This window comes from Pseudomonas sp. NFACC13-1, assembly GCF_900104425.1.
In the GTDB taxonomy this organism is placed as follows: domain Bacteria; phylum Pseudomonadota; class Gammaproteobacteria; order Pseudomonadales; family Pseudomonadaceae; genus Aquipseudomonas; species Aquipseudomonas fluorescens_AA.
Genome location: NZ_FMXV01000016.1, coordinates 1 through 56,737, shown reverse-complemented (window position 1 = coordinate 56,737; position 56,737 = coordinate 1). Strand labels below are relative to the sequence as shown.

The 56,737-nt window shown below is 56.6% G+C and carries 52 protein-coding genes, 1 other RNA gene and 1 pseudogene (1 of these 54 cut by a window edge); 22 read left to right on the top strand and 32 right to left on the bottom strand.

The window, feature by feature from the left end; genetic code table 11:
- Positions 1-73, bottom strand: the 5' portion of a protein-coding gene (locus BLQ55_RS19605; RefSeq protein WP_092256060.1) for a hypothetical protein. It extends 200 nt beyond the left edge of the window; only the first 73 of its 273 coding nucleotides appear in the window; its start codon is at positions 71-73; its stop codon lies beyond the left edge, outside the window.
- Between the two features lie 486 nt (positions 74-559).
- Here BLQ55_RS19605 and BLQ55_RS19600 point away from each other — a divergent pair, with 486 nt between their 5' ends.
- Complete coding sequence (locus BLQ55_RS19600; protein WP_092256057.1) at positions 560-2,041, top strand: hypothetical protein; 1,482 nt, start codon at positions 560-562, stop codon at positions 2,039-2,041.
- 120 nt (positions 2,042-2,161) lie between these two features.
- Here the strand turns inward: BLQ55_RS19600 and BLQ55_RS19595 are convergent, their stop codons facing one another.
- The 6 genes from BLQ55_RS19595 to BLQ55_RS32570 all read right to left on the bottom strand — a co-directional run bounded on the left by BLQ55_RS19595 (position 2,162) and on the right by BLQ55_RS32570 (position 7,176).
- Positions 2,162-2,467: a HigA family addiction module antitoxin gene (locus tag BLQ55_RS19595; protein WP_025211727.1), complete on the bottom strand. Its 306-nt coding sequence runs from the start codon at positions 2,465-2,467 to the stop codon at positions 2,162-2,164.
- Positions 2,468-2,475: 8 nt separating this feature from the next.
- Positions 2,476-2,754, bottom strand: a complete 279-nt coding sequence (locus BLQ55_RS19590) for a type II toxin-antitoxin system RelE/ParE family toxin (protein ID WP_092256054.1) — start codon at positions 2,752-2,754, stop codon at positions 2,476-2,478.
- Between the two features lie 270 nt (positions 2,755-3,024).
- Positions 3,025-5,397, bottom strand: coding sequence for a TonB-dependent siderophore receptor (locus BLQ55_RS19585; protein ID WP_092256051.1), 2,373 nt, complete (start codon positions 5,395-5,397; stop codon positions 3,025-3,027).
- A gap of 122 nt (positions 5,398-5,519) precedes the next feature.
- A complete protein-coding gene (locus tag BLQ55_RS19580; RefSeq protein ID WP_092256048.1) occupies positions 5,520-6,503 on the bottom strand; it encodes a DUF4880 domain-containing protein in 984 nt (327 codons plus the stop codon).
- Positions 6,490-7,005: a sigma-70 family RNA polymerase sigma factor gene (locus tag BLQ55_RS19575; protein ID WP_092256197.1), complete on the bottom strand. Its 516-nt coding sequence runs from the start codon at positions 7,003-7,005 to the stop codon at positions 6,490-6,492. The genes BLQ55_RS19580 and BLQ55_RS19575 overlap by 14 nt, the downstream gene beginning before the upstream one ends.
- A gap of 45 nt (positions 7,006-7,050) precedes the next feature.
- Positions 7,051-7,176 carry a hypothetical protein gene (locus BLQ55_RS32570; protein ID WP_256326610.1) on the bottom strand — a complete coding sequence of 42 codons (126 nt, stop codon included), beginning with the start codon at positions 7,174-7,176 and terminating at the stop codon, positions 7,051-7,053.
- Between the two features lie 28 nt (positions 7,177-7,204).
- On the opposite strand from BLQ55_RS32570, the gene BLQ55_RS19570 reads away from it, so the two are divergent.
- The gene (locus BLQ55_RS19570; protein ID WP_092256045.1) at positions 7,205-8,038 is read left to right on the top strand and encodes an oxidoreductase; all 834 of its coding nucleotides are present in this window, start codon (positions 7,205-7,207) and stop codon (positions 8,036-8,038) included.
- A gap of 24 nt (positions 8,039-8,062) precedes the next feature.
- On the top strand, positions 8,063-9,001 hold the full coding sequence (locus BLQ55_RS19565; protein ID WP_092202057.1) for an AraC family transcriptional regulator: 939 nt from the start codon (positions 8,063-8,065) through the stop codon (positions 8,999-9,001).
- 30 nt (positions 9,002-9,031) lie between these two features.
- On the opposite strand, the gene BLQ55_RS19560 is transcribed toward BLQ55_RS19565, so the two are convergent.
- A complete protein-coding gene (locus BLQ55_RS19560) occupies positions 9,032-10,060 on the bottom strand; it encodes a GlxA family transcriptional regulator (RefSeq protein ID WP_256326609.1) in 1,029 nt (342 codons plus the stop codon).
- Between the two features lie 158 nt (positions 10,061-10,218).
- On the opposite strand from BLQ55_RS19560, the gene BLQ55_RS19555 reads away from it, so the two are divergent.
- From BLQ55_RS19555 to BLQ55_RS19520, 8 genes are all read left to right on the top strand, one after another.
- The gene (locus BLQ55_RS19555; protein WP_063323026.1) at positions 10,219-11,088 is read left to right on the top strand and encodes a substrate-binding periplasmic protein; all 870 of its coding nucleotides are present in this window, start codon (positions 10,219-10,221) and stop codon (positions 11,086-11,088) included.
- A 79-nt stretch (positions 11,089-11,167) separates the two neighbouring features.
- The gene (locus BLQ55_RS19550) at positions 11,168-11,956 is read left to right on the top strand and encodes an amino acid ABC transporter ATP-binding protein (RefSeq protein ID WP_092202061.1); all 789 of its coding nucleotides are present in this window, start codon (positions 11,168-11,170) and stop codon (positions 11,954-11,956) included.
- Positions 11,956-12,612, top strand: a complete 657-nt coding sequence (locus tag BLQ55_RS19545) for an amino acid ABC transporter permease (protein ID WP_092202063.1) — start codon at positions 11,956-11,958, stop codon at positions 12,610-12,612. Before BLQ55_RS19550 ends, BLQ55_RS19545 begins: the two co-directional genes overlap by 1 nt.
- Positions 12,609-13,292: an amino acid ABC transporter permease gene (locus tag BLQ55_RS19540; RefSeq protein WP_092256040.1), complete on the top strand. Its 684-nt coding sequence runs from the start codon at positions 12,609-12,611 to the stop codon at positions 13,290-13,292. The genes BLQ55_RS19545 and BLQ55_RS19540 overlap by 4 nt, the downstream gene beginning before the upstream one ends.
- Before the next feature lie 4 nt (positions 13,293-13,296).
- Positions 13,297-14,724: an amidase gene (locus BLQ55_RS19535; RefSeq protein ID WP_092256038.1), complete on the top strand. Its 1,428-nt coding sequence runs from the start codon at positions 13,297-13,299 to the stop codon at positions 14,722-14,724.
- Complete coding sequence (locus BLQ55_RS19530; RefSeq protein WP_092256034.1) at positions 14,724-15,956, top strand: D-amino acid dehydrogenase; 1,233 nt, start codon at positions 14,724-14,726, stop codon at positions 15,954-15,956. The genes BLQ55_RS19535 and BLQ55_RS19530 overlap by 1 nt, the downstream gene beginning before the upstream one ends.
- A gap of 26 nt (positions 15,957-15,982) precedes the next feature.
- Positions 15,983-16,351 carry a RidA family protein gene (locus tag BLQ55_RS19525; RefSeq protein WP_092256031.1) on the top strand — a complete coding sequence of 123 codons (369 nt, stop codon included), beginning with the start codon at positions 15,983-15,985 and terminating at the stop codon, positions 16,349-16,351.
- Between the two features lie 415 nt (positions 16,352-16,766).
- Positions 16,767-17,237 carry a hypothetical protein gene (locus BLQ55_RS19520; protein WP_092256028.1) on the top strand — a complete coding sequence of 157 codons (471 nt, stop codon included), beginning with the start codon at positions 16,767-16,769 and terminating at the stop codon, positions 17,235-17,237.
- Between the two features lie 1,095 nt (positions 17,238-18,332).
- Here BLQ55_RS19520 and BLQ55_RS19500 read toward each other — a convergent pair.
- The 3 genes from BLQ55_RS19500 to BLQ55_RS19485 all read right to left on the bottom strand — a co-directional run bounded on the left by BLQ55_RS19500 (position 18,333) and on the right by BLQ55_RS19485 (position 20,348).
- The gene (locus BLQ55_RS19500; protein ID WP_143011750.1) at positions 18,333-18,935 is read right to left on the bottom strand and encodes a hypothetical protein; all 603 of its coding nucleotides are present in this window, start codon (positions 18,933-18,935) and stop codon (positions 18,333-18,335) included.
- Positions 18,936-19,440: 505 nt separating this feature from the next.
- A complete protein-coding gene (locus BLQ55_RS19490; protein WP_092256019.1) occupies positions 19,441-19,896 on the bottom strand; it encodes a phage portal protein family protein in 456 nt (151 codons plus the stop codon).
- Positions 19,893-20,348, bottom strand: coding sequence for a hypothetical protein (locus BLQ55_RS19485; protein ID WP_256326608.1), 456 nt, complete (start codon positions 20,346-20,348; stop codon positions 19,893-19,895). Before BLQ55_RS19485 ends, BLQ55_RS19490 begins: the two co-directional genes overlap by 4 nt.
- Before the next feature lie 37 nt (positions 20,349-20,385).
- On the opposite strand from BLQ55_RS19485, the gene BLQ55_RS19480 reads away from it, so the two are divergent.
- The 3 genes from BLQ55_RS19480 (at position 20,386) to BLQ55_RS19470 (ending at position 22,683) form a co-directional block, all read left to right on the top strand.
- Positions 20,386-21,291: a phage portal protein family protein gene (locus BLQ55_RS19480; RefSeq protein ID WP_256326607.1), complete on the top strand. Its 906-nt coding sequence runs from the start codon at positions 20,386-20,388 to the stop codon at positions 21,289-21,291.
- Position 21,292: 1 nt separating this feature from the next.
- Positions 21,293-22,132: a phage head morphogenesis protein gene (locus BLQ55_RS19475; protein ID WP_092256016.1), complete on the top strand. Its 840-nt coding sequence runs from the start codon at positions 21,293-21,295 to the stop codon at positions 22,130-22,132.
- A gap of 116 nt (positions 22,133-22,248) precedes the next feature.
- Positions 22,249-22,683, top strand: a complete 435-nt coding sequence (locus BLQ55_RS19470; RefSeq protein WP_256326606.1) for a phage virion morphogenesis protein — start codon at positions 22,249-22,251, stop codon at positions 22,681-22,683.
- A gap of 113 nt (positions 22,684-22,796) precedes the next feature.
- Here BLQ55_RS19470 and BLQ55_RS19465 read toward each other — a convergent pair whose 3' ends face one another.
- Positions 22,797-23,294, bottom strand: coding sequence for an RES family NAD+ phosphorylase (locus tag BLQ55_RS19465; protein WP_092256014.1), 498 nt, complete (start codon positions 23,292-23,294; stop codon positions 22,797-22,799).
- Entirely contained in the window at positions 23,294-23,863 is a 570-nt protein-coding gene (locus BLQ55_RS19460; RefSeq protein WP_092256011.1) for a type II RES/Xre toxin-antitoxin system antitoxin, read from the bottom strand. The genes BLQ55_RS19465 and BLQ55_RS19460 overlap by 1 nt, the downstream gene beginning before the upstream one ends.
- A gap of 384 nt (positions 23,864-24,247) precedes the next feature.
- Between BLQ55_RS19460 and BLQ55_RS19455 the strand changes: the two genes are divergently transcribed.
- The 3 genes and pseudogenes from BLQ55_RS19455 to BLQ55_RS19440 form a co-directional block, all read left to right on the top strand.
- Entirely contained in the window at positions 24,248-25,987 is a 1,740-nt protein-coding gene (locus tag BLQ55_RS19455; protein ID WP_092256008.1) for a caspase family protein, read from the top strand.
- On the top strand, positions 25,984-26,856 hold the full coding sequence (locus BLQ55_RS19450) for an alpha/beta hydrolase family protein (protein ID WP_092256006.1): 873 nt from the start codon (positions 25,984-25,986) through the stop codon (positions 26,854-26,856). Before BLQ55_RS19455 ends, BLQ55_RS19450 begins: the two co-directional genes overlap by 4 nt.
- A gap of 714 nt (positions 26,857-27,570) precedes the next feature.
- A pseudogene (locus BLQ55_RS19440) lies at positions 27,571-27,840 on the top strand (transposase); the annotation flags it as partial.
- 18 nt (positions 27,841-27,858) lie between these two features.
- Here the strand turns inward: BLQ55_RS19440 and BLQ55_RS19435 are convergent.
- The 8 genes from BLQ55_RS19435 to BLQ55_RS19400 form a co-directional block, all read right to left on the bottom strand.
- The gene (locus BLQ55_RS19435; protein ID WP_092256004.1) at positions 27,859-28,398 is read right to left on the bottom strand and encodes a dCTP deaminase; all 540 of its coding nucleotides are present in this window, start codon (positions 28,396-28,398) and stop codon (positions 27,859-27,861) included.
- Positions 28,395-29,105, bottom strand: coding sequence for a dCTP deaminase domain-containing protein (locus tag BLQ55_RS19430; protein ID WP_092256002.1), 711 nt, complete (start codon positions 29,103-29,105; stop codon positions 28,395-28,397). Before BLQ55_RS19430 ends, BLQ55_RS19435 begins: the two co-directional genes overlap by 4 nt.
- A complete protein-coding gene (locus BLQ55_RS19425) occupies positions 29,105-29,638 on the bottom strand; it encodes a dCTP deaminase (protein WP_092256000.1) in 534 nt (177 codons plus the stop codon). The genes BLQ55_RS19430 and BLQ55_RS19425 overlap by 1 nt, the downstream gene beginning before the upstream one ends.
- A 753-nt stretch (positions 29,639-30,391) precedes the next feature.
- Positions 30,392-30,718, bottom strand: coding sequence for a hypothetical protein (locus BLQ55_RS19420; RefSeq protein WP_058543814.1), 327 nt, complete (start codon positions 30,716-30,718; stop codon positions 30,392-30,394).
- A 245-nt stretch (positions 30,719-30,963) separates the two neighbouring features.
- On the bottom strand, positions 30,964-32,331 hold the full coding sequence (locus BLQ55_RS19415; protein ID WP_092255996.1) for a TraI domain-containing protein: 1,368 nt from the start codon (positions 32,329-32,331) through the stop codon (positions 30,964-30,966).
- A 412-nt stretch (positions 32,332-32,743) separates the two neighbouring features.
- Positions 32,744-33,607, bottom strand: a complete 864-nt coding sequence (locus BLQ55_RS19410; protein ID WP_092255991.1) for an integrase domain-containing protein — start codon at positions 33,605-33,607, stop codon at positions 32,744-32,746.
- A 1,190-nt stretch (positions 33,608-34,797) separates the two neighbouring features.
- Positions 34,798-36,903 (bottom strand): sensor histidine kinase, encoded by a 2,106-nt coding sequence (locus BLQ55_RS19405; RefSeq protein WP_092255987.1) that lies wholly within the window; start codon positions 36,901-36,903, stop codon positions 34,798-34,800.
- Positions 36,891-37,568, bottom strand: coding sequence for a response regulator transcription factor (locus BLQ55_RS19400; protein ID WP_092255984.1), 678 nt, complete (start codon positions 37,566-37,568; stop codon positions 36,891-36,893). The genes BLQ55_RS19405 and BLQ55_RS19400 overlap by 13 nt, the downstream gene beginning before the upstream one ends.
- Before the next feature lie 239 nt (positions 37,569-37,807).
- Between BLQ55_RS19400 and BLQ55_RS19395 the strand changes: the two genes are divergently transcribed.
- Genes BLQ55_RS19395 through BLQ55_RS32920 form a run of 4 tightly spaced genes read left to right on the top strand, consistent with a single transcriptional unit; the run spans position 37,808 to position 42,191 of the window.
- Complete coding sequence (locus BLQ55_RS19395) at positions 37,808-38,818, top strand: CBASS cGAMP-activated phospholipase (protein ID WP_092255981.1); 1,011 nt, start codon at positions 37,808-37,810, stop codon at positions 38,816-38,818.
- Entirely contained in the window at positions 38,811-40,019 is a 1,209-nt protein-coding gene (locus tag BLQ55_RS19390) for a CBASS cGAMP synthase (protein ID WP_092255978.1), read from the top strand. The genes BLQ55_RS19395 and BLQ55_RS19390 overlap by 8 nt, the downstream gene beginning before the upstream one ends.
- A 1-nt stretch (position 40,020) precedes the next feature.
- Positions 40,021-41,730: a ThiF family adenylyltransferase gene (locus BLQ55_RS19385; RefSeq protein ID WP_092255976.1), complete on the top strand. Its 1,710-nt coding sequence runs from the start codon at positions 40,021-40,023 to the stop codon at positions 41,728-41,730.
- Positions 41,715-42,191: a Mov34/MPN/PAD-1 family protein gene (locus tag BLQ55_RS32920; RefSeq protein WP_092255973.1), complete on the top strand. Its 477-nt coding sequence runs from the start codon at positions 41,715-41,717 to the stop codon at positions 42,189-42,191. The genes BLQ55_RS19385 and BLQ55_RS32920 overlap by 16 nt, the downstream gene beginning before the upstream one ends.
- 405 nt (positions 42,192-42,596) lie before the next feature.
- Here the strand turns inward: BLQ55_RS32920 and BLQ55_RS19375 are convergent, their stop codons facing one another.
- From BLQ55_RS19375 to BLQ55_RS19325, 11 genes are all read right to left on the bottom strand, one after another.
- Positions 42,597-43,361 carry a hypothetical protein gene (locus BLQ55_RS19375; RefSeq protein ID WP_092255971.1) on the bottom strand — a complete coding sequence of 255 codons (765 nt, stop codon included), beginning with the start codon at positions 43,359-43,361 and terminating at the stop codon, positions 42,597-42,599.
- Positions 43,362-43,728: 367 nt separating this feature from the next.
- The gene (locus BLQ55_RS19370; protein ID WP_256326605.1) at positions 43,729-44,100 is read right to left on the bottom strand and encodes a hypothetical protein; all 372 of its coding nucleotides are present in this window, start codon (positions 44,098-44,100) and stop codon (positions 43,729-43,731) included.
- A gap of 177 nt (positions 44,101-44,277) precedes the next feature.
- Entirely contained in the window at positions 44,278-45,438 is a 1,161-nt protein-coding gene (locus tag BLQ55_RS19365) for an STY4528 family pathogenicity island replication protein (protein ID WP_092255968.1), read from the bottom strand.
- Between the two features lie 138 nt (positions 45,439-45,576).
- Entirely contained in the window at positions 45,577-46,833 is a 1,257-nt protein-coding gene (locus BLQ55_RS19360) for an integrase domain-containing protein (RefSeq protein ID WP_092255966.1), read from the bottom strand.
- 183 nt (positions 46,834-47,016) lie between these two features.
- Positions 47,017-47,413: a transfer-messenger RNA gene (ssrA, locus tag BLQ55_RS19355) on the bottom strand.
- Between the two features lie 98 nt (positions 47,414-47,511).
- Positions 47,512-47,793, bottom strand: a complete 282-nt coding sequence (locus BLQ55_RS19350; protein WP_092255963.1) for a hypothetical protein — start codon at positions 47,791-47,793, stop codon at positions 47,512-47,514.
- A 127-nt stretch (positions 47,794-47,920) separates the two neighbouring features.
- Complete coding sequence (locus tag BLQ55_RS19345; RefSeq protein WP_092255961.1) at positions 47,921-50,731, bottom strand: FAD-binding and (Fe-S)-binding domain-containing protein; 2,811 nt, start codon at positions 50,729-50,731, stop codon at positions 47,921-47,923.
- The gene (locus tag BLQ55_RS19340; protein WP_092202101.1) at positions 50,728-51,399 is read right to left on the bottom strand and encodes a LutC/YkgG family protein; all 672 of its coding nucleotides are present in this window, start codon (positions 51,397-51,399) and stop codon (positions 50,728-50,730) included. Before BLQ55_RS19340 ends, BLQ55_RS19345 begins: the two co-directional genes overlap by 4 nt.
- Positions 51,396-52,865: a LutB/LldF family L-lactate oxidation iron-sulfur protein gene (locus tag BLQ55_RS19335; protein ID WP_092255958.1), complete on the bottom strand. Its 1,470-nt coding sequence runs from the start codon at positions 52,863-52,865 to the stop codon at positions 51,396-51,398. The genes BLQ55_RS19340 and BLQ55_RS19335 overlap by 4 nt, the downstream gene beginning before the upstream one ends.
- Positions 52,862-53,686: a (Fe-S)-binding protein gene (locus BLQ55_RS19330; RefSeq protein WP_092255956.1), complete on the bottom strand. Its 825-nt coding sequence runs from the start codon at positions 53,684-53,686 to the stop codon at positions 52,862-52,864. Before BLQ55_RS19330 ends, BLQ55_RS19335 begins: the two co-directional genes overlap by 4 nt.
- 150 nt (positions 53,687-53,836) lie before the next feature.
- Positions 53,837-55,531, bottom strand: a complete 1,695-nt coding sequence (locus BLQ55_RS19325; protein ID WP_092256184.1) for a lactate permease LctP family transporter — start codon at positions 55,529-55,531, stop codon at positions 53,837-53,839.
- Positions 55,532-55,794: 263 nt separating this feature from the next.
- On the opposite strand from BLQ55_RS19325, the gene BLQ55_RS19320 reads away from it, so the two are divergent.
- Positions 55,795-56,562, top strand: a complete 768-nt coding sequence (locus BLQ55_RS19320; RefSeq protein WP_072411334.1) for an FCD domain-containing protein — start codon at positions 55,795-55,797, stop codon at positions 56,560-56,562.
- Positions 56,563-56,737: the final 175 nt, after the last annotated feature.

Genomic DNA, 56,737 nt, shown 5'->3' with positions numbered 1-56,737 from the left:
GCGGGGCTTCGGTGTCGATGAGCAGGGTGGCGGGGATGCAGTTGATGCCGGTGATGGGCATGTATCGTTTCATCGGTAGTACCTCATTCAATTGAAAGGAGCTACCTCGTTAATCGGGTCGCCAAACCCGAGTCGCCATTAGGGCGACGATGGAATATAGGCTGGCTTGTCCGGGGGCTACAAGACGCCGCTTTCCGAGCTTGATGTAGGACGTTTAGCCTGTCAGCGGTGGTATTTCGTTACCTTGGTTTTGGGCTGCCAACGGTGGCTAGGGTTTGCTTCCGCTTGGGTGCGGAGCGTTCACAGGGGGGCTGCTGCGCAGCCCAGCGGGAGCAAGCTCCCTCGCCACAGGGGATTTGTACAGCCTTTAGGTGGGTGAGCTGTTCAGAGGGGCGCGGTCGTTGATCTCCTGCCAGGAATCTGTGACTCGGAACAGGGCCGAGGATCTCGTTTTCCGTCTCAATAGCCTCTTCAGCGAGGCTCTTTTTTATGCTTCCCTTATGGCCACTTTTCTCTTTCGCAGCCTGCCCAGCGCTCGCGCACTTCGGACTCCTAAACCGTGCACAACCCCACCCGCAACGCGCTGACCACCCAACTCGCCACCGACCCCGATGACATCGCCACACGTGCCGCGCTTTACCGCGATCTGCTCGACACCGCCGAGGTTTCATTAGACGGCGTACGCCTCGCCGCAGGCCTGTGGGATCCGGCTGCTAACGTCGTCATTACTCAGTTGAACACCGCGGCACATACCAATCGCCCCGGGCCATTGCTGGCGCAGCTTCGCAACCTGCCGGTCGATCATCTGGAGCTGGATAACGCCGAGCCGGCCTGGTGCGACGCCCTGGCTGGGCTGCCCTTGCGCACGTTGGTGCTCAACAGCCCACGTTTCAGCTGCGATCCAAGTGTATGGCAACGTGTGCCAGACCTCGCTCTCGAGCGCCTGGAGATCAGCGGATTCTCCCGTGCCGATAACGCCACCAGCCTACCTTCCCTCGATCGGCTGCGCCGACTGACGTTAAGCACCTACGGCCAGGACTTCGACGACAAATTCTTCAAACAACTCGGCAATAGCCCGCTGCAAGAACTGTCGCTGAACCGTTGCGATGACGTCACCGATGATGGCCTTCTCGGGCTGTCAAACCTCAGGTTGCGATCACTCACGCTGGAGCGCGTCGGCGAGCTGACTTCCCGTGGGATGGCGCATTTATGCAGTCACCCCCTTGAGCAACTGTCCCTCGGTTGGAGCGGTGCAATTCTGGAGGCCCCCGCATGGCTCTCCCACCTGAGCGCGTTGCGCTCCCTGAGCCTGGATCAATGTTACGCAACGGACGCCACGCTGCACGCCATTGCGGGGCTGCCCATCGAACGGCTTTCGCTCTCGTCTTCGTATGTTGGCGAGGACGACCTTGAAACCTTGGAGGGCATGCCGCTCGCCGACCTGGATCTAAAATCTTCACGGCAAGTCATCGAGCGGCTCGATGTGCTGCACGGGTTTCCACTCAAGCGCCTGGGGCTTTCCGATGTGCAAGGCATCGATGCAGATACGTTGAGTGATCTGCGTGGTTTGGAGTTGGAGTCCTTGGACCTGTCATTGAACGACCTCACTTGGAAGGAACTGAAACAACTCGCCGGCCTGCCACTGAAGCGGCTGAATCTCAGCTTTTGTCGCGGCGTGGATGGCAAGGTTCTGCGCAAGCTCGTCGAGTTGGGTTTGCCGTTGGAGCAACTTGAAATAAGCGGCCTGGATCTGCGCGATGCCGACCTGGCCTGTTTGCGCGATCTGCCGCTGCGGCGCCTGGGTTTGTATGACAGCCCTTGGCTCACCGACGCTGGGGTGGCCCACCTTGTTCGGCTGCCGTTGAGTGATCTGACGATCTCGGCAGATCCTGGGGAGTCGCGGATTACCTCAGCCGCAGTGCCGGTGTTGGAGCAATTGCCGCTGCACACGTTGGCGTTGCTGAACTGTTCAGGGATCAGTGCCGAGGGTTGGGATCGGCTGGCCAGGTTGCCGGCTCGCGTGACGGGGCCAGGCATATAGGCTGACTCTAGTCACTCGTCGTCCTGGCGCAAAAAACGCTTGCGGCAAACGCGTGATGTCTTTTATGCCCAATAAAAAGCCCAGCTATTTTGCTGGGCTCAAATTTCTGTTTTGTGCTGGTTATGCGCAGTGAGGAACCTTCTCCACTTCCCTGTGAATCTGTTCCCCTTTAGCAATCTCAGCTGTACGTAAATCATACGCAGTCTGCAGATTCAGCCAAAACTGCGCTGACGTTTCCAATGCGGCGGCCAGGCGCAAAGCAACATCCGCGCTGATGCTACGGCGCATCAAGACAATGTCATTTACGGTGGGGGCAGAAACGTGCAACGCCCTTGCAAGCGCAGCTGCGGTAAGGCCAAGCGGTTCCAGATACTCTTCTTTGAGAATTTCTCCAGGGTGTACGGGCCTCATGCCATTCTTAAACATGACTCACCTCAGTGATAATCTACGATTTCTACATTTTCGGGACCGTTGGCGCCCCAGACAAAACAGATTCGGTACTGACCGTTAACCCGGATGCTGTGCTGGCCTTCCCTGTCGCCATACAGCTCCTCCAACCTGTTTCCAGGAGGGGAGCGCAGGTCGTTGAGATCGACCGCAGCATCGAGCAGGCCCAGCTTTCGTTCTGCCACTGAAAGGATGGCTGCCCAGCGCCGGGTTTTGCCGGTTTCAAAAAGAGCTTGGGTGTCGGCGCATCTGAAGCTTCTGATCATCTCTTAATGCTTAACGTTACGCGTTAAGGCGAGTCTACATCGTTTGCTGGGATACTCAACTGGCTGCTGAGTACCTTCTGTCAGTGGGCTCAGCCCCCTTACGTTTCAGAATCAACTCTTTAGATATAAAACGGCAGTTTTGTATTCTCTAAGTGAATGATTTTCGATGATTAATTTTTGAAGTCGGAAGGGTTTGAACCCCTTCGTCGGTTTACGCCCTTCAATGACTGACCCGTATCAGGCCGAGCCCCATCATGAACGGCCAGCTTTTTACCAGTTGTAACTCAACTTCGCGGTCACTTCGCGGCCCGGGTTGTAGTAGTTCGCAGTCCCCGAACCGACCACATGTTGCTCATCCAGCAGGTTGCTGACGTTAACCGCCAGGTCAGTGCCTTTGAAGAGTTTGTAGTTGAAGGCCGCATCGAAGAGCGTCGTGCCATCGCTGGTGCCGGTGTTGGCCGCGTCAAAGTAGTAAGAACCCACATAACGCGCGCCCAGGCCAACGCTGACATCGGTGTCGGGAATGTTGTAATAGCTCCACAGCGACGCAGAGTGTTTTGGCGCCGTGGCGAACTCATTTCCTTTGAGTGAGCTGCCGTCGTACAACGTACCGCGCAACACTTCGGACTCCATGTAGGAGTAGCCACCCACCAGGCTCAGGTTGGGGGTCAGCTCAGCCTTGGCTTCCAGGTCCAGGCCGCGTACCCGTGATTCGCCAACGGTTTGTTGCTCGATGACACCGCTGGGCAGTACGACGGCGATGCTGACATTTTCCTGGGTCAGGTCGTAGACCGCCGCCGAGAACAACGCGTCCATGCCGATGGGCGCATATTTCACACCCACTTCATATTGCCGGCCTGTCTTGGGGACAACGCCGACGGTGGGTGGCGAGACCGACTCGACCATGCTGACGTAGGTGGACACTTCGTCGTTGACGATATAGGTCAGTGCGCCGCGATAGGAGGTTTCGGAGAAGTTATCCGACGCTTTTACGTTGTTGATGTCGGTACTGGACAGATCCAGCGAGTCGTTGCGCACACCGGCGGTGACGATGAAGCGCTCATAGAAGGACAGGTTCTGCTGCAGGAACACGGCCTTGGTTTTCGTGTCGAGCTTGTCGTTGCTATAGGGCGCTACGCCGCTGGGCACACCCGTGAACACGGGGTTGGCCAGGTCGATGGAGCCTGTCGTGGCATAGACGGAGCGTTCCTCGGTGGAAGAATCACCATACTCCACGCCCACCAATGTACTGCTGTCGATGTTTTCGAAGCGGGCATCGTATTGCAGCATCAAGTTGCCGTTCAGTTGCTCGGCGTCGCTGTCAGTGCCGAAGATATAACGCGGGACGGTAGTGCCGGTGCGGGTAGGGGAGTCGCTGAGGAACACATAGCCGAAATCATCGGTCAGTTTGCTGTAGCGCAGGTTGCTGCGCAGCACGAAGCCATTGTCGAAATCATGGCTGAAGGTGCCGCTGATGTTGGTACGTTCGACATCGTGGAAGTTGTAGCTGGGCTCGCCGTAGAACTTGTCACGGTCGTATTCCTTGTCCAGCGGGTAACCGCCGCTGTTGGGCGAGCTTTGGGTTTTCAGGTAATCCACGATCACCGAGGCCGAGGTGAAGTCCGTGGGTGACCAGGTCAGGCCGCCCATCAGGAACTTGTTGTCATCCCGTGAATGCTCGTACTCGCGATCGCTGTCTTGCATCTTTGCCGTGAAGCGACCGGCCACGGTTTTGTCCTCGTTCAACGAGTCGCCGACATCGATGCCGGTTTCGACATGGTCGAAAGAACCGTAGGTGACGTAGCCCTGGCCGAACTTGTCGAAGCGCGGCTTCTTGCTGACAAAGTTCACCGAGCCGCCCGGGTCGGCCGGGCCGAACAGCGTCGAGTTGGCGCCGCGTATTACTTCAACGCGCTCATAGGCGAAAGGCTCTTCGCGCACACCGCGCATCGAACCCAGGGTCAGGCCGTCCCGATAGGTCGTGGCCTGGAAGCCGCGGATCTGGAAGTAATCGTTGCGGTCGTCAGTGCCGTAATAGTCGGTAATGACCCCTGGCGTGTATTGCAGCAGTTCTTCGGTCGTGCTCACGCTGCGTTGCTTCATTTCCTTGTCGGTCACCACGGACACCGAGGCGGGCGTATTGAGGATGCTAGTGGCCACCTTGCCGCCGACCCAGAGTTCCTGGGCGACCACCGAGTTGGGGTCTTCGGTGCCATCAGCCCTGGCCTTGGCGTTGACGAGGATAGGCGCGAGGCGATACTCCTCGAGGTCGGCATCCGCCTTGGGTTGCGGCGTCAGCAAGTAAGCGTTCGGGCCTTGCTGCTGTATCGCCATGTCGCTCCCCTGCAACAATGACGACAGGGCTTCGGACGTATCGAGTGTGCCGCTCACGCCCCGGGTATTGCGGTTCGCCACGCTTGAAGCATCGAAGGAAAGGCTGATTCCCGCCTCGCGGGCAAAGCGGTCAAGCGCCGGTGCCAGGGGACCGGCAGGAATGTTCCACTGGTGCACCGGGTGGGTCTGCTCAACGGTCGAGGGCTGCGCCAGGGTGGGTAGCGCGTAGCTGCTGACGATGACGCCGAAGATCGCACCGTGGATGGCACGATTCAGTCGATGACGCTGGGGAACCGGGGACGCACTCATTAACTCGCTCCGTGGGAAGGGGATCGGCAGATCGGCCTGTAGGTCGGCCTTTTCTTACATGCCGAACGAGAATGAGAAATCACCTCATTTTTATTTGATGTTGATAGGCGGCAAAAAAATACTTAGCTGGCGGCGCTCAAGGTCACCCAATATTGGGTTCGATAATCGATCCGCAGGTGCAGTGACTGCGCAACCAATGCCAGTACCTGGTCGGTGTCGGCGAGCTGAAAGGTGCCGGAAACCCGCAGGCCCGAGACCTCTTCGGCGCAGCGCAACAGGCCGGGGCGATAGCGCGACAAGGCCCCGATGAAATCACCGAGGTGCATGTTGCGTGCGCTGATCACCCCGTCACTCCAGCTCCATACATCCAGGCCGTTATCCTTGAATTCACGAACGCCATCCGAGGTGAACAGCCGCTGATTGCCGGCCTGGACGGTGTTGTTGACCGTAAGGGTTTGGCTGGATCCAGGAAAGACGCTGACTGCGCCGCGCTGTACCGCGATGAGGGTCCCGTCGTCACGCTCATACGCGAGGAACCGGGCATTCAGAGTGCTTATCAATCCGTCGCGGGTTTGTACCCAGAAAGGACGCGGTTGAGCCGAGCCCGCATCGGCGCCGGTATTGACGATGATTTCGCCGCGCCGCAGAACGATCAGGCGCCGCTGAGCATTGAAATAGCTGTCGACCGCACTGTCGCTGTTGAGCTGGACAAGGCTGCCATCATCGAGTTGGAAGCGCTTCTGTTCGCCGGTCTTGCTGTGCTGCTGGGCAAGCATGGACGGTAGCGGCGTGTAGTCGCGGCCCAGCCAGGCCGCGCCACCCAAGGTGGCCAATGCCCCCAGTAGCTTGAGGCTTTGGCGCCGATGCAGGCCTGAGCGGGCACCCTTGAGGGTGTGCCGGGCCAAATCAGGTGGCACGCCCGCGAAGTCATCGCCAAGCGCTTCCACGCGCTGCCACGCTAACCGATGTTCCGGACGCTGCTGCAGCCAGTGCTCGAAACTGCGCTGGGTTTGCTCATCGGCAGGGTTGAAGCGCAGGCGCACCAGCCAGTGGATCGCCTGGTCGACCACCGCCGGATCCAGCGCTTGCGCTTCACTGTTCGGCATAACGCAAGCGATAGCAGTGTTGCAGGGCCTTGGCCAGGTCGCGCTCCACCGTGGAGCGGGAAACACCCAGTTTTTCGGCTATTTGCAGGCAGGTCAGGCCGTCGAGCTGGGCGAGTAGAAAAGCCTCGCGAACCCTCGGTTTGAGCAGGTCCAGCAGGCGGTCTATGCGCTCGAGGCTATCAAGAATCAGCAACCGCTCTTCTTCAGAGGGGGCCGCTTGTGGAGGAAGCAGCGCGAGGCTCTCGAAGTAGGCGCGTTCGAGCTCGCGGCGGCGATACCGATCGATCATCAGCCCACGGGCGATGCTGCTCAGATAAGCCCGGGGTTCGCGCAAGGGGCTCAATTGACGCGATTTGAGCAGACGGACAAACGTGTCCTGCGCCAGGTCCGCCGCGCTTTCATGACAGCCGATGCGCCGGCTCAGCCAGCTGTGCAACCAGGAATGGTGGCTGCGATAGAGCAGGGTGAGGTCGGCATTGCCCAGTGTGTCGTTGCTGCGCATCAGCATCCCGGAAACATACATAATTGATAATGAATCGCATTATATTCAGGCCCGGGACCCCAGGGCAAATTTGCCGACCCTGGTGTTCGCCACGGTGTTCTTTGCCTGATAGGAATAGGCAAGGCTGCGAGGCAAACCGGCATAGGTGGCCCGCAGGCCGGTGGCTACCATGGCGCACACCTACCGACAGGAGTTCGCCATGCACCGCATAAAAACCCTCTTCATCACCGGCGTGAGCAGTGGTTTCGGCAACGCCCTGGCCAAAGAAGCGCTGGCGGCCGGCCACGGGGTCATCGGCACCGTGCGCAGCGAGGCGGCCTTGCAGGCCTTCGAGCAATTGTCTGCCGACCGGGCCCACGGTGTTCTTTTGGATGTCACCGACTTCGCCCGAATCGACAGCGTTGTCGCCGCCACAGAAGCCGCCCACGGCCCGGTCGACGTGCTGGTCAACAATGCCGGCTACGGCCACGAGGGCATTTTCGAAGAATCGCCGCTGGAAGAGCTGCGCCGCCAGTTCGACGTCAACGTGTTTGGCGCGGTGGCGGTGACCAAGGCCTTCGTGCCCTATTTCCGCCAGCGCCGCGCCGGGCATATCCTCAACATCACGTCGATGGGGGGCACCATCACGATGCCGGGCATTGCGTACTACTGCGGGAGCAAGTTCGCCCTGGAAGGAATCTCCGATACCCTGAGCAAGGAGTTGCAACCGTTCAACATTTTCGTGACAGCCGTCGCGCCCGGTTCGTTTCGAACGGACTGGGCCGGTCGCTCGATGCAGCGCACCCCGCGCAGCATTGCCGACTATGACGCCAGCTTTGACCCGGTTCGCCAGGCGCGCCAGGAAAAAAGCGGCAAGCAACTCGGTGACCCGCACAAGGCGGCGCGGGCGATGTTGCAGGTGATTGCTAGCCCGACGCCGCCCGCCCATCTGTTGCTGGGCAGCGATGCATTGAGCCTGGTGCGCGATAAGCTCAGTCGGGCCGCCAGTGAGATCGATCAATGGGAAGTGCTGACCCGTTCGACCGACGGCTGAGCGAACCGCAGAAAGGAGAATTGGATGACCCAGGCTGATCCGCATACTGCACGCATGGTGGCGTTGATGGAGCGGCTGGCGCCGGTGGAAGGCTACAACCTCAGCGCCCTGGAGGACGTACGTTTCCTGCGCTCGAACCGGCCATTGAGCCGCACGCCGGTCCTGTATGACCCCGGTATCGTGATCCTGTGCCAGGGACGCAAGCGCGGCTACCTGGGGAATGACCTCTACGTCTACGATGCCCGGCATTACCTGGTGGTGTCCGTTCCCGTGCCATTCACCATGGAAACCGACGCCAGCGAAGCGGAGCCCATGCTGGCGGTGTATATGCGCCTGGACCTGCAGCTGGCAAGCGAGTTGATACTGCAGGTCGACGAGGCGCTCGGCCCGAGCGATGCCCCGCCCAAGGGCATGTACGCCTCGCCCATGGATGATGGGTTGTACACTTCGACGCTGCGCTTTCTGGAAGCCATGAGCACGCCGGGTGACGCGGCCATTCTCGGACCGTCGCTGGTGCGGGAAATCTACTACCGCATCCTCACCGGCGAGCAGGGCGGCTCGATGCGCGCGGCGCTGGGTCGCCAGGGCCACTTCGGCCAGATCACCCGCGCGATCCGCAAGATTCATAGCAGCTATCAGGAGCGCCTGGATGTCGAGGCGCTCGCCCGCGAAGCCAACATGAGCGTGCCCAGCTTCCACGTGCACTTTCGCAGCGTGACGGACGCCTCGCCCATGCAATACCTGAAGTCGACGCGCCTGCACCAGGCGCGACTGTTGATGCTGCGCAACGCCATGAACGCCTCGACGGCGGCGTTCAGCGTGGGCTACGAAAGCGCCTCGCAATTTGGCCGCGAGTTCAAGCGCCTGTTTGGGCGAACGCCCCAGGCTGAGGTGGAGTGGATGAAGGCGACCTATGCATTGCCGGCGCCTGCCACGCCGTCCATTTATGTGTCGTCGCATTAGCGCTGACGACACGGTTGAAGCCGTGCGGCGTTACTTCCCTTCTTGTTGCATCAAGGCTTTGCGCAACTTTCCCGGGGAGAGGCCAAACATGCTCTGGAAGTGCCGAATAAAATGCGGTGCATCCGCGAAGCCACATTCAAAGGCGATCTCGCCAATCTGGCGATCGGAACTCACCAGCAGCCATCTGCCGAACCTGAGTCGGACCTGGCGGTAGAACTGGGCTGGGCTGCTGTTGGTTTCAGCGACGAACAGGCGTTCCAGCTGTCGTTTGCTGGTGCCGAGCAGATGCGCAATGGCCTCGATATCGAGGGGGTGGGCCATGTGTTTTTCCATCAACATCACGGCTTCATGCAGCCGACGATTGGATGAACTGGCGTATCCGAGAGCCTTGCGTCGGTCGACGAAACTGTTGGACGTGTTCTTTGCCACCGTCATCTGATGCACAACCTTGCCGGCACGATCCGGCCCGCAATGCATGCCGATCAGATGAAGCGCTAACTCGATAACTGAAACACCGCCAGCACAGGTAATCCGATCCCGGTCGATCAGAAAGTCTCTGTTGATGACAAAGCGCAACGTGGGAAACCGGTGCTTCCAGTCGTCGCCATGATAGGCGTGGACACACGCCGTTCGCCCCTCCATCAGGCCATGTCGCGCGAGCACGAAGCTGCCGGTGCACAGGCCGATCAACGGCACTTGTGCGGCGGCGGCCTGGTGGAGGAACGCGGGATAGGTTTTCGGCACCGCCTCGATGAAATCGAGCAATCCGCCAATCACCACGATGTAGTCGAAATGTTCCGGGTCAGTGAGTTCACTGTCGATCGGTACGTCCAGGCCGCTACTGGAAATGACTCTTTGCCCGGGCGTGCCGAGTACTTTCCATTGGCAGCGTATGGGGCGGCTTTGATCACCCGTATCGGCGGCATGCCGCAACGCATCGGTCAGCCCCGACAGTGACAGCAAAGGGAAGCGTGGCCACAACATGATGCCAATAGACAACTCGGCGGTGCCGCGGCGCATGGGGGGATGACGCGCCTGCCCATGATCGAGCCCGTCCACGAGGCTTTCCTGGGGGGCTACAGGCTCTGTGCCGCCAGAATGTCGCAAATGTTCAATCATTCGTGCAAAGCATCCAACTGGTTATACCGCCGCTCCCACTACGATGGGCCAATGCGAAACGTTCCGCTGCCACCCTGAAAACTATCGAGGAGCATCCGATGAAGACGTCCAAAGTTAAGCGTTTTTCCGGTATTTGTGCCGGATTCCTGGTGTCCGTGTTGGCTGCGGCACCGGTGTTCGCATTGGAGACAGTAGAGCCGGGAAGCCTGACCATCGCCTTCAGTGGTGATATGCCAGGAACAGGGTATCAAGATAGTCGGATGGTCGGCTATGACGGTGAAATCCTTCAACAAATTTCTGAAAAACTGGGCCTTAAGGTCAAACCGGCATTAATGGAGTGGTCTGGGACGATCGCATCGGTGCAGTCCAAGCGAGTGGATGTCATGGCCGGCACCATGGGCTGGACCGAGCAACGCTCGAAAATCATGACCTTGAGCGATCCTATTCACTACTTCAAGAACGGTATTACCCAGACGGACAAGACCAACTGGAACAGCCTCAAGGATTTGCAAGGCAAGAAAGTCGGCACCATCACCGGCTTTTCGTTCATCCCTGAGATGCGCAAGATCGATGGCCTGCAAGTCGCCCTTTATGACACATCCGATGCGGCCGTTCGCGATCTGCTCGCCGGACGCATCGATGCGGTGATCGGCGATCCACCGGTCATGCAATACGCCATTTCCCGCAATGAGCAATGGCATCTGCATTTCAACGCCTTTGTCGACAACGATCCGAATTTCCCACTGCTGACTGGCTTGGGCCAGGTGGTGTTCGGCTTCAACAAGGCCAGCCCGGAACTGGTGACGGCGGTCAACGCACAGATTCAGACGCTCTGGAAAAACTGTGAGATGCGCAAGATCGGCGCTCGTTACGGCCTGACTCAGGATGTCTGGTTCATGCCCGAAGGCAAGGACCTGCGCCTGGGCGTCGATCGTCCAGCGGACTGGACACTGCCTGGCTGCAAATAAGTGTGTGAGGCGATGGGGTGGGTTCATGCCAGAGGCACTGCCTCATCGCCATGCCTATAACAAAAAGAGGTTAGCCAAGATGTCGAGCCCGTCTGACACCGCGTTGCTGCGCGTGCATGAATTACACAAGAACTATGGCGATCTGGAAGTGCTCAAGGGCATCAGCCTGGAGTTGAAGCCCGGTGAGACCCTGTCGCTGATCGGCCCAAGCGGTTCTGGAAAATCCACCTGCCTGCGCTGCATCAATTACCTGGAAAAACCCACCAGTGGCGAGATCTGGTTGGGAGACGAGTTGATCGGTCAGCGCAGGGATGGCCAGCGTTCGAGGCTGATGAGCGACCGGGAAATGGCGCCGCAGCGCCGCGAGATCGCCATGGTGTTCCAGTTGTTCTATCTCTGGCCGCACTTGAGTGTGCGCGACAACGTTGCGCTCGGCCCCATCAAGGCCCAGGGGATGCCGCGCAAGCAGGCGTATGAGTTGGCCGACGCGATGCTGGAAAAAGTCCATCTGCGGCACAAGGCCGAGTCTTATCCCGAGCAATTGTCGGGTGGTCAGCAACAGCGGGTCGCCATCGCCCGCGCCTTGGCCCAGCAACCGAAAGTGATTCTGTTCGACGAACCGACCTCGGCGTTGGATCCCGAGTTGGTTGGCGAAGTGTTGGCCGTGATTCGCGAGCTGGCGGAAGAGGGCCGCAGCATGATCATGGTCACCCATGAAGTGAGGTTTGCCCGCGATGTGGCGGATCGGGTGATCTTCATGGACGGCGGGCGCATTGTCGAACAGGGGCCATCGAGGCAAGTGATCGATAACCCTTGTCACGAACGTACCCGCAGTTTTCTTGGACGCATGGCTGTGGAGAGCGCTTGATGGCGAACCTGGAAGCTTTCCTCGGGCTGTTGCCCTTGCTCCTCAAAGGCGCAATGAGCGCATTGGAAATCGCCCTCTGCACCTTAGTGCTGGCGAGCGTGGGCGGTCTGGTGCTGGCAGTTTTACTGACGTTCAGCCGATCGCGACTGGTACACGGCGCCATCGCCTGTTTCATCGAATGGATGCGCAATGTGCCGGCGCTGGCGCACCTGTTTCTGATCTACTTTGGGCTGTCCTATCTGGGAATCAATCTGCCCGCGTGGCTGGCGGCCATCGTCGGTTTGAGCCTGGTAGGCAGCGCAGTGCTGGCCGATACTTTCCGAGCCGGCTTGCAGTCGCTGCACGTTGGCCAGCATGAAGCCGGGCAGGCCATCGGCCTGCACCGTATGCAGATTCTGCGCTACATCCTCTTGCCCCAGGCTTTGCGCGTTGCGTTGCCGGCTTATGCCAACTATGTCACGCAACTGATCAAGGACACGTCCATCGCCTCGGCCATCGCCGTGCCGGAGATCATGTTCCTGGCACGCAATCTTGTTACCTCCACCTTCCAGACCTCGCTGATTTATCTGGCGGTGATGTGCATCTATGCGGCGATGATCCTGCCTATTGGCGTGGGGTTCATCCGACTTGAACGTCATCTGGGGGCGGCGCGATGATCAGTTTTTTCCAGCAATACCCGGAGTACTGGAGCGACTGGAGTGCTCGCCTGCTACTCGGCGCACGGATCAGCGCCGAGCTGTCCCTGACAGGCTTCGCCCTGGCGGCTATGTTGGGTGCGTTACTGGCCTGGGCGATGAAGAGTCCCAGCGTATTGCTCAAGCGTCTGGCGGTGTTCTTCATTCAGGGGATGCGTGCGGTGCCGCTCCTGGCGTTGCTGCTGGCGCTGTATTTCACCCTGCCGAGCCTCGGGCTGACGTTGTCGGGTTATTGGGCCGGGGCCATCGGCCTGGGCTTGCAGGGCTCGGCCTACGTCGCGGAAATCCTGCGCGGCGGACTGGACTCCTTGCATCGCGGCCAACGTGAGGCGGCCATCGCCACCGGCCTGACGCCCTTGCAAGCCTTCACCGCCGTGATCTTTCCGCAAGCCATTCGCGGCATGTTGCCGCCGTTGCTCAATGCCTACGTGTCGATTCTGAAGGACAGCTCCCTGTGCGCCTTGATCGCCACCGATGAGTTGATGCTGGCGGCCCGGGCCATTGCGTCCGAATCCTTTTTGCCGATGCATATTTTCCTGCTGGTGGGGTTGTTCTATTTCGTCATCGCTTTCCCTCTTTCTCTGTTGTCGCGAGCGCTGGAAGCACGATTTTCTCGCGGGCGCAAAACCATTCGAGGTTGAACACATGAACATCATGGATCGAACCGCTTCTCAGAGCATTGGCCAGTTGCGGCGAGCGCTGGAGTCCGGAACGCTCACGAGCGAGTCCCTGGTTGGCGCGCAACTGGAGCGGATCGAGCGCTTCAACGGTCAACTCAATGCGTATGTCGAGGCCTATCCCCAGCGCGCGCTCGGTGCCGCCATCGCCGCCGATCGGCAGCGGGCTGCGGGTGTGAACCTGGGGCCGTTGCACGGCATTCCAATTGCGATCAAAGATTTGTTCGAAATCGACGGCAAGGCCATAACCGGTGGTTCGCTGGCACAGACGCCGCGTATTTCTCGGCTCACCGCCACGGCAGTCCAGCGGCTGGAGCGCGCCGGGGCGATCATCATGGGCAAGACCCACACCGTCGAATTCGCTTTCGGAGGGTGGGGCACAAATGCCGTGATGGGCACGCCGTGGAACCCGTGGGACCATGAAGTGCATCGTGCGCCAGGGGGGTCCAGCAGTGGTTCAGCGGTGGCCGTGGCCGGCGGGTTGGCAAGCGCGGCGTTGGGCACCGACACCGGCGGCTCGGTGCGGATTCCCGCAGGCATGTGTGGTCTGGTTGGCCTGAAAACCACGCGTGGGTTGGTCAGCCGTCACGGTTTGATTGAATTGTGCCCATCGCTGGATTCGGTGGGGCCCATTACGCACACCGTCGAAGACGCCGCGTGGATGCTTGATGCTCTGCTGGGGCCGGACCCGCTGGACCCGGTCTCGGCCAAGTCGCCAGTGTTCAGCGCCGCAGCAGGTTTGAATCTTCCAGTGGCCGGTCTGCGCGTCTGGGTGCTGCCACAGACCGAGCGCGTGCACATCGCGCCTGGCGTATTGGCAGCGTATGACCAGGGGCTTGAGCAATTGGCCGCACTGGGCATGCATCTGGTCGAGCAGCCGCTACCGACTTCGCTGGAGCAGTGCATGCAGGTTGCCGGTGGCCTTATGAGCGCCGAAGGCTACGCCAGCCTTGGCAGTTTGTTCGAGCGCGACGATCTACGCTTCGATCCTCATGTGCAGCGTCGGGTGCTGAGCGGGCGCGCCATCGACGCGGCGGCTTACATCCATTTGCACAACCAGCGACGTGCTGCCCGTCAAGCCATGGACGAAGCCATGTCCCAGGTCGATGCCTGTGCGTTTCCGACCAATGCCATTGGCAGTGTGCCGTTGAATCAGGTCGATGAGTACGGTACGCCGCTGGCCTTGCTGGGCCGTTTCGCCAACCTGCTCAATCTCTGTTCAGTGGCGCTGCCGGTGGGCTTTGACGAGCAACGCATGCCGGTCTCGATGCAAATTGTCGGGCGTGCCTTCGCCGAGCCGTTGGTGCTGCGGATCGCCCACGCCTACCAGCAAGTCAGTGATTGGCACCAATTGCGGCCTGAGGGTTGGGACCTGTCGGACAGGGTGGTGGCGTAATGGAAATCTGTGTCGTCGGCGCTGGAATCGTTGGCTTGAGCAGTGCCTGGTTTCTACACAAGGCCGGTCATCACGTCACCGTTATCGATCGTGCGGGGGAGGCCGGCATGGGGGCCAGTGCGGCCAATGGGGCGCAATTGAGCTACAGCTATGTGCAACCGCTGGCTGATCCCTCCCTGTTGCCGGGCATTCCAAAGATGCTGCTGGCGCGCAACGGCCCGCTGAAATTTTCGCCGCAATGGAGCTTGGAGCAATGGCGCTGGTGTGTGGAGTTTCTCGCGGCCTGCCGTACGTCCGTTTCGCTCCAGACGACTGTCGAGTTGCTGGAACTAGCGCATGAAAGTCGGCTGGCGCTGGACGCCTTCATCAGTCAGGAAAAGGTGCAATGCGATTTCGCCCGTACCGGAAAACTGGTGCTGTACCCCGATGCTGAAAGCCTACGCAAGGCCGGCGATCAGGTGAAATTCCAGGCCGCCCAAGGCGCCAGGCAACAAAAAATCGTCAGCCCCGCCGAAGCCTTGTCGATCGAGCCTGCACTCGAGGGCTATAAGAACGCGTTTCACGGTGCGATCCATACCGACAGCGAATGCGCGGTCGATGGGCGCAAGCTTTGTCAGGAGCTTGCGAGGTTGTTGAGCACGCAGGGTGTGCGTTTTCTGTTCAACAGTGAGGTTGCCGCTTTCCGACGTGAACGCGGCCGCATCACCGCGTTGGAGATTCACCACGCCATCGAAGGCCCTGGTCTTTTAGGGACGCAAGCGGTCGTGCTGGCGGCTGGCGCTTACAGTGCGGGGTTGTTATCTGCGTTCGGTGTGCGTATGCCGGTCTACCCGCTCAAGGGATACAGCATTACGTTGCCGATCACTGATTCGATGAATGCACCGACGGTCAGCGTGACGGACATGCGGCGTAAAACAGTGTTCGCCCGGATCGGTGATCGCTTGCGCGTCGCTGGGATGGTCGAGCTGTGTGGGCTGGATGCGTCGATTCCCGTCAAGCGTATCGAACAACTGAAAGCCTCGACGCAGGCATTGTTCGGTCTGGAATGGAACGCCGATGATTGCCAGCCCTGGACCGGTTGGCGTCCGGCGACCCCCACCGGACGGCCGATTCTGGCCACCAGTGGTTGTGACAACCTGTACGTCAATTGCGGCCAGGGTGCGCTGGGCATGACCTTGGCATTTGGTAGCGCCCAACGGCTGGTCCGATTGATCGGCGGCACGGCGCTTTAACTTCCTCAATTCATGGAATAAACCCGATGACAACGATTCAACGTTTTCAGAGCAGCGCGCGGATGTCCGGTGTGGTCAGTCACGGCGACCTGCTTTACCTCTCCGGTCAGGTACCCACTGATCTGCAGGTTGGCATCGAAGAGCAGACGCAGCAGGTGCTGGCCAAGATAGAAGCCTTGTTGTCGCTGGCGGGCAGCGATAAGGGCCAGCTTGTGAGCGCACAGATCTGGCTCAAAGACATTGATCGTGATTTCGCGCTGATGAATTCGGTGTGGGACGCCTGGCTGCCAGCGGATAGTGCTCCGGCACGGGCCACTGTTCAGGCTCGTCTGGCGCGGCCGGAGGTGCTGGTGGAGATTATGGTTGTGGCTGTGAAACTTGCTTCGGGGGGGTGAAGGCTGGGCTGAGGCTTTCCTTTCAGGCGCAAAAAAGGCACTTGCAATAGTGCTAAGTGTCTGAGTTGTGCCGGGGTGATTTGAATTGGTCGGGTATCTAACTGATTTTATGGGATAAATTCAGTTGGATTGTTTTTGTTGGAATACTTTATGGAATACCTTTGTTCAAGGGGACATCTGTGTAACCAATGATGCCTCGAATGGCACTCCTTGTGAAAAACTAGTTTTGTGTCTCCGTAGCCTGAAGTAGGCCTGCGCAACGGCACTTGGGTAACAGAGCGTAAATGACACAATCGTCGACGTTCGACTTCGTCCGCTCACGGCCAAGAGCAGCCCGTCGCGATCAGAAACGTTTGACGACAACACGTCGCTCTCGCACTCTGTTTTGCCCACTATTTCTCCACTAGGCTTCCCTATGTCATTTGCGACCGTAGTGCTGCTCGACTCCTGGCCACAGCCAAGTACGTCGCCCGAACCCGTCGTGTTCGCCACGGACACGCAGCTATGTTTACGGTATTGCACCGCTGTGGACGAAATAGCTGTAATCCATTTTCCCCTAGTAAAAAAAATGCAGTTTGGCTCACCAAACGACGAGGCTTTGGGCAGCCATGCGCTTATTGGACTTGGACTCAAGCATTACCAAATTCATCGAATAGATAATTCGCCTTGGCTAACGGAGCTTGAGCAGAGAAACGCCATTCATCCGCGACACGATAAACAGCGGTTTATAAAAGATGCCGTCCATTATGTCTTTACGTTTCAGGACTCTACCTTGGAATGCATCGTAATTGAGGGGCAGTTCTGGCATCCAAAAATACAGGTATTTACCTCGGAGCAGAAGGCAAGGGATGTTTGGCGCGAATTGATAAATGACGTGGGAGCATGAACCCAATAGTCATGAGTGGGTGACCGCTCTGGGTTAGTAGCCGTCATTCCTTGCACCAGCCCAACGGGCTGAGTACGCTCTGAACGCGCTTATAGCCACGGGAGGTGATGAGTTTCTGATCCAATGGAATCAAGACGCCTTCCAACAACAGAGGTTTGGTCAAGCTTTCTACAATTTTTTCAACCTTCATAAGCTAGCGGATCAGACATTGCTGACTGGCGTGTATGAGGCTGATGGTCAAAAAGCTACAGGCCTGATCTCCCGAATTTTCAACATCAGGTAGTAGCCGATTACCGGCCAAAAACAGCCGATAGGATTGGACTGCACCGAAGGCCTGTAAGGGATGATTAACATGCTGATTGAATGCCAAAGGTGCGAGCAAGGATACATACGAGCAATGCGTGTTCGCGCTACAAAAATCTCACTTTGGGTGTGCGAAGAATGTGAAACCACGTGGAAGAGTCAGGCTGAAGTAAATGTCAGCACGTTTGAAGACTACGGAACGTTGATGGTCGGTATTGGACGTAGTCCTTTATGGTCAGAGCTGGAACCACAGTGAAGAGCACGTCATAGGGGGCCTTTTATCCAAGGTATATTCCGGCTTGGCGAAGCATCGCGACACCCGCCCCAGCATGGCGAGGATCGAGATCCCGCATCGCAAAAAACTCGAGCAGTACACGCGTTTACCAAAGCCAAGGCGCAGAAAAAAGGAGACCGAAATATGAAAGCGTCGAGAATGACTAAGGCACACGGCTCTCACAGGGCTCAAAAGCTAGTGGAGCTTGGCTGGACGGTTAAACATGAATTCAAGGCTGACAACGAAACATACGAGTGGTACTTGGAATGGGAACACGTCGAAGACCCTCCGTTGCTGTCCTCGCAAGATAATTGTGATGAACCCAGTCACTAACGCCCCTGTGACTGATTCAATATGTCAGATTTAACGTTGCTGACCTAAGCACTATGGATGCGTTTTTTCAGTCTCGGCCATAAACTGACATGATTGTCCATATGGCTGGGATTCTTAAGGCGCTTTGATGGTATCCGCAGATGGGGACGTGATACCTATGAGGACGCAGCCCTACCTATTTCGTCTCATTCATAAGTTGCAGAAGCACCTTCCAGACAGGTGTGCAGTTGCGACAAAAACCTGCAGTGGCCTTTGATTTTAGCCAGCTCCGTCATCAGTAGATCAATCCGGAAAATCATCAGTTTCGCGTCGCCACCTTTCAGCGCAATACCATCGCGTTTCTTTGCGTCTGGCGCGCTTCTCGAAAGAGCCACTAGATGCTTTCCATCCGAGTACCGTTGAACGACCCAGTGAGAGAATGTGTGTCGGAACATTCTGTGCATCTCAAACGTTTCCACCGCGCTGATGATGCCGGCCTTGTCGATATTCAGGCCGGTCTCACGAGCTTCTTTTTTTGTGTGAAGCAAGACGTCGGTATCGTTCAGCGAGTAGGCCGAATCACTTGCAATACCAAGCCGATGCTCTTGAAGCATGGCGATGAGCCCACGGCAGAATGCGTCTGCCACGCAATACATCTGGATCAGCTCGCCGATCAGGGTGAGATCCTCCTTACTGGGGGCCAACAGGAGTCGTGGCAACTCATGAGTACCTTCAGCGTCCTCCAGTAGACGCATAATCTCGCGCATCTCTTCATCGACCGATCCAATCGTTGACATGTCAGCTTCCATTTTTTTGTCCTCGTGATGTCTGAGCTAGCGCATAGACTTAGGCGGCTGTTGTGCCATGCTTACGTACTCGGGTGCTGGTTTGCTCAGCTTACCTCAGCAGAATATCTTTGTTGTCTGCCCGGCCAACCCTCTCCCTAAACCCAATTAAAAGCCCCTCCAGCCCACGCCTCCCACCATAGCGGCGTGTGCATTTCTAGCGCCTCAAACCACAGGGGCGCCGCGACTGGAGGCAACCCCCCATGCGACCCGAACACCCCGCGGCATCCGCAACTACAACCCCGGCAACATCCGCCACGCCCATCGCGTCCGCTGGCAAGGCATGGCCAACGCCCCAGACCGACAGCCAATACGTCCAATACATCAACCCACGCTGGGGCATCCGCGCCATCGCCCGCGTCCTCATCACCTACCAAGACAAACGCCATGCTGCCGACGGCAGCACCATCGACACCGTGCGCGAAATCATCGAACGCTGGGCGCCGCCCTCAGAAAACAACACCGACGCCTACATCATCAGCGTCGCGCGCCCTAGGTCTTGTGGCATCCAATGCCTGCCCACGGGGCGCCATAGGAGTTCGATGGGTTGGTAGCCGAATAACGGTGCGTCGAGCAGTTCGCGGATGATGCGGTCCAGGTCGAGGTCGGTGAGCCAGTCAGTGATGAAGCGTTCCACTTTGTTGGCGGTGTCTTCACGTTGCAGGCCTCGTTCCAGCGACAGCACGGCGGCTTTGCGACGGCGGATGTTGCCTCCGACGAGGGCTGAGCAGCGCAGGTTGCGGTATACCGCAATGTCTTTGCCTTGGGCTTTGAGAATCGGGTCTGGGTTAGGTAAATGGCTGCCGAAGTCGCTGGCCTGGGCGCGGCCTCGGGTGGCGATGTGGCGGTTGAGGGAGCGGCTGCGTTGGGGCTCGGCAAAGTGGACGAATTCAGTGGGGCTGACCCATAGGCCTGTGTTGTTCATGCGTACCCCTGGGTGAGGCGCTGGCCCTGGCGCGGGCGGCGTGATTTGACGGTGACCGGGCCGCTGGCGACTTCCAGCGTGGCGAAGTTGGCGAGCGCACCGGCACCGGCGAAGTCGCCGTGGCGGTAGAGGTCGGGGTCTTTGAGGTCTTGTTTGCGGGCTTTGACGATCATGGGGATGCCGTCGACGGTTTCGATGGCGCGGATGTCTTGGTGAAGAGTGTCGTCTTTGGGCAGCGTGATTGTCGCGTCTTCGAACAGTTGCACGAATTTGGGCATCCATGCGCCGTACCAGGTCCGGGTGATTTTCACTTGTTGGATGCGGTTGTGGCCGAACGCGTCGGCGGTGTCTTCGGCGAGGGTTTCGCCGCTGCCGGTGGCGTCCAGGGCCGTGCCGACGAAACGCGGCAGCCGGCGCAGCTGGCCGCATCGGGGTCGAGGCCCGCTCGGCAAACCATCGGAATGGTTCTTCTACGACAAAAACAACGCGTTGCACTTTCGCGCCAAGGACGCCGGCCCAGACGGCGAGCCCTGCGACCCCCAACGTTTTGTCGTTGCCCGCCAAGACGCGACCTACGCCAACCCCTATGGTTTCCCGGACCTGAGCATGTGTTTCTGGCCGGCCACCTTCATGAAAGGCGGGCTCAAGTTCTGGGTACAGTTCACTGAAAAATACGGCAGCCCCTGGGTCATCGGCCAACACCCACGCGGCGCCACCGACGGCGAAACCGAACTGCTGCTCGACAGCCTCGAAGCCATGGTCCAAGACGCTGTCGCCGCCATCCCCGACGACGCCAGCGTGCAAATCATCGAAGCGGCCGGCAAAGCCGGCAGTGCCGACGTCTACCGCCAACTGCTCGAATACTGCCGCAGCGAAATCAACGTCGCCATGCTCGGGCAAAACCAGACCACCGAAAAAGACACCAACCACGCCAGCGCCACGGCCGGCGCCGAAGTCACCCAAGACATCCGCGACGGCGACGCCGCCATCGTCGCCAGCGCGCTCAACGCCTGCATCCGCCACGTTGTTGACCTCAACTTCGGCCCCGACGTCGTCGCACCGCGCTATGCCCTCTGGCAACAAGAAGAAAACGACCAATCCCTGGCCCAGCGCGACAAGGCCCTGACCGAGTCCGGCGTAAGGTTCACCAACGCCTACTGGCAGCGCACCTACAATCTGCAGGACGGTGACCTACAACAAGCACCGACCCGGGACGACAAACCGTCATTCACCGAAACCACACAACACCCGGCGCAGGATCAAGCCGCCCTCGACCAAGCCATCAATAGCCTGCCGGCCGAGCCCTTAAACCAACTGACTGAAAGCCTCGCCAACCTGATGTTCATGGCAGACACCTGGGGCCGTCTAAGCGCAACCACAGACCGGGAAGACTGACATGGCCGGCCCCGCAAAGCAGTTCAACCCCGCGGACCTCCAGGTCATCTTCGGCCTCGAGCCCACCAACGCTATCGCCTACCTGAAGGCCAAGGGCTACACCATCACCTGGCACTGGCAAGACATCCTCGACCAAGCCCACAACCACGCGTTCACCGTCGCCAAGGCCATGCGCCTGGACCTGCTCAGCGACATTCGCGCCGCCCTGAAAACCGCCCTCCAGCAGGGCCAAACCCTCCAGCAATTCACCTCCAACCTTAAACCCGTCCTACAAGCCCAAGGCTGGTGGGGCCAGCAGGTCATCGTCGACAGCCAAGGCAGCGCCGAAACCGTCCAACTCGGCAGCCCACGTCGCCTAAAAACCATCTATCAAACTAACCTGCAAAGCGCCTACATGGCCGGTCGCAAAACCGCCATGGAACAGACCACCCAGATCCACCCGTACTGGATGTACATCGCCGTCCTCGACGGTAAAACCCGCAGCAGCCACCGAGCCATGCACGGCCAGGTCTTCCGTCACGACGACCCCGTCTGGTCGACCATCTTCCCGCCCAACGGCTTCAACTGCCGCTGCCGCGTCATCGCCCTGAGCGAAGCTGCCGTCAAGCGCCGTGGTCTTACCGTTATATCCAGCCAAGGGAAAACCTTTACCGAAACGGTCGAGACCGGCACCGACAAACGTACCGGGGAGACCAGAACCGCAACCGTCACAGGCATCCGAATCGCCAACGTCCAAGGCCACAACATCACATTCCGCACCGACCCAGGTTTCAATCACGCACCGGGCACAGGCTTGGCCGAAGCCCTGAAACGCAAGCAGGCCGACCAACAACTGTCCTGATGAACACCACAGATCCCGTGGCGAGGGAGCTTGCTCCCGCTGGGCTGCACAGCAGCCCCAAACTCAGCCACCTAATACGACCAGACGCACCGCAAATCTAAAATGGAAAGCATCCCATGTTCAGCATCGAACTAAAGCACCAACACCTGCAACAAATCCTAAGCCGAGTGGAGCGGACTGTCGGTGACCTAGCGACACTCATGCACAGCCTGGCCGCCGAACTCGCCAGCCAAACCGAAGAAAACTTCGAACAGGAAGGCCGTCCCCAGTGGCCTGAACTCTCGGACACCGCCACCGAACTCAGAGCCAAAACCGGCCACTGGCCTGGAAAGATGCTGCAAGTCAGTGTCGCCGGCTTGGCCGCATCAATCACTACCCATGCCACCGAGAGCGCGGCGCTGGTGGGCAGCAATAAGCCTTATGCCGCGATGATGCAGTTCGGCGGGGACCAGGCGGACTTTCCGCAGCTGTGGGGTGATATCCCGGGTCGGCCGTACTTGCCCATGGATGCTGAAGGCAACCGCAACCCGAAACGGAACAAGCCCTACTGAAACTAGCGCTCTCTCATCTTGAACAGATTGCAGGCGTCTAACGTCATAAAAGGCAGACAGTGCCCGTGACACGGCGGTTAAACGGAAACGGCGCTAGAGGGACGGGACCCGCTTCAGGGCAAGGGCCTATTAAGCCGCCCATCAAGAGCAAAAGGCTCTTGCAGCACCAGCTCATACAACCCATCGGCCAGGTGCGGGTTCATCAACAAATTCCAGCTATGTCGCGAGACACTGGAAGGGACCAGCACAAAAGGGTGCTCGCTCAACAAGTCTGCGCCGAACTGCTGCTGACTCCGGCTTGGGGTACCCGGTACCAGCCAGTTGGGGTTGGCAATACTCTTGGGCTGAACCACATGAATTCTGGACGGGTCAAGCACTCGGGCCTGCGTAAGGCAATGAGGTTTACTGTCCAGCGCATCGAAATCCTTATGCACTGCAACTTCAAGGATGGCCGTAGAGGCATCCAGAGCCGCGTAAACCGTGCCCATTCCCTTGGGATTCCAACGCCCACCCACTTTTTCAGCTCCCACTCCTGAATCCCAAGTGGAGGCGTATTCAGCAGGGTCGAGGCGCCAGAAATGAATCTCACTGCTCAAAGGGTCTTTAGCCATCAATAGACCCCATACTCAATGCGCGTCAGAAAGTCAGTCACCAACTCATACCCGACAGAGTTGGAAATTAGATCAATCGGTGTCTCACCGTTCAGGCCCCGTGCAGGTTTGGCCATCCATTGCTCGGCAAGCTCGCGAGAACCCAACACATCGGTAGCCTTTTCCAAAACCTCAGCATAGTTGAGTGCCCGCGTGCTTTGCTCCGCGGTCAAGGCTTCACTGGGCGTCTTCAGCCGTCGAGCGAGCGTCCGATCAGAAGTCCCAACGATTTTCGACAACACGCCGCGCTGCTTATACACCTCGCTGTTCTCGATCATATCGATCACCGACTGGAGCGAGAAACCGTTTCTAACGGCCCTGTAAATCTCCATACGATCATCGCTACTTTTTCCAGAAAGCAAGACCGCAACCATCGGCGGCACGTGGCTAGAACCTGACGCGGCTAATCTCACTGTGCGATCGCCAGTCGCGACGGCTACGACAGCTTTAGCGGGGCGTGGCTTAACGTTTCTTTTTCGGCTGGCATCTTTGACAACCTCGATTACAGGCTCTTTTTTCTTGGCGCTCATGGGGTACCTCCAATACTCTGTCATCTGGCATTTACTATAATGCCAAATGGCAAAAACTGCTAATCCGACACATCCGTTTACGTCGCCCCCGTTAGCAGTACCAGCATCGAGTACATGAAGGCCTCAGCGCGATTGGCTTGCAAGTAGTAGTCGTTCGTCTAACGTCGATGGATTCCAAACGGCCGCCCGTTTTGACGCTATGCATCCGCAGTTCTGAAATTTCAGCTTTCAGAGGCGAGGCTGCCGTTGATTATTATCTTGCCAGTACTATTCTTGCCCTACTCACGCATTACGCTATCCCTGGGTTCAGCCCTGTAGGCTGGGGCATGCACCAGAGAAGAAATAGCGGACCATCCACCGCTGCGCTGTAATTAGGTGACAATTGTGAAGCTATGTCTGACCATCGGGGTTTCGGAAGCACCACCGCTGTCACATTTGCCGGGGGCAATTACGGCTGCTCACGAAATAGGAGATTGGGCGCAGCAAGCGGGATTCATAACGGAAGTTGTCACTGATGAAGACAAAACCCCCGTCACGATTGCGCGTATCCGGAAAACGCTGCTCGGAATGCTTCCAGACAATGACGAGGTGAGCCTTTTTATCTTGCACTTCGCCGGGCATGGATTCAGATCTGGAGCAGAACAAAACATCTGGCTCCCTAGTGACTGGTTTAATGAAATGCGCGCCGTATCTGTGGAGGCGTTGAAAAGGCAGCTTTACAGGCATGGAATAAAAAGCCTGACGATCTTCGGCGATGCCTGCCGGTCTCTACCTACGGACATCGAAACAGCGGATATCTTCGGTGACCCTGTCCTCCCAAGAGGGCCATACGAGGCAGTTACACCAATTATTGATCGATTCAGCGCAGTGGTGGATGGTCAAAAGGCGTACATGCTTAAAGGGGACCGCACTGCCCCGCCCAGGTGTGTTTTCTCTACCGTCTTGGTCGAAGGACTGTGTGGTCTCAGGGACGAGGCGTTTGACAAGTATCTTACAGATTGTGTGATCCCCGAGTCGCTGGCGTTATTCTCAAAGGAACGTTTAAAGGAGATTGGGGAAACGTACGATCTGAAATGTTCCCCCGATTACGCTACCGGCATTCCCAGAGAGCATGCGGTCTATTATCAGCGTGGCGGGCATCCAAACGGTCTGCCGCCTCTGAAGTGGCCTGCACCGCCTTCCCGAGATCAAGCCGAGAGCAACGAAAATGAAGAGCGACAGGACCGTCTCCCCGAGATCAAATCCCGATTTTTCAGGAAGCACATCCGAGAGGGCCTTTCACTGCGGGATGACTCCACTCTGTCGAGATTTAATTTAGCTATCCGAGGTTCTGTGCCTATTAAAATATGGAGCACATCTGAAATTGAAATGTGCTCGATCGACGATAACGGAGGAACCTACCTAGTAAAAGTCCCTTCGGCTGAGGCCATACAAATCCTCGTCGAATTTGCAGATGGAGTCTTTGCATCAGCAGTAGTGTACGCATGGCTTACGACGCTGATAAGTCGCGACGAAAATGGCGAAATTAATTGGACCTGCTTCTCCAGATGGAGCCCATTAGAGAGAGTTATGGGCTCTTCGGTCAGAGAGATTGAGAATCTTCAGGCCGGCAATCTAACTGCTGGCCAAGTAGACGATATTGCTGCAGAACTACGAGGGGAAAAGCATGTAAATCCAACCTTAGGCGCTATCGCGAGTTACTTATACGACTACACAGGGGACATAGATAGCATACGCCGCATGGCGTTCTTTTATTGCTATTGGGGCCAACCTATGCCGTTCGATGTGGCATTTACGGGGCTGCTGTTATCCGAAGTTACGGGGCAAGCCGACCTTAAGGTTCACGTACCGCGAGTTCAAGCAAGGCCAAGGTCGCTGGCGAATGATAAGTTACCAGAATGGGTTACGAAAGAAACCCATGAAGAGTCAGGGCTAGTTGCGGGTCTCTGGCCTTGGCTCCGTCAAGGGTGGGAATTCATTGAAGATCCCGTCCCCCAAGAAAAAGCAGTAGCGGAAGGATTGCGTGGCATTACCAAATTTTTACTGCCCTCGCAGTTCACCTCGTTCAAAGAAGAAGGGGCGAGGATTTTGATACGGAAATTTCATATGAGGGCTAGTAAATGAACGTTCTAATGATTCATGGGATCGGGCAAGAGGCTTCGACCAAAGATGAGCTCCTCAAAAAATGGACGGAGTCTCTTCATGCTGTTCAGCCAGGCTTGCTTAAGTCGGCATCCTTCGAAATGGCGTATTACGGCACGACCCTTGCCGACTGGACGAATAATAAGACAAAGGTCGCAGTTGGCATGGGTACTGAATCTACAGCGGTCGATATAGGCGATGCTGATGAATTGAAATTCCTCAGGGCAGTGATGGAAGAGTTCGCAAGCGACCATGGCATCGACGAATCCGAAATTGAAGCAGCGATAGGCTCCGCAGGAGATAATGTTGTTCCGATGGACAACCTCATAGCAAGGCGTCTTGTCGGTCTACTCCGGCTGATCGAAAAGATTTCTCCAGCTAAAGGCTCCCTTCTGCTTCGAGTCATAAGACAGGGGCATACCTACCTTTCTTCACCTGGGGCGGCGAAGGCTGTCGACAGCATCGTGCGCCCCTTGTTGCGCAGAAGTCCTCAAGTTCTGATTACTCACTCACTCGGAACTGTTATTGCTTTCAAGCTGCTGCGGGAACTGGAAGCGGAGGGCGCGAGCGTTCAGATTCCACTGTTCATAACGATGGGGTCGCCGCTTGGTCTGGACGCGTTCAAGGCAAAACTTGGCACGCCGCGACGCAAACCAGCTTTTGTAGATAAGTGGATGAACTTTTATGACCCTTCTGATTTTGTTGCACTTGGAAAACCGTTGAACGAGAAGAATTTCGCCAGCTACATAGATAACGATGGCACCGTTGATAACAAGACCATCAACGCCCACGGAATCATTGGCTATCTTCCCCACAAGGGAGTTTTCGACGCACTGCGGCGCGTTCTGTAGCAATGCTGGGGCGCTTCCGTCGCAGCTAATCGAGAGATCGAACTCATCCAAAAGATCATCCTTACAGCTCATCACGGTGGGCGTCATCAAGGTTCTTGGCCGTTGATCTTGGCGGTCTTCACCAGGCTGTATAGCTGAGCGTTGGCCGTGGTACCTTTGGGTGTGTCGACCTGAACTTAAAGCTTTTCGATCTTCACTAAGCGTCAGCTCTCGGTCGATTCTGTTGAAAAAGTCGGCGTTCGGATTCAGTCTCTTCTACAGAGCCGATCCATAACGGTCGCTCCATCAGAGTTTCGGGCACCATAAAGACCTTAAAAAACAGAACCTCGAATATGAATCATGAACTTTGGCAGGAACCTGATGGCTGTCAGACCTTTGTCTAGCCGGTGCTCAAGGTGATGGTGCGCGTGCGCTTATGCATTCGGAAGCGAAGCTTGTTTGGGAGGTCGAGGCTGAAAGTCATTTTGAAGCGATGACTAAATATTATGCGCACATGCAGTGGGGCGAATACTTGACGGACTTTCCCGAACAAGACAAGACTTCCTACAGAAAACTGGGCTGGGAATGACCAGTCAAGAGCCGGATAAAACTGCGAAACCCTCTTTCTCTGATAACCACTTGCCATGGCCTGCCTTGGGTCGACTTTGCTAAGAATGGTGCTCCTGTGTCGTCTACGGCAAAATCACTCCATCGGCCAGCGGGAGATTACGCAGCATGATGGGACAGTTATCGAGTGGGCAGGAGCGATTGTTTTACTCGTTCAACCTTGAAGATCACATCCCAGCCAATCACCTTCTGCGCAGCATTGATCGGTGTCTTGATCTGAGCGACATGCGCCATTACCTCGCCGATTTCTATAGCCCGATTGGGCGTTCGTCGATTGATCCTGAACTAATGATCCGCATGCTGATCGTCGGCTACTGCTATGGCATCCGCTCCGAACGGCGGTTATGCGAAGAGGCCCATTTGAACCTGCGGCGTCGACCGCTGCCGTGAGGCGATCTACTTTCGAAATACTGCGAGGGTGGGCCCTTCTTTGGCAGCATCCATATACCGACCGTGGTATGGCTCAGATGCGGTGCTGCTGCACTTCATCAAATAAAGCTGTGCTATATCGCTGACGGCCGGTATTTCGATCTTCCAAGGCGACATATTGATGATTTCGAGAGTTATGTACCCGTCGAAACCCGGCTCTACCTGACCGTCATTACAGGTTACCTGCACGAACAACCGCGCAAGGGTTCCTTTGGTTTGCACCAAGCCAAAATAATCCAACGGTATTTTGTATCGATGTTTACTACAGGTAATGACTTGCTCGCCAGGTTTTAGCACCAAATTTTGCTGAATTTCTTTTTTCTCCGAAAAAACCGTCGAAGGGACTGGATGCGACCCGTATACAATGCTTTCGGAGACTGGCAAAGGTTTTGGCTCGTAATACGTATGCCCCAATTGAATTTTGAGAGAAAATTCATCAAATAAGGCTTTTTCGCATATTGAGTACTGTGCAACAAGGTGTTCTAGATTTTTATCAATGACAATCATTTTGACTTAACTTCATTCGGCGATAGCTGAGCGCTTTGTTGTGCTTGAGGAGGCTGCGATTGGTGTTCCAGTACCGTCTTGTAATAGATCGCGTACAGTATAAGAGAAGACACCAAGGAGCTTCCGATTAAGTTCAGCGTCCACCCGATCCATATGGTGGGATTGAGCGAAAACCACTTCTTCAATCGCGCACGCCGCGTGATGGGAAGCGTCGATATTTCACTGCCACGCTTGATGGGGTTCTGGGTATGCGTCGATTCTGTGGAGAAAAAAATCACAGAGCCCAGCTTTTCGCCTTTGGTCAGGTGGACATTTTTGTTGGTGGTGTTGAATATCCTGAGCTTGAGCTTGCCATCAAATGCAGGTTCGACCTTCGCCGAAGCAACCAGCACCCCGCGTGAAAGAAAAAGACTACCCGTCGGTAGGACGATGCCATATCGATTGTGCGGCACCTTGATTTCTTCAGAGGCCTCCACCACCACAGAATCGTGGCCCTTGATCGTCATGCCATCGACGATGCGCCACAGGTTTTTGTCGTTGCCAGAATAGTTATCACTCCACCCTTCACCCACGGACAGTTCGAGCGAAAACTCTTCGATTCTATCGTCCCGCGCATTAGTGAGAATAAGGCTGTTGCTGGAGTACGATGCCGCGTCGAAGTCCGTGTGGGATTTCGTTGTTCGCCCTTTGATCTGTAACACACTCATCAGATTTGTCCTTCGTCCTTGGGCTGCGAGACGCGGCCACCCTGCCACTGTCCTTTATACCGGCCGATATCCCCGGATACCGCCTGAAAGATGACGTGCGCAAAGCGCGCACCAATCTGAATTTCAAACGCCTCGCTGTGATGGTTGGTGAGCGCGAACGTCATCGGTCCTATATAACCTGGCGGCAGGACACTGGAACTGAACGTTATCCCGCTTCTGAACAGCGTGCTTCTCGGAAAAAAAAGCGCTGCCAGATCGTCCGGAAGATCGAATTCTTCCATGGTGCTCGCCAGATAAGTCTTGCCCGGCTCCATGACGAAGCAGTCATCTGCGTCTGCGAGCATGACCTCGCTGGCAGGGGTGCGTCGCGTAGACTCTCGCAAGCTTCCACCCCCTACTGTCAGGCGAGAGAGGCCTGCGAGTCTGAGGTCAAATCCAACGCCTTCCGGGGTAGTCGACTCGCGCTGAGCAAGATGCTTGATTAGTTTTCCATCCCGGACCAGTTTCAGGAGCGAGTGCGGTGAATAAATCATCTGTTTTGCCTCGGGAATGGCTCAGTCTCTATTACTGAGAAATCGCCTACGTTTGCAGGCAAAAATTCGGACTCAATCGTTGTGGCCGCATTTTGCGTGTCCTGCGGGCGCAGTAGCAAGGACAAAACCGCACGACATGCTCAGCGCAGCGCACTGACAGCTCCATCGGCGTAGCAAGCCTTCACCGCCACTCTGATCGGTCTCACTTCTGACTAGAGTCGATCACCGAAATACAGCCCGCGCCTGTGGAAAAGTTATTCGACATAGGCTCGCAGTCAGTGTGAAATCCTATGAATTCAACCCCGGCGGCTGCATACCTAGCTTGGCATATTCCCTGTCATATGCAGTTCATGGGAGATCTGAACCCTGCTTGCCCCGAGCGCACAGCGTCGTCCGTGGTCGCTACTCAGTTACGTACGTAGTAGTACGAATAATCGACTCGGCTTTGCAAGATTTTCCACATCACCAAGAGCTTAAAATTTTGCCAACGGCAGCTAATGGCCGACTTCGGCCGGTCGAGAGCTGCTATTGCGAGAAATCATAAGGGCCGCTGGCGGCGACTCCAGCCTTTGTCCATCCGCGGCCCCCAGCGGCGGGGGCCAGGCAGACTTCCTTCCTTTAGCTTGGTCAATCCCTGGTTGATGCTGCCCGCCTTTTCACCACATGTACCCATATACCGCTGAAGAAGTCGCAAAAAAAACCACCTATCGAATGACAGGTGGTTTTGATGGTTCCAGTAATCGTTGAGGAAAACTATAAGAAAACTTTCATCGCCCCGATCAAGATGCCGATTGTGACTGCGAGCATGGAAGCCATACGAATGGACAATTTGAGATCAGATTTAGCGATCTCTGCGGTCAGCCGATGATTAGTATTAGCGATCTCAGCTGTCGCCTTGCCGATTTCAGCAGTTGTTCTACCGATCTCGGCGGTCAACCGCTGGTCAAGGTTTGTGAGATCACTTTTCGTAGCGAGTAATGTGAGCATGTCAGATTCCAATGCTTGGATAACGGCTTCAGCTTTGAGCTCAGGCACGTCGATTGCGCGCAGTGCCTGATACATCGCCAGTTCCATTTTCATTAAGGCCTCCTAAACAAAAAAAGGCCTTCCCCACGACGGGAAAGGCCCGTCGTGGGTGGGAAAGTCATGCTTCCATCGACATTCAAGTCGACTGTCCGCGCTGCCGGAAGCTATGCGGTCATATGAAGGATCCTGCGGAGAACCGCAGCGCCGTCTTGAAGATCCTGGCGGCTGGTGCTGAACGAATCAGCGAGATGCATATCAAAAATGCCCCTGAGGCCGTTTGCTGTCAATCCGGAAACCGGTTATCGAGTGTTTCCTAATGTTGTGTGAGGCTTCTCGCCGCCTGGCGTCACCACTTTCAGATTCGGGTTGTTGAGGGACGAGTCGCTTATCAAGCCATAGTGCTTTTTCAAGAGATAGCCGTGTAAAAAACGTGTTCTGCGTGCACCGCTGAGCTCACATGTCCAGATGCAGCGACCGTTCGCTTGTATGCGGTGCAGTTTCATTTTTCCAAAGCGCTTTTGAACCCATTCCCAGTCAGGCTGCCCCTGTCTTTTCGAGATGGAGGCGGGATGAGGGAATGCTTTCGCGTAACGTTGGAAAATTCCGGGAGTGACCAAGAAGAGCGAGTCTTCGACGGAGTGCACCAGCGCTTGAGCGTCATTCATGATGATCTCGTGAGTGCGTACGCCTTCGATCAGCCACTCGATGAAGTGTTCACCGCTTGGCTTCGCATGCTTTTCTGGCACAGGCGCTTCTTCTGTTGAGGGGGAAGATTCGGTGATAGGTCCGGAGTCGGAATCTTCAGGCCATTTGGGAGGCTCGCCGATTTGATTCGTTAATGAGTCGAAATAGTCGGTTGATGGTGTATCTGACAGTGACGGATCTGATTGTGTGGCGATGATTGCTGGCTTATCGCTCTCAGCTGCCGTGGTGGTCTGTGCAGGGGCTTTAGCTACTAAAGCTTGTTCGGCTTGAATAATGATCGCGCCGAGTGCGCCGGTATGTTCGCTATGGCCAGACCAGCGGGCCATGAGCGAGGCCCACAGTTCAGGGAAAACGGAAAGCCAGTCCAGGATTTCGCTGCTTAATAGCTTGTGGATCATCAGGCCGGATGCGGGGCCGCGCAGTCGATAATCGAGGTCTTTTCGGTATCGAACTCGGTAAGGTCGAGTCAGCGGTCCGTGCCATGGGTGCCAGGCGCAGCCATCCAAATATTCGACCTGGAGATCAATCGCAATCTTGCCAAGGTTTTCACTCAGGATGGCGTATGCCAGTGCGGCATTCCACGCTTCCGTTTGGATGATCTGAACTTCTGGTGGAGCTCCTAGGGGCAGTAATCGTGATCGGCGAATTTTTAGAGCGTACGTAACTACTTCCAGGCCATGGTCCAGCATCCCACCGGAGTAAGCGTGGGGCTGACTTTCGGATGCAGGGAAAAGTTGAACCAGCTCGGCGTATCGTCTAATTGGGTCGAGATAAAGTTCATCGAATTGAGGGCGGGACATGGCGGTGCACTGCCAGATCTGCCTCAGCAACTTTTGTCTGCGGGGAGCGGCCAGGAGTGATTCCGCAGATTGGGGAGTGGTTAGGCCGGCGGGTGATGTTGGGCTAGCTGCAGCCCTAGGGTCGAGTGCACGCCGAAGCTTGCGATGGAACAGTGAGAACATAATTGCTCCTGTCGAGAGGGAAGGGAGGTATTTGCTTGGCGACGACATGAAGCAGCACTTATGAATATGGATGAGTGCTTGGCTTCGAAGCGCCGATACAGACTTGTCAGTGGGCAAAGCGTGAGGCGGGCGAGCCGGATTAGTTGGCATTCCCTACGGGCAGCGGGCGGCTTCTGCGACGCCCTCAGTTATCCAAGCTTGCAGGGTCGTTCAGGTGACCGAAGCCGGGAATGCTCGCCGAGCAGGCATTCGATGCCTCGTGTCCATAGGACACGCAACCGGCAAGCGTAGAAAGATTAAATGCGTCACTACGCATATCCGTATTGGCTGGAAATACGCTTGGTCAAGTCGAGGCGCCAACGAGGCGCGGAGTGGGGGACGCACTCTTACGGCTCATTGACGTCGAAAGCCTTTATCGTCCGAGGTAGGTCGCAGTAATTTGTGTTCTCTCATGCCCGAGTTCACGGCTGATAATTTGTCGAGCAATACGGTCTTGAGAACGCTGCGCTGGGGTTAATTCCTTGGAAAAGATTCCCCCTGCCGCCGGTGCCTTCCACCCTGTCAAAGCGAAGTAACGGCTTTGTGCATAATGATGACGTAGGCCATGCATGTGGCTCAGGCCTGCTGCCTTGCACTGACCATCGTAGGTGTTTCTCTGCTGGATATACGTTTTCTGAGCCGGGATTAATGAGCCGGCTCCCGCTAGCTGATGTGCCGAGTTCAGCACCTCGCGCTGTAGCGAAGTAGTGATCGGCACAGAGCGATCACGCCCACCCTTTGTCCATGAGCCCTTGAGGAGAATGTGATCTCCTTGATCCGCATACTTGGGCTGAAATTTGATCGCTTCCTCACGGCGTAGTCCAAACGCCGACTGAAGCTGGAGGCTCATGTGTACATGGGCATCGGTGATCTTGCCAAGGTCCGTTCCCAGTTCCTGGGCTTTGCTGACGTTAGTGACGAAGCGCCGGTCGGCCACACCCAGCTGCGTGTTGTCCGCGGGGAGAATGCCGGCCTTGCCGATTTTTTCAGCCCACCATCGAAGGTGCGCCAGCCGATTTTTGATGGTGCCAGGTGACAGGCCTTCCCCTTGCCAGCGATCCAGCAGTGCCAGTACGTGTTTGCCCTTGAGCGAGGGGGCTTTCATCTGCCGGAAACCAGACTCGCGCAGTTGGCGGGCAATCAGCCCCAGTGAGCGGATACGGTCGGCCTGAGTATTGTGACTTCCGTCGCGATTGCGTCGGCAAAGTTGCCGCAGGGTGTAGGTTAAATCGTCCATATACGATCCAAGCTCACTTTGACTTGTGTTGTTGTTCTGTCCTGAAAATCATTGGTAAGTGTTGGTGCCAACTCGCTAGGCGAGATCCCCGAAGGGCAGGGGCACGGTGTTCAGGAACCACCGATGTCTCGACTGAGACTTCCGTCTTGCTTCCTGCTGGAAGATCGGACGGAGATGGAGCGGGATGAGTTAGTTTTTAGTGTTGATGAGTACTCCAGAGAAATGGATGGGATTGTTAAGTGGAAGTAGTCGGCATTGTGCAAAGGTCCGCTGCCTAGGACTGTGCGGTAGCGGCACATCACGGAATAAATCCGATAGACAAAGGCGGCTCCGCCCACGGGTATGGGTCGGTATGCTTTTGGAACCTTGCATACCTGGCTAACTCCATCCTGATGGATCAGCGCTTGCAGGAGTCTTGCGCTGTTGGGATGACGACTCTCGAACCTGTCGTCTTAGGTTTTTGCTGGGTCAGTGTATGGGGGCATCATCATGTATGCCGCACTCTTTAGGGTTGAGGGTTTGCCCGTGATGTTGGGGCGTCGGCTGGGCCGTCACTGCGGATTGCAGTGACGGCCCCGCTCATATGAGTTGCGAGTCATCGGGCAGGGGCTGCCGCTGCGGCAGATGCATATTTTTCATTGCCGGTGGTCCTGACGCGGCCTTCGGCCTTGTCGGCTCTCTGCGCAGTGGCGGCATGGTTCCCATGCCACGCCTGCGCAGAGAGCTTGTGGGAAAGGCGGAGCACGGAGCTGCCTTGCCGATCAACGACGGGAATCGCGCGAGCAAGTCGACGATGTTGATATCCAGGTTGACCGAGAGCTTTCTGTCGAAGCTCTGGGGCGGACGATAACTAGCAGTCACAACGGGGTAGTTGGGGCCCATAGCGGCCCTTCGAGGGTGGTGGCTCACGGCCAGAGGCTGCCCTTCGCAACAGGCAGAAATCGGCCCAGAGTGTGTAAAAACGCTTCGCCAAAATTGAAGTGCGCGCGTCTACGTTAGATCTGAAATTTATCGGCACGTCAGCAAATGTGGATTTCGCGTAGAAGCGAGATTTCCAGTCCAGTTTTGAGTGCCTGTCGCGCTCAAAAACGTTTTTACACACTCTCGGCCAGAAGCAGCCGCTCGGATATGTCTACGAAATTAGGGACGATTCAGTCCAGTTGTCGTTGACCACAACACCCCAGTCTGCCTCAGGCTTTCAGGAGGCGAATTCTGAACTCAACCCCATTTTCGACGTTTAAAGCCGAGACCTTACCCTGCATGCTCACTACATAGCTGCGCACCATGTTAAGCCCCTGCCCCAAGTTATTCCCCGGGCCTGCTCTTAGGGAAACACCATAATTGAATATTTCCTCTAATTTATTTTCTGGTATAGGGGGGCCTTGATTGGCCACCGTGATTGAGACGTGCGCATTCTCCACACCGACAGAGAGCACAATAGGCGTACCTGGAACTCTAAAATCATTGGCATTATTTATAACAGCATCTAACACCGACTCCAGCATATCCCCATTTGCCTGGGCATAGACCGGATCATCAGAACCATCATATACAATCTCTCCTATATGATGAGACTCAGCGGCATTCACTAGATACTCTGTGATGTTCTCGCTAGTGGTATTTGCAGGTAAGCTTGCAAAAATATCTTTCGGATGACGTTTGAGCCCAGCGTCCCCAACATCGCTCTCAGCATAAGCTCCGGAGAGAGTTTCCAACGCAAACGAAATCCGGTCTATATCCCTCCGGTCGGCATCCCTCGCATCGGGATGCCTCGATATGAGGCTCTGCAGCGGCGACCGGATCTCGTGTCCAAGCGACAGCATAAGCTCCCTCTCTCTATTCGCCTTTTCCGTCGTGACTTCATTCGCTGACGTTAGAGCTTGATGAAGTTCCTGGATATTCTCCCAAAGAACACCAATCTCACTTTTGCTTGAGTTTATGGAGTAAGGCGGATCTCTGCGGTCTTTTTCGCTAAATTTTTCTCGCATAAAAAGCGTATTCTTTCTGACCTTGTATAGTGGTGACAGAATAAAAATTTGTAGATAGACCAAAACAGCTATCAAGAGCGCAAATAGTACGAAAGCGAAAGCAATACTGGCACCAGCGGCCTCTCTCCACCCCGTCAGCACACTCGATGCATCCCCTTGTATGCTGACAGTTGCCCCACCATCAATGACTGACTCCTTGGTGACTACCGGAGAGGAAACCAGAAAGTTAATAATCCAGTTAGTAACCTTGGCATAGAACTCTTGGAACATTCCCTTTTCCGACTCCGCATAGCCAGTGGCAGCAGGATGGACAAAGTACGCTTTACCGCTCTTAGATTGAAAAGACAACTGTTCTCCCCGCGACAAGTATCGGCGCGCATTATCAAGGGAGAATATTGGATCAGAATTAAATTTGGTTGAGTCAAATATCTTTTCTTTCGCCCCTGCGCCAGGTCTATGCAAGGAGACCGTTACTCTCGTCTCATAGATATCCCCGGGCGGCCAGGGACGACTTGAGTCTTTGTTCGCGAGATATGCATCATCCAAGAGCGAAGGCAACGGGATCTGAAAAATAAATTCGTAATCGCCCGAAGAGTCGCCCGAGCGTTCGCTCTTGAGTACTCGGCCTCTAATTTCGGGCTCCCTGGCATATGCTAAGTTCTTGGACTTTCCAGTCTTGAAGCCCGTGAGGCTCCAAGCCTCGGAGAGGTAGGGTACTGGTGCCTTCAGGTTTCTCAACAAGGGATCGAAGGTTATGGTGTAGTCGTCCCTCCTTCCCCGCGAACTAATGGACACAACAAATCTATGACCAGTTTCTGGATTATCCACATATCTCGGCGATACCAGCGTATCGCTCGTGGAGAATGAACCGCGGATATAGGCTATTGCACCTGGCTCCTTATTATTCAGCACACCGACACAGACTCGATTTCTACTGGATGAGTCGAGAGAGTAGCTACAGCTTGGAAGCGCCTTAAGCTCATCCGCATGGCCAGGCGTCACAGACACGTATTCGATGGGCAGAACATACGGAGGTATCCCTTGCGCACCAGCGGAAGGGGCGCTGATATTCAAAAGGGAAATACGCCCATCAAGCGAATCGTACTCGTACGCAATTCGCTCGATAGTCCTGACGATATGTGCTTCATACTGAGAGGCGATAGAGTTGAAGCTTAAGTCCAATGCAAACTTAGTACCTACCGAGACCACGACAAAAATGAGAAAAACAGCTCCATAGATAGATATGCGAATTTTAGCTTTGGCAAGATTAAGTCGAAGTCTTGTAAGATCAATAACTACTCCTGCCATCTTGCGCCCTTCATTCGCACCACATCTATATTCCCGTCCGCGTCCACCTCCTGCAAGGCTACTCGTATAGTTCGGAAGTGCTGCTGCAGTCCTTGAGGATTACGGCCGCTCTTAACAAAGCAATACATATCATCATAAGCCACGACCGCACCCTGAGCGCTATATATTTTTTGAAGAATCATTTTTGCTGTATGAGGTATATTTAGCGCCTTTTTCTTATAGTAAGCCTTGCCAGTCTCCTGGTTTATGTAGAAATCCGCAGAAACATCATTTGACTCCTGCCTGGTCTTAGATGCTCTATGCAAAACGCGCAGCGCTGAATCAATAAACTCTACAGGTTCAGTAACTGGTTTGACCAAGTAGTCCCAAACATCCAGCTCCAGCATTATTGATTTGTAAACCAAATGATCTAATCCCGAAACGACAATGACAGGACTATTGAAATTCTTACTATTGACCTTAACTATGCCGAAACCTGCATTTCTATCTGGAGCCAGCTCAATATCCAGCACAATCAGAGAGTAATTGTTTTTTACGATAGCTTCTTCAGCTGATTCCCGATCTAGGAACTGATCAACTTCCACATTTTCAGCTAGCTGCCTGCAATATCCCGCCAGAGAATTGTTAACTTCTTGAACATCTTCGATAACGGCAATCTTGTACATAGACCTATCCTCACTCTAATACCGATATGGTTTGCCTTTGCAGGCCCTAGCGCAAGAGTCTCCGCATGAGAGAATCCTCACGTTCACCTGCTTTTCATCACACTTCGCAGCGTTTACCGCGCTGTCGATGAGACGCCTCACTTTCATGATCAAAGCCATCCGCTAACCGCGTTTTTTCCTCACGGTTGCTTGCGTAGATTCCTTCCCATGACTCTGATCGTCACCAGAAGGAATTGTTCATGTCTCGTGAAAGCTTTCAAATTCTCGCGCTATCCGGCGGTGGATACCGGGGACTCTATACCGCAACGATCTTGGCTGAGATTGAGCGTGAGCTGGGCGGCCCCATAGCTCGGCATTTCGACCTCATTGCAGGTACCTCTATCGGTGGAATTCTGGCCCTAGCGATTGCCAACGAAATTCCCGCCAGCAATTTGGTGGAGATGTTTGTGAAGAAAGGTCGGGATATCTTCAAACCCAGAACCCGCATGCCCATTTTCAAGTCGTCCTTCAGTAGCGAGGAACTGAAGAAGGTCATCTCAGCTGAAGACATGCTGGGGGGGCGGCTGCTGGGTGATGCCCTGCATCCCGTCATCATTCCCACAATCAACTACTCAACGGGCAAGCCCGTCTTATTCAAGACACCTCACAACGAGAATTTCCGCCGCGACCATCTCCACAAGATGGTAGACATCGGGCTAGCCACCAGTTCTGCTCCCACCTATTTCCCGCGCCATTTCTTTCAACACAACCAGTACGTCGACGGAGGTCTCTTCGCAAACGCCCCAGGCCTGCTAGCTGTCCATGAGGCCGAAACGTTTCTTGGGGCAGACGTTTCCCAGTTGAAGCTTCTTTCTATTGGCACGATGTCCTCCAAGTTCACTGTGAACCCTAAAAATAACCGTAATGGCGGCGCGGTCGACTGGGGCGGAGGCAACCCATTCAAGGCTGCTCAGCGCCTCTTCGGCCTGTCGATCTCGGTTCAGGAGTCTCTGTGCGATTTCATGCTGATGCACAGGCTAGAAGGCCGGTACATCCACGTTGATGAGGATCTGACAGACGATCGCTCAAAAGCCGTCGCATTGGATAAGGCCGACAAGAATGCACAGGAGGTGCTACGTGGGGCTGGACTGGAGAAAGCCAAGAGCTGCCTAGGCGACCCCAAATTCATGAGCTTGTTTGCTCACAAAGCGGCAAGACCGAAGTTCTTTTACGGCGCACATTCTCAATCTCAGGAGGAATGCCATGCTTAATCTCACCAAGATCTTCTACTCCTCCATTGCGGGTACTGAGCATCTGCACGGCGCACTCCTTCCGAACGATGAGCAACGGGCCTTTCTGCGGTACTGCAGAACGAAAATTAAAGACTATTTAAAGCCTGCCATTGCGGCGGCCACCGTCCACGTGCTGGGTATGCAAAAACAGGTGAAGCCCCGCTTTCGCACGCAAGGCTCTTGGGCCTATAGCACGTGCATCCAACCTGCACACACGCTCGACCAAGAAATGGATCTCGACTACGGGGTGTACCTCCCGGTAGATGTCTGGCAGGAGAACGGCCCGCCGGCAGAGATGGCAAAGGCTTACTTTGACTTGGTCGAATCGCTGCTACAGATACTATGTCTTCAGGAGGGGTGGACGCTTGTCACGGGGGACGATGCGAAAGACACCTGCATTCGCATCGATGTTGCAAGTTGGGCACACATCGACATCCCTCTGTACGCAGCCCCGGCCGCGGATTTTGAGAAGGTAGTAGAGAAGACTGCCATGCTGAAGGCAGAAGCCAGGGCGGTGAACTCTGCTAGCTTCGGCATGATGTGGGAATCGATGGAGTCGATGGACTCAGTCTATGCCAATGCCCAAACTTGGGATGACCTTGATCAAATCATGATGGCATCGAGAACCGGGAAGTGGATCGCTTCAGACCCTGAAAGCGTTGCCAAGTGGTTCCGTGATCAGATCGTGCGGTTCGGCGAGCTGGGAGAGCAATTCCTCCGGGTCTGCCGCTATGTGAAAGCGTGGAGGGACTTCAACTGGAAGAATGGCGGCCCCACCTCTGTCTCGTTGATGATTGCCATCGCCCAGGGCTTCGAAGGCAAAAAAGGTCGCGACGACATTGCCCTGGAACAGGCCGCTGCGGTGGTTGCCCAAGCGGTGCGCGGTGATATCTATGAGCATGGCATAGATGAGAGTGCAGAAGACTTCAACAGGCTCAAGCATGACAAACGTATCGAAGCCGGGAGTGCTGCTGATCGCCTTGTAACAAGCCTACGTAGCTCAAGAAGTACCTCCTCTCATCAAGGTTCGAACGCACTTCATTCACTACGCGCGGTGCTCGGCGATCGCATTCCCTTCTCCCCTGAGTTGATTCAAGAGGAGGCGCCGGCAAACATCGTACGCAGTGCCACACCGGCCATCGTCGCGACCCCCTACGTTCCTAACACTTCGGCAGGCTGACATGGACGCCAAACGAGTTGGGGATGTCCTCCGTTTAATGCACGACCTGAACTTTCGTGCATTGCCCATCAAGGGCGGTTGCCGGCGCTTTGTCGGGGACCTTGCCTGCAATGCAGGTGAGGTCAGCATTGAGTTGAGCCTTTCAGACTGGGACTTCATCGACTACCCCAAGATCCGTATCTTGGGGCAGCCGCACTTCTTGCCAAAACGGATGGCCCATCATGTGACCGATGGCTCGTTCTGCTACATGGCCGAAGGGGAAGTCATCCTCGATCGTTACAACCCCGCTAGCTCCATTCTGCGTTGCCTAAATCAAGCCACCGGGCTGCTCAACGACCTCATTGCTAACCCTGCAAGAAACCTCAGTGACTTCCAAGCAGAGTTCCAGGCGTACTGGACGACTCCAAGCAAGGGCACAGTCGTACATGTGGGTGTGGGCAACATGTCAGCCGCGGCCCGATCAGCATCGGTTTACTCCTTTGTACCTGGGGAACGGCTCCGAAGGGTCATCTCCACTGACGCCGACTCCACCTCCAAGATGGCTTCGGCGTGGGGAGAGCAGGCCGACGAAGAAACCAAGTCTCACTGCTGGATCTTTCGAAGCGTTGCTCAACCGCCGGTCACGGATGCTCTCCCCTGGACAATCAAACAAACACTCCGGTGGCTGAAGGAATGGGACCGATCTCTTTACAAAAGTTGCCAAGCAGCCATCGAGACCGACAAGAAGTTCTTAGACATCGGATTCGCTTACTTCTTGATTAACTGCCCAGCCGGCTGGGTGGGATTCAGATTCTCCATCGACTCGACGATCCGCAAAAGGCTCGCCCTTTCGCGTGGAGGCAAGTACCGAGGACAAGCACTACTTCAGTTTCTGCTCACGTATGGCGGAGCTGAAAAGATCAGTAGGCTGCGAGTACAGGATCTCAGTCATAGCTTCATCGGTTCAAGAAACCTGACGTCATCACTAGGGGCAGCTTTGTCCGGGCGAAAGGTGGCATTGATTGGCTGCGGCGCCATAGGCGGCTACTTGGCCCAGGCACTCATACGCCTAGGAGCCGGCCACGGAGAAGGCAAGCTAGAGCTGTTCGACCCGCAGATTCTCATGCCTGAAAACCTAGGCAGGCATGCGCTCGGCTTTAAATATCTTTTCAAAAGCAAGGCGGAGGCCTTGAAAGATGAGGCTCATCTGCAGCTACCAGGCGTCAATATCGAGGCTCATAATTTCGACATGCGCTCGCCAAACTCCCTGAAGGACTTTGACCTAGTCGTGAACGCGACAGGCGAGGAACCTGTTGCCGAGATGCTGAACGAAGCCCAAATCAACGCAGAACACAGCTTTCCACCGATCCTCCATGCCTGGATCAAAGGCAATGGAGAAACCGTTCAAGCTTTATGGACTGATAGCCAGGAGTTTGGTTGCTTCAGATGCCTGCGATCTAACGGTGAGGAAAGCCATATGCAGGAACGATTCCGTGTGCTCAAAGAAGATCCTGAGAAGTCATACAGAGCCTGCCAACACTACACACCGTACGCCGTGTCCGCCCCAATTTCTGCTGTAGCGTTAGCGACAGACCTGATTGTCGACTGGTTGAGGTCAGATGACCCAAGCCCCCGCTTCAGAACAAGATCGGTCGAGACAGCCGATGTCTTTAAGGTTAAAAACCAGAACATCAGGCCGCTAGGTGGCTGTCCCGCATGCGCAACGAAATAATATTTTCTTGGCCAGACGGTTCCGGACGGTACGTTCTGATCGAAGGGCATGTGTGGGACTTTCTCTTCTCGCATGCCCAGACAAAATCCAACACGACTGAGGCTGGAGGCATCTTTTTGGGCCACAGAGCCGGCGGCCATATTCACGTAATCTCGGCAACCGGTCCCCTCTCGAACGACAAGAGAGCAAGACTTAGCTTCGACCGCCTGGATACTGGCCATCAAAAAGCTGCACATCATGCTTGGGCAAGTAGCGGAGGTACTGTCGACTATGTGGGAGATTGGCATACGCACCCGCAGAGCATCCCCACTCCCTCATCCAAAGACTATGTGGAGTGGAATAAGCTGACAAAGGTACTACCGAGCTCGCACTTATTCGCCATCGTAGGTTCGTCAGGCAATAGCTTCTGGCTTGGTTGCGGGGCGAACCTGCAAGAGATTCTTCCGCTAACTAGGGGCTGAATCGCCCCTAGTTTTGTGGATACCCTCAAGCGTCAGCGGCAGTTTGTAAACCAATGCGGGCTAGTCCGCTTTTGGTCGCCTGCCGCCGTTCAAGACCGGCGGCTTTCGGCGCAGAGTGTGTAAAAACGCCTCGTCAAAATTGAAGTACGTGCGTCTACGTTACATCTGGAATTTATCGGCACGTCAGCAGATGTAGATCTCACGCAGATGCGCGATTTCAATTCGGTTCTGAGTACTTGTCGCGCTCGAAAACGTTTTTACACAGCCTCGGCCAGAAGCGATCACTCGCAGACGCTTTGGGGTAATGTGTCAAATTGAACCATCGAAGCTTCACCCCCATCACCGAGAGCCAAGTTTCAACCGGTGCGCCTCATCGGCTACCTGTTGATTCCTAGCCATCACCCATTATGTGGGTGAGCCGTCGGTACTTGGGGAATTCCGTGCCTCGTGTTTGCGCGCAGCCCGGTGGATTTCGGAGGTTACAATTAATAGTGATTGGGACAGCTCCAATAAATCAACTTCATCAGCCCTTTCTTCCGGGCCTGATTCTTTCTCTTTACGCGTAAACCATATATGCATGGTTTTCAGACAAGGAACATGCTTCCCCACGTAGCGAGCAAGCTGCTCGCCTTCGCGATATAGAGAAATGATGCCGAATGCCAGCAATAGAAAGTACAGCCCGGTTACGACGAAAAAGCTGGTATGACCCGACCCCGGTAGATAACCAAACAGATACAAAACCCCTAAGGAAACGAGAATCGAGGCGCAAACGACCAGCGATTTGATGAACCCCCAGACTAAAAAGGACAAACTTGCATTCATCAGCATTGGGGATTTCGCATTACCTGACAGCCCGCTGAGGATGTAACACGCGCACTGAGGAACCATGATCAAACTGGCAATGCCTGTCACAATCAGGAAATCTTTTTCAAGGTCAAGCATGAAACCGATGAAACTATTGAGCAAATCGCCATATTCGCCGACGAATTGACCATCTTTAATAGCTCCTGCACCAATCGCTATCCAGGCCACACCAAACGAGATCATTGCGGTCAGTGAAGACAAATACCACACCACCCGAATATCGCTGCCATTTTTTTCGCGTAGCAGATGGGTAAACCCCGCGATAGCGCCGATAAGAAACGCTGCAAGGAAACAAGCTTTGAGCATTGGACCTGACCTCCCTGGAAGTGGCTCAATGATATCATTTGTTTTCGGGTGAATCGAACCGAGTGTCCGACAATTAATGTAACAATGACGTTTACGCCGTAGCACCGACCATCGTTCGTGGCCATACAAGGCGCGCCAACGTGATCGAGCGGTTCCATAAGGCGACATCCTGAAAGGCCGACATACCCTGATTTGACGATGACTTTGCGCCAGCGGTAGCTCGCACGCACGCACAGTCAGCTCTTGGCCGATAGATGCCCTTGGTCAAATGTCTTTACGGCCTGTGCATCCAAGTGACTTGCGTACAAGAAAAAACCACCTGTCCTAGAACAGGTGGCTCCTGTTACCAACGGAAAAGGCGGTCTCGTTAGCGAATAAACGCGACCGCGGCGAAGAGAATCGCCATCGCGACGAAGAGCATCACGCCAATATTCATAAGGAGGCTTACCTCCACCCGGGATAGCTCTGCCCGAAATTGCGCTATGTCGGGATCGGATTTACCTGCAGAAGATAAATGCACATCAGAGTCCATGGCTTGGATAACTGCTTCGATTTTCGGCTCAGGCACGTTGATAGCCTTTAGGGCTCTATACATTGCCAGTCGATTTTTCATTAAGGCCTCCAAAAACAAAGAAAGGCCTGCCCCAGGACGGGGAGGCCCGTCGTGGGTGGGATGGGATAGCTTGCTTCCTTCGACACTCAAGTCGACTGTCCGCGCTGCCGGAAGCGATGCGGTCATTGGGCGGATCCTGCGGAAAACCGCAGCGCCGTCTTGATGATCCTGACGGCTGGTATGCACTCGTGAAAGTGCTCCCACGGACATTTTCTGTCAATTCACAAACCGGCTATCGAGTGTTACCAGATGTTGGGTAATAGCACCGGACATTCATGAGTTTACAGGCGTTGAACGTCCGCCCTATGCAGGGCACGCCTGCCACCCTTTGTCTTTCATCACCTGTGCCGCCAAGTCTCCAGCCCCCCTAGGACCGGCCAGGATTTCTCGCATGTTGGCAATGTGTGGCCGGCCAATTTCGCGCCATGCCGAGCGCTCTGGTGGCTTCTTGAGCGCTTCTGTGCGAACGCGGGGTGCGGGCGGCATTGCAACTGGCTCGCCAGCTTGATTCTGTTTTTTGCGGCCGGCCCACAAGTGAAACTCGCCGGCCAACACACGCTTCGCTAGGGCGAAGAAATAGGCGACGACATTGCGTACTGTGCCGCTTTGGCTGCGTGCCTGTAGTTCGTCCAGCACGTCCTGGCGATGGTGTGACGGCAACCGTTTCAAGGCCGCTAGCACGTCTCGTTGCTGGTCTGCTTTGGCGCTGACCAGGCATGGCGGCAAGGCCAGGGGGAGTGACGATGAATCGCTTTCCTCACGCGTATGCGCGCGGTACGTACGTTCTTCTTTGTATAAATACGTCTTATACGTACGGTGTTGCTCTTGAGGTATCTGGCGGGTCTGTTTGGTCTGCTGTGTAACGGTCGATCTGTTTGCGGAAGCAGTGGGTGTGGATGTTCGATTGACCCTAGAACGCTTTCGCGAAGGCGCGGAGGGCGGTGGTTCATCGTCTTTGTTCCGTTGCTCCCGACTGGCAATGGGGGGATGTTCAGGCATCTGCTCAGAAGTCGCCAGAACGTGCTCGGCAAGATGCTTGATTTGTTTGTTTTCATGGCTGATGCAGGTAGCCATAAGCTCCTCCAGGCTGTCGTCGAGAGCACAAGCTTCATGGAAGCTTAGGGCGCGCTCGTTGACTCGATACAGCACGCTTTGAACATTGCCAGTCAGGAGATCGCAATGTTGCCTTACGAAGCTGATCCATCCTGTAAGCCGCAGTACCGCTAAAGCGCGCCAAGCCGTGGCAGCGCCAGCTCGCCGCCCACAGGGAGTACACGTGAGATAGCGGCGCAGTTGCCCCATGTTCACGAGCGGACTGAGGCCATCAGCGGTGCGAAGCATGCGCAGGACCTGCCAGCCATTGCGCTCCAACGGGGTAAGGCGCTGATCGAGCATGAGCGCCGTCAAGGTAGCGCTCAGAGCATCTTGGTCTTGTGAGTTCTGGTGAGTGCGTAGGTCTGCCATGAGATGACTCCGAGGTATGGGCCACGACGGCCCGTTCCTCTGCATCTCATCGCGGATCAACCTTCGTGTAACTCGACAATACGATTTGCATCACCACCGGATTTATCGCTGTTCCATATCGCCGATGACAGTCCTTCATCAGCGTATGGCGACGACTTTCCGATCACTGCTTTCGATGGTTGCTGATACTGAGAGATTGCCGGTAGCCGCTCCCTGGATGTGCTCACTCCACCACTGCATCATCGGCCGTCTGCGCTCAATGTAGTCCGCTCGGTTATAGGCGCTACGTACCTCGTCCTTATCGACGTGGGCAAGCGCAACTTCGATCAGTTCTGGGTCCCAACCCTTTTCATTGAGGATGGTGCTCGCCATGGAGCGCATTCCGTGGCTTACGAGTCGCCCCTCAAAGCCCATGCGTTTCAGCGCCATGTTGGCGGTCTGGCTGTTGCAATGGGTGCGAGGATTACGGTCGGCGGGAAACACGTACTCCCGGTGTCCGCTGTAGGGCTTGATGGCTTCCAGGAGTGCCAAAGCTTGCTCCGTGAGCGGGATGATGTGTGCGCGACGTTTCTTCATGCGCTCCGGTGGAATCGTCCAGATCTTCTTCTTGAAGTCGATGTCAGCCCATCGGGTGGTCGCAGCTTCTGCTGGCCGAGTCATTGTGTGGAGTTGCCACTCGATGAGGCACCGGGTGGTTCTTTTGATGCTGGCGTTGGCAATCGCCACCATGAGTTCATTGAGCTCATCGGGGGGCAGTGCCGGCATGTTTTTTTTCTTTGGTTTTTTGAAGACTGATCGAATTCCGCTCAGGGGGTTGGCATGAATGAGTCCGTAGTTCACCCCGTAAGTCATGATTTCGTTGAGGCGTTGGGTCAGGCGCTTGACCGTCTCCAAGCTGCCTTTGGTCTCAAGTGGCTTAAGCAACTTGATGACCTGGGGAGCGCTGATTTCGGAAATTGGGGTCGCATGTAGATCCGGGAAGATGTGCAGTGTGAGCGAGCGCCAAATGTCTTCAGCGTAGGCGGTTGTTACGGAATCTTTCTTTAGCTCAAACCAGGCCGTCGCGACGTTTTGAAAGGTGTGCTCTGTCGCGGCCTTTTTCGCTTGGCGATCGGCATCGCGCTGCTCTTTCGGGTCCAGTCCCTGGGCGACCAATTCCCTGGCCTCAACGGTGCGTTTTCGCGCTTGAGCCAGGCTGAGCTCAGGGAATGTACCCAGTCCCATGTTGATCCGTTTTTTCGTCACGGGATGGACGTAGTTGAAATTCCATAGCCTTGAACCATTGGTTCGGACTCGCAGCTGGAGGCCGTTGCCGTCGGTCAGTATGTAGTCCTTGGCTTTGGGTTTGGCGGCTCTGATTTTCAGGTCTGAAAGGCGTGTGGCTTGGGCGCCCATGGGTACTCCAACGCTGTTTGTGTATTCCAAAATTTACCAGCCACTGGCTTGGAATACGCCTTGGAATACATTTCAAAATGGATCTGCGTGAAGGGCTATGGAGCTCGATGGCGCTGAAAGCCCCGTATTTACTGGGTTTCAGGCACAAAAAAAGACGTCCGTGGACGTCTTTAGATGATGAAATGGTGGAGCCGGGGGGATTTGAACCCCCGTCCGCCAGTACTCCGCTGTCGGTACTACATGCGTAGCCGTGTCTATTAAGTTAACCCTCAGCGACCCGACGGGCAGGGTGCTTTGGGCGAGTTGTGTAAGTTTTAGCCGCTTCGTCCACAACGTACTGCACGGCGATTCCGTTCTATATGACAATCACTTTGGGTTTACGGACATCCCCTAATGATTGCTGGACCCGAAGGTACCAGAAGCTCAGGATCTAAGGCTGCTTACGCAGCGATAGCGAATTCCTGGCCGTAGTTTTCGTCATTGGCAACTATAGAAGTTGCAACAGTGGATTTACGAGTTCTGTTACCAACTCGGCATGCACCTAAAGTTTCGCAACCGGCGTCGAATCCTAAACGGCCCCGAACCTGTCGCTCCATGAGTCTGTGGGAGCGGCAGGCATGTGCAGAGTGTACGCCAATCTGCCGGCAAGGCCAACCCGCAGGTTGGCCTGCTTATCGGTCACTTGTTGGTGCCGTCGGACGTCTTTCTGATTTCCAGGATGGTTTGCTGGGTTTCAGCAACGCAGTCGTCAATTTTGCCTTCTGCCTTGAGTGCCTTTGCCTTTGTCACGCTGGCCGTCACACGGGCATTGAGGTCGGCCGATGACTGGTACTGCGTTTGGGCATTTTCAATGGTTTTGATATTGGCTTCACACAGGTCGTCCGGCTTGTCGGCGGCGAACGAAGTGGAGGCCATCATCGAGGCAGTAACGAACAGACCTAACAGTGCAGAACGCTTCATAAGTATCTCCTTGAACTGAGGATCCAGACTTCGCTGGCCGTCAGGACGGACAACCGAATGGAGGAAAAGCCCCGACTTCGGGGCTTGTTCTGTGGACTGCGGTCGTTCGCCAGGGTTCTATTTTTCTTCAGGTCACCCTGGCCTGGGTCACTCGATCCACCAGGTAGACCAGCCCGTGGTAGTCGATTGCACCGTGTTGCGTAAGACCAATCTCACAGGTGCGGCTGGTGGAAATCCCTTCGCTGCAATGCTGTACCGCGTCCTTCAACGAGCGCAGCGAGTGGGCGTTCAGCTCGGGTGTGGTGAAGCCCTTGTCGCCGGCGAAACCGCAGCAATGGATGCCTTCGGGGATGACCACATTTTTGCTGCATTTGCGCGCCAGGTCGATCAGCGCCTGGCTTTCGCCGAGGTGCTGCGTGCTGCAGGTGACGTGTACGGCGATGGGCGCCTCCTGGGGGATGAAGTCGAGACGCTCCATCAAATGGGTACGGATGAAGCGCACCGGGTCATACAGGTCCAGGCGCACGTCACCAAGATCCTGGACCAACCGCAGCGTGCAGGGGCTGGTGTCGCAGTAGATGGGGTCGAGCCCGCCGCGACTGGCATGCAGCAGTGCGCCGATCAGTTCCTGGCGTTTGTGCTCGGCTTGTTCGGCGTAGCCTTTGGACGCGAAAGGCTGGCCGCAGCAAAGGCTGTCCACGTTGTCGGGAAAGACGACTTGGTAGCCGGCTTTTTCCAGCAGCCGTTGGGTCTTTTCATACAGCGACATCTGCTCTTTATCGTCGGCCGCCGGGCCCATGACCCGCGATACGCAAGCCGCCAGGTACACCACGCGCGGGCGTTCGTCCGACACGGTAGGGCTGAAACGGATGGCCTTTTCCGGCTGGGGCATGGCGTTGGTCCACTGTGGGACCTGGCCTTTGGACAGTCGCGTCAACGAAGCCGACAGTTTCGCCAGGCGGGGGGCACCTAGCAGCATGCGCGCACCGTTGGCGACGTGCAGGGCGAAGCGTGCGCCTTGCAGCGTAGTGGCGAAATTTCCTTCAATCCAGTTAGCGGTTTTCGTCTTCGTCGCGTCACGGCTGCGCAGTTTTTTCACCAGCTCGCCGGTATTGATGCCTACCGGGCAACGTTGCGCACACAGGCCGGTGGCGGCGCAGGTGTCGATGCCCTGGTATTGGTAGGCACGCTCCAGTTCGGTGGTGTCCGTGCCGGCGCGTTTTTTCGCTTGGATATCCCGCCAGATGACGATGCGTTGGCGCGGGCTCAAGGTCAGGTCTTTGGACGGGCACACCGGCTCGCAGAAGCCGCATTCGATGCACTTGTCCACGATTTCATCGGCGGCTGGCAGCGGTTTGAGGTGTTTGAGGTGGATCTGCGGATCTTCGCTGAGCACCACGTCCGGGTTGAGGATGCCATTGGGGTCGAGCAGTCGCTTGAGCTGCCACATCAACTGGTAGGCATCGCTGCCCCATTCCAGCTCGACGAACGGCGCCATGTTGCGCCCGGTGCCGTGCTCGGCTTTCAGCGAGCCGCCGAACTCCACTGCCACCAAGTGCGCCACGTCATCCATGAACGCCTGGTAGCGTGCGACTTCTTCGGCGCTGTTGAAGCCCTGGGTGAAGACGAAGTGCAGATTGCCTTCCAACGCGTGTCCGAAAAGGATCGCTTCGTCGTAGTGATGTTTGTCGAACAACTCGATCAGGCGGTTCACGCCGAGGGCCAGTTGCTCCACCGGAAAGGTCACGTCTTCGATGATCACCGTGGTCCCGGTTTTGCGTACCGCCCCCACGGCTGGAAAGGTGTCTTTGCGGATCGCCCAGAGGCGGGCGTTTTCCCGTGGGTCTTCGGTAAAGTCGACCTGTTTTTCCACCGGGAAGCCGGCCAGGGAGGTCATGATCCGGGTCAACTGCTCTTGTAGTAACGACGATGAAGCCGCGCGGGATTCGATCAGCAAGGCGCAGGCATTAATCGACAGATGTTGTACGAAATCCGGCATGCCCGGTTTGTCCTGCACCGAGCGCAGGCTGCGGCGGTCCAGCAGTTCCACGGCCGATACCGGTTGGCTTTTCAGCACGGTGACGGCGTTGCAGCAGGTTTCCACATCTGGGAATACGATCAGCGCCGAAGCCTTGTTCGGATGGTCGATGACGGTGTTGTAGGTCACTGCACTGATGAAGCCGAGGGTGCCTTCGGAGCCCACCAACAGGTGGCTCAAGATATCCACAGGCTCGTCGAAATCCACCAGGGCATTGAGTGACAGGCCGGTGGTATTTTTCAGACGGTATTTGTGGCGAATTCGGGCGGCCAATTCGGTGTTGGCGCGGGTTTCGCGACCGAGGGTGGCGAGGCGTTCCAGCAGTTCGCCATGGCTTGTACGAAAAGCCGCCACGCTGTTGTCGTCTTCTGTGTCCAGGCGTGTGCCATCGGCCAGTACCAGGCGGATGCCGGCCAGGGTGTGATAGGTGTTCTGCGCGGTGCCGCAGCACATGCCGCTGGCGTTGTTGGCGACGATGCCGCCGATCTTGCAGGCGTTGATCGACGCCGGGTCAGGGCCGATCTTGCGCCCGAACGGGGCCAGCCAGGCGTTGGCCTGGGCGCCGATCACGCCGGGCTGCAAACGAATCTGCGTGCCTTGCTCGCGAATCTCGCGACCGTTCCAGTTATCCCCCAGCACAATCAGTACCGAGTCGCTGATGGCTTGGCCGGACAGGCTGGTGCCGGCGGCGCGGAACGTGACCGGGACCTGGTCCCGTTGGGCGAGTTTCAGCAGGGCAATCACTTCATCTTCGGACTCGACGCGTACCACCAGTTTCGGAATCAGCCGATAGAAACTGGCGTCGGTGCCGAAGGCCAAGGTCGACAAGGGATCGTCGAAACGTCGCGTCTGTGGGATCAGCTGTTGGACGTCGCGCAGGAAAGGGGCCGGAAGGGTCATTGGTCCTCCAGAATCAAGACCACCAGATCCTTCGGACCATGGGCGCCGTAAGCCAGGACTTGCTCGATGTCGGCGGTTTTCGACGGGCCGGACACCAGCAGGGCATTGGTGGGCATGCCTTGGGCCCATTCGAATTCCTGTTGAACTTCATAAAAGTTGTCGCGGATTTCGCTGGCCTTGAGCAGGGCGAAATGCACCGGTGGCACCAGGCTCATCAGTCGTGGCTCTTCCCGCGTCGGCCAGAGAATCAGGCTGCCGGTGGCGGCGATGGCGCCGAGGGTTCCGGTGAGGCTGGCCGGGGTGTCGTTGAACAACTCGGCTTTCCATTCCTCTATGGGGCGGTCGTAAGCCTTGAGGGTTGGCAGGCCCGGATTGTTCGCCCAGAACTGTGCGATTTTTTTCCCGTGTGGGGTGGTCGGGGCGATGAGCAGGCTCGGCAATTGACGGTCGCGCAGCAATTGCGCCAGCAGGGCCGGCCAGCCGTTCTCGGACGTCAGATGGATTTCCGTGTGGACCGCCTCCATCAGCTTGCGCAATTGCGGGATACGTTCCTCGGGCGCATAGCGATAGGTTTGCGTCACCAGTTCGACATCGAAGTTGTCGGCAACCGGCGTGGCGCCCGTCAGGCTTTTACGCAGCTTGGCGAGGATATTGTTCTTGGCGCTCATCGGCGGTCTCCCTGCTGGTTCAGGTGTTCGCGAGCCAGGTCATGCAATGAGCGGGCGGCGGGTTGGGGGGCGCTGTGGTTCTGGGTCCATGGGCCGACGTTTTTGGGTGTCAGGGCGCGCAGGCGCGTGGCGAGGAACCCGAACAGCCGGTACAGCCGCGGCGAGCTGTTGAGCCAGGCCCAGGCATTCCAGATGAAGCGCTCCTTGGCCGAGTATTTACTGCCCTGGCCGCGCATCACCTGGTTAGGGCTGTCCGGCGCCTTGACGTTTTCTTCCCGCAGCCGCCGCAGTAGCGCGGGGATCGGGATTTTCACCGGGCACACTTCACCGCAGGCGCCGCACAGCGAAGACGCGCTCGGATGGTCCGGCACCTTGGCCAGGCCGACCATGTGCGGTGTGATGATTTTTCCGATAGGCCCCGGGTACACCTCGCCATAGGCATGGCCGCCGATTCGGGTATAGACCGGGCAATGATTCATGCAGGCGCCGCAGCGAATGCAGTTCAGCGTCTGGCGCAGTTCGCTGTCGGCAAACGCCTGGCTACGACCGTTATCGAGCAGGACCAGGTGGACTTCCTGGGGACCGTCCAGCTCATCGGCCTTGCGTGGCCCGGAGATCATGTTGACGTAGGTCGTGATGGGCTGGCCGAGGGCCGAGCGGGTCAGCAGCGAGAGCAGTGGCACGACATCGCGCAGGTTCTCCACCACCTTTTCAATGCCGGTCACGGCGATGTGCACCGGCGGCACGGTGGTGGACATCCGTCCGTTGCCTTCGTTTTCCACCAGCAGCAGCGTGCCGGTTTCGGCGACGGCGAAGTTGACGCCGGAGACGCCGATGTCGGCTTCGAAGAATTTCTGCCGCAATACCTTGCGGCCGATCTGAATGAGTTGGTCGACGTCCTTGGTGTACTCCACGCCGAGTTTGTCGTGGAACAAGGACGCGACCTGACCGGCATTCTTGTGGATCGCCGGCATAATGATGTGTGAAGGCTTCTCGTGGTCGAGCTGGACGATGTATTCCCCCATGTCGGATTCGAGGCATTCAATGTCCCGAGCCTCGAGGAAATGGTTCATCTCCATCTCTTCGCTGACCATCGATTTGCCCTTGATCACTTGCCGCGCCTCGTGAGCGCGGATGATCGAGAGGACGATGCCATTGGCTTCGTCCACCGTCTCCGCCCAGTGCACGTTCACACCGTTGCGGGTCAGGTTGGTTTCAAGTCGCTCGAGCAGGTCGGGCAGCTTGGATAACGCGCGGGCGCGGACGGCATTGCCCAGCACCCGCAGGTGTTCTCGTTCGTGGGCATCGCTGAAGGACGCTGCCCGCTTGGTCATCAGTGAATCCATCGCGCTACGAAAGTTGTTTCGCAGTTGCGTGTCATCCAGGGCCTTGTGGGCTCGGGCGCGAAAATCTTCCTGTGCCTCAATCGGTACTTCAACGGTCGGGATCAGCGTCGGCGTGCTCATGCGGCACCTCCGGTTCGCTGCCAGAGGAAGCTCGCCAGGTGCTTGCCGCGCAACGCCTCCTGCTGCTTTTCCAGCGCGCCGTTGATGTTCATCAAGCAGCCGCAGTCGGCGCTGACGACCTGATGTGCGCCGGATTCCTTCAGCGCCCGGGTCTTGTCGGCCACCATCGCGCCGGAAATATCCGGCATGCGGACGCTGAACGTCCCACCAAACCCACAGCACTCGCTTTCGTGGCTGTGTTCGACTCGCTCCACGTTACGCAACTGCGCCAACAACGCGCGGCCGTGCAAGTGGGTATTCATCTCACGCCGTGCCGAGCAAGACGTATGCAGCGCGACCTTCACCGGTTCGCCGCTGTCGTTCAACCGCACCTTGCAGACCAGCAGCAGGAACTCGGCCAATTCATAGGTCCGGGCCGCCAGGGCCTGCACCTGCTTGAGGGTTTCCGGCTCGTCCTTGAACAGCTCGCCATAATGCTCGCGCAGCATGCCGGCGCAGGACCCCGAGGGCACCACCACCGGATAATCTTCGGCAAACAGGGCCAGTTGCGCCCGTGCCACCGTCCGCGCCTGCTCGGTGTATCCCGAGGTGTAGGCCGGTTGTCCGCAGCAACTTTGCCCTTGCGGGTAGTCCACCCGGATCCCTTCGCGTTCCAGCAGATGAATCGCATCCATCCCGGCTTCGGGATAGAACAGGTCCACCACGCACGTGCCGAACAGGTAGACCCGACGCGGCTTCTCGCTGGGGTACTGCCGAGGCTCGGGCAAGGGCGGGGCGACACGGGTCGCGTTCGGTACGGCGTTGTAAAAAAGCTCGCTCATCAGGCGTGTCTCCGGGTGGTCCCGGTTATCCGTCCGCTGAGGCTGCTGAATATAGCCAGGAAATCTTTCAGCAGCCTTGCAGACCCGGTTGTGAATAGCAGACGCCGAATCACGGTTCGGCGTCGGTTTTTCCAGTATTGCGTGTAGGACTCAATGAACCAGCATGCCGGTGAACCAGTAGGCCTGGGCCAGCGTGATCAGACCGACAATCGTTGCAAAGAATAGGCTGTGTTTGAGGGTGAAACGGAACAGATCCGATTCCTTGCCCACCAGCCCGGTCGCCGCGCAGGCCACCGCGATCGATTGTGGCGAAATCATCTTGCCGGTCACGCCGCCGCTGGTGTTGGCCGCGACGAGCAGGGTGTCGTTGACGCCGATCTGGTGCGCGGTGGTGGCTTGCAACGAGCTGAACAGTGCGTTGGATGAGGTATCGGAACCGGTCAGGAACACGCCCAGCCAACCCAGGAATGGCGAGAAGAACGGGAACGCTGCGCCCGTGCCGGCCAGCACCAGGGCCATGGTCGACGACATGCCCGAGTAGTTGGTGACGAAGGCGAAGGCCAGCACCATGCCAATGGACAGGATCGGCCAGCGCAGCTCGAACAGCGTCTCTTTAAAAGTGGTAAGACCAGTTTTGATGTTGATCTTCAGCACCAGCATCGAGATCAGTGCGGAGAAGAAAATCGCTGTGCCGGTGGCGGAAACAGGGTCGAGCTTGAACACGGCCGGAATGGCGGTGGGATTGATCACGATGGGGGCGACTTTGATCACCATCTGGTCCAGGTGTGGGATGGCGAAGTTGAACACCCAGCCGTACATCGAGCCGCCCGCGGCGAACATGGCCTTGAACGGCTTGAGGGTCCAGATCGTCACCAGCACGGTCAGGATCAGGAACGGCGACCAAGCCTTGATGATTTCCCCAAGGCTGTAGGGCGAAGCCACGGTGCTGCGCGGCTGGCCGAAACCGCCGACACTGGCGGTGACCGCTGCGCTGGAAGTCGCGCCGGCAATCTGGGCGCCAGCGGTGCGCTTGGGCTGCCAGACTTTCAGGAACAGGGTCAGGGAAATCAGGCTGGCCAGGGCCGAGGTGATGTCCGGCAGTTCCGGGCCGATGAAGTTGGAGGTGAAGTACTGGGTGATGGCGAAGCTCAAGCCGGCCACCAGGGCTGCTGGCCAGGTTTCCCGCACGCCGCGCAGGCCGTCCATCATGAACACCAGCCAGAACGGCACGAACAGCGACAGCAGGGGCAGTTGACGACCGGTCATGGCGCCGATCTTGAAGGCATCGATCCCCGTGACCTGGCCGGCCACGATGATCGGAATGCCCAGAGCGCCGAACGCCACCGGGGCCGTGTTGGCGATCAGGCACAGGCCCGCGGCGTACAGGGGGTTGAAGCCCAGGCCGACCAGCAGCGCGGCGGTGATCGCCACCGGTGCACCGAAGCCGGCGGCACCTTCCAGGAATGCGCCGAAGCAGAAACCGATCAACAGCACTTGCAGGCGCTGGTCATCGGTAATCGACAGCACCGAGCTGCGAATCACCTCGAACTGGCCGCTCTTGACGGTCAGTTTGTAGAGAAACACCGCGGCGACGATGATCCAGGCGATGGGCCACAGGCCGTAGGCAAAGCCATAGCCGGCGGCGGCGAAGGCCATGTCCGCGGGCATGTTGAACGCAAAAATCGCCACGGCAATCGCCAGGGCCAAGGTGATGCTGCCGGCCACGTGCCCCTTGAGGCGAAACACCGCCAAGGCCAGGAAGAAAAATACGATGGGAATAACGGCCGCGAGTGCGGACAAGCCGAGGCTGCCGAGCGGGCTGTAGAGCTGTTGCCAGGTTTGCATCATGGGTGGGCCCCTAATTGTTGTTGGTCAGGCACTGGTCAGCGGTTTTGGTTAATTGGTAATACCAATTTACAAGCGCTGTTGGCTAGGGTAAAAGCCTTGGTTGTCGTGTGTCAATTTGCCGCCCTGAAACTTTCGTCGAATAAGTGGTGCAGACGGCATCTGATCCGTCCGAACAAATGGTTTTTGGTGGGTGTGGGCACGGCCCGGATGGGCCAGAATAGAGAGCCCGGCGAGCCGTCGGGATCGTGGAGAATTGAGTTATGGGGTTTGATCAGATTCGTCAGCGCCGTTTGTCTGACGATATTGTCGAGCGGCTTGAGGGCATGATCCTTGAGGGCACGCTGAAGTCCGGCGAGCGCCTGCCGGCCGAACGGACCCTGGCCGAACAGTTCGGCGTGTCACGTCCTTCGTTGCGCGAGGCGATCCAGAAACTGGCCGCCAAGGGCTTGCTCGTCAGTCGCCAGGGCGGCGGTAACTATGTCGTCGAGTCACTGGGCTCGACATTCAGCGATCCGCTGCTGCAACTGCTGGAAAGCAATCCCGAAGCGCAACGTGACTTGCTGGAATTTCGCCACACCCTGGAGGCATCTTGTGCGTATTACGCGGCACAACGGGCCACGGATGTGGATCGCGAGCGGCTGACGGCAGCCTTCGACGAGCTGCAGGATTGTTATTCGCGCCATGACGAGGTCAGCCGGGCGGAGGAGGGGGCGGCGGATGCCCGGTTCCATCTGGCGATCGCCGAGGCCAGCCATAACGCAGTCTTGCTGCATACCATTCGCGGCTTGTTCGACCTGCTCAAGCGCAACGTCGTCACCAACATCGGCGGCATGTACAAGCAGCGCAGTGAAACCCGCGACATGCTGATCAGCCAGCACCGGGAATTGTACCAAGCCATTATGGACGGGCATGCCGAACAAGCGCGGGAAGTGTCCAGCCGACATATCTTGTACGTGCAGGAAGTCTTGGAAGAGGTGCGCCAGGAAGTGCAGCGGGTGGCGCGGGCGGAGCGGCGCAAGGGGATGTGAGCGTGCTCGTGAAAGTGTTCAGTCTGCCCCATCAATGTTGAATGAGTCGACGCCATCGCGAGCAAGCTGAACTGGCCTAATGATTTTGGACACTTCAATCGGGCGCTATGATGGCGCCCAAATCTGAGGTGTTTTTGGTTATGCGTAAATCTTACTCCAGTGAGTTCAAACTCAA

What these genes read in the sequence shown, in the direction of transcription:
- BLQ55_RS19595 (WP_025211727.1), bottom strand. Translation starts at nt 2,467, where the DNA reads ATGTTTAAGAATGGCATGAGGCCCGTACACCCTGGAGAAATTCTCAAA.
- BLQ55_RS19590 (WP_092256054.1), bottom strand. Translation starts at nt 2,754, where the DNA reads ATGATCAGAAGCTTCAGATGCGCCGACACCCAAGCTCTTTTTGAAACC.
- BLQ55_RS19585 (WP_092256051.1), bottom strand. Translation starts at nt 5,397, where the DNA reads ATGAGTGCGTCCCCGGTTCCCCAGCGTCATCGACTGAATCGTGCCATC.
- BLQ55_RS19580 (WP_092256048.1), bottom strand. Translation starts at nt 6,503, where the DNA reads ATGCCGAACAGTGAAGCGCAAGCGCTGGATCCGGCGGTGGTCGACCAG.
- BLQ55_RS19575 (WP_092256197.1), bottom strand. Translation starts at nt 7,005, where the DNA reads ATGCGCAGCAACGACACACTGGGCAATGCCGACCTCACCCTGCTCTAT.
- BLQ55_RS32570 (WP_256326610.1), bottom strand. Translation starts at nt 7,176, where the DNA reads ATGGTAGCCACCGGCCTGCGGGCCACCTATGCCGGTTTGCCTCGCAGC.
- BLQ55_RS19570 (WP_092256045.1), top strand. Translation starts at nt 7,205, where the DNA reads ATGCACCGCATAAAAACCCTCTTCATCACCGGCGTGAGCAGTGGTTTC.
- BLQ55_RS19565 (WP_092202057.1), top strand. Translation starts at nt 8,063, where the DNA reads ATGACCCAGGCTGATCCGCATACTGCACGCATGGTGGCGTTGATGGAG.
- BLQ55_RS19555 (WP_063323026.1), top strand. Translation starts at nt 10,219, where the DNA reads ATGAAGACGTCCAAAGTTAAGCGTTTTTCCGGTATTTGTGCCGGATTC.
- BLQ55_RS19550 (WP_092202061.1), top strand. Translation starts at nt 11,168, where the DNA reads ATGTCGAGCCCGTCTGACACCGCGTTGCTGCGCGTGCATGAATTACAC.
- BLQ55_RS19545 (WP_092202063.1), top strand. Translation starts at nt 11,956, where the DNA reads ATGGCGAACCTGGAAGCTTTCCTCGGGCTGTTGCCCTTGCTCCTCAAA.
- BLQ55_RS19540 (WP_092256040.1), top strand. Translation starts at nt 12,609, where the DNA reads ATGATCAGTTTTTTCCAGCAATACCCGGAGTACTGGAGCGACTGGAGT.
- BLQ55_RS19535 (WP_092256038.1), top strand. Translation starts at nt 13,297, where the DNA reads ATGAACATCATGGATCGAACCGCTTCTCAGAGCATTGGCCAGTTGCGG.
- BLQ55_RS19530 (WP_092256034.1), top strand. Translation starts at nt 14,724, where the DNA reads ATGGAAATCTGTGTCGTCGGCGCTGGAATCGTTGGCTTGAGCAGTGCC.
- BLQ55_RS19525 (WP_092256031.1), top strand. Translation starts at nt 15,983, where the DNA reads ATGACAACGATTCAACGTTTTCAGAGCAGCGCGCGGATGTCCGGTGTG.
- BLQ55_RS19520 (WP_092256028.1), top strand. Translation starts at nt 16,767, where the DNA reads ATGTCATTTGCGACCGTAGTGCTGCTCGACTCCTGGCCACAGCCAAGT.
- BLQ55_RS19500 (WP_143011750.1), bottom strand. Translation starts at nt 18,935, where the DNA reads ATGGAAGCTGACATGTCAACGATTGGATCGGTCGATGAAGAGATGCGC.
- BLQ55_RS19490 (WP_092256019.1), bottom strand. Translation starts at nt 19,896, where the DNA reads ATGAACAACACAGGCCTATGGGTCAGCCCCACTGAATTCGTCCACTTT.
- BLQ55_RS19475 (WP_092256016.1), top strand. Translation starts at nt 21,293, where the DNA reads ATGGCCGGCCCCGCAAAGCAGTTCAACCCCGCGGACCTCCAGGTCATC.
- BLQ55_RS19470 (WP_256326606.1), top strand. Translation starts at nt 22,249, where the DNA reads ATGTTCAGCATCGAACTAAAGCACCAACACCTGCAACAAATCCTAAGC.
- BLQ55_RS19465 (WP_092256014.1), bottom strand. Translation starts at nt 23,294, where the DNA reads ATGGCTAAAGACCCTTTGAGCAGTGAGATTCATTTCTGGCGCCTCGAC.
- BLQ55_RS19460 (WP_092256011.1), bottom strand. Translation starts at nt 23,863, where the DNA reads ATGAGCGCCAAGAAAAAAGAGCCTGTAATCGAGGTTGTCAAAGATGCC.
- BLQ55_RS19450 (WP_092256006.1), top strand. Translation starts at nt 25,984, where the DNA reads ATGAACGTTCTAATGATTCATGGGATCGGGCAAGAGGCTTCGACCAAA.
- BLQ55_RS19435 (WP_092256004.1), bottom strand. Translation starts at nt 28,398, where the DNA reads ATGATTGTCATTGATAAAAATCTAGAACACCTTGTTGCACAGTACTCA.
- BLQ55_RS19430 (WP_092256002.1), bottom strand. Translation starts at nt 29,105, where the DNA reads ATGAGTGTGTTACAGATCAAAGGGCGAACAACGAAATCCCACACGGAC.
- BLQ55_RS19425 (WP_092256000.1), bottom strand. Translation starts at nt 29,638, where the DNA reads ATGATTTATTCACCGCACTCGCTCCTGAAACTGGTCCGGGATGGAAAA.
- BLQ55_RS19420 (WP_058543814.1), bottom strand. Translation starts at nt 30,718, where the DNA reads ATGAAAATGGAACTGGCGATGTATCAGGCACTGCGCGCAATCGACGTG.
- BLQ55_RS19415 (WP_092255996.1), bottom strand. Translation starts at nt 32,331, where the DNA reads ATGTTCTCACTGTTCCATCGCAAGCTTCGGCGTGCACTCGACCCTAGG.
- BLQ55_RS19410 (WP_092255991.1), bottom strand. Translation starts at nt 33,607, where the DNA reads ATGGACGATTTAACCTACACCCTGCGGCAACTTTGCCGACGCAATCGC.
- BLQ55_RS19405 (WP_092255987.1), bottom strand. Translation starts at nt 36,903, where the DNA reads ATGGCAGGAGTAGTTATTGATCTTACAAGACTTCGACTTAATCTTGCC.
- BLQ55_RS19400 (WP_092255984.1), bottom strand. Translation starts at nt 37,568, where the DNA reads ATGTACAAGATTGCCGTTATCGAAGATGTTCAAGAAGTTAACAATTCT.
- BLQ55_RS19395 (WP_092255981.1), top strand. Translation starts at nt 37,808, where the DNA reads ATGTCTCGTGAAAGCTTTCAAATTCTCGCGCTATCCGGCGGTGGATAC.
- BLQ55_RS19390 (WP_092255978.1), top strand. Translation starts at nt 38,811, where the DNA reads ATGCTTAATCTCACCAAGATCTTCTACTCCTCCATTGCGGGTACTGAG.
- BLQ55_RS19385 (WP_092255976.1), top strand. Translation starts at nt 40,021, where the DNA reads ATGGACGCCAAACGAGTTGGGGATGTCCTCCGTTTAATGCACGACCTG.
- BLQ55_RS32920 (WP_092255973.1), top strand. Translation starts at nt 41,715, where the DNA reads ATGCGCAACGAAATAATATTTTCTTGGCCAGACGGTTCCGGACGGTAC.
- BLQ55_RS19375 (WP_092255971.1), bottom strand. Translation starts at nt 43,361, where the DNA reads ATGCTCAAAGCTTGTTTCCTTGCAGCGTTTCTTATCGGCGCTATCGCG.
- BLQ55_RS19370 (WP_256326605.1), bottom strand. Translation starts at nt 44,100, where the DNA reads ATGACCGCATCGCTTCCGGCAGCGCGGACAGTCGACTTGAGTGTCGAA.
- BLQ55_RS19365 (WP_092255968.1), bottom strand. Translation starts at nt 45,438, where the DNA reads ATGGCAGACCTACGCACTCACCAGAACTCACAAGACCAAGATGCTCTG.
- BLQ55_RS19360 (WP_092255966.1), bottom strand. Translation starts at nt 46,833, where the DNA reads ATGGGCGCCCAAGCCACACGCCTTTCAGACCTGAAAATCAGAGCCGCC.
- BLQ55_RS19350 (WP_092255963.1), bottom strand. Translation starts at nt 47,793, where the DNA reads ATGAAGCGTTCTGCACTGTTAGGTCTGTTCGTTACTGCCTCGATGATG.
- BLQ55_RS19345 (WP_092255961.1), bottom strand. Translation starts at nt 50,731, where the DNA reads ATGACCCTTCCGGCCCCTTTCCTGCGCGACGTCCAACAGCTGATCCCA.
- BLQ55_RS19340 (WP_092202101.1), bottom strand. Translation starts at nt 51,399, where the DNA reads ATGAGCGCCAAGAACAATATCCTCGCCAAGCTGCGTAAAAGCCTGACG.
- BLQ55_RS19335 (WP_092255958.1), bottom strand. Translation starts at nt 52,865, where the DNA reads ATGAGCACGCCGACGCTGATCCCGACCGTTGAAGTACCGATTGAGGCA.
- BLQ55_RS19330 (WP_092255956.1), bottom strand. Translation starts at nt 53,686, where the DNA reads ATGAGCGAGCTTTTTTACAACGCCGTACCGAACGCGACCCGTGTCGCC.
- BLQ55_RS19325 (WP_092256184.1), bottom strand. Translation starts at nt 55,531, where the DNA reads ATGCAAACCTGGCAACAGCTCTACAGCCCGCTCGGCAGCCTCGGCTTG.
- BLQ55_RS19320 (WP_072411334.1), top strand. Translation starts at nt 55,795, where the DNA reads ATGGGGTTTGATCAGATTCGTCAGCGCCGTTTGTCTGACGATATTGTC.